Genomic DNA, 42,845 nt, shown 5'->3' with positions numbered 1-42,845 from the left:
GATATCAATATCAGATAAAATAGAGTTAAAACGATGGGTAGGTTCCAAATCATATAAAATTTGCATATCAAACAGGCTTTCTTGTCGTATAATAGGCATAGAGCATTTCTCCAATCTGTTAATTTGTGTGTAGTAACTCTCATTATACAGGATTTGGGGAGGTGCTCTATTTTCTTGTCATTTTAAGCTTAGAGCCGTAAGGTCTCAAAATTATGAAATTGACTCAACAGAAATAATATTAAAATTATTGATTATTGAGCCTGAGAATAAAAGTATTAATCAAATAGAGAATTTAGTTAAGTTTGGTCTGTAGTTTAAAATATGCAGTGAATCAACTAATTTAAGAGATTTAAATTATTCGTAAAAGGCTGAACAGGGGTTTGAAGTAGCCTCTAGTAGTGACATTAAACGATGGACTATTCCAATTGTTTAATGTCTGAATCGACTACACTAAGTTGGACATAAAAAATAGGGCTAGTACACTTAGACTACCAACTTAAAGGAGCGTGCTACTAAGTCACGTCAAACTTTTACATCTGAATTTAAATTATTGCAATAAAATATCATCAAGAACATGAATTGGATGGGACGGTTAATAAACAAATAGAAAATTTATATTTTGATGAGGCCTATACATTTAGAGTTGATACGATAGATAGAGATAATGATGACATCCGGCCAGCGTGGAGAGTAAAAGTAGATTTGCCTCCGAATCCATTTTTGTTTGAAGATTATACTCTAATTGTTTCAGACCGAGATAAAGCAGTAATGGGTAAGTTAGATCCTAATGGACATCCTGTATCAGAAGGTAATGAGTTTACTGAAGAAGAGATAGCGTATATTATGAGTGAAGAAGACCCAGAAGGATATAACGATTAAAAACGTGCTATTTTGTTAAATTCTAAGGGTAGTCTATTTATTATAATCCCAGCCAACAAATCCATAATGGCTTAATTACAATAGTTAGTTTCACAAGTTATAAAGATTTTCATTAATTCAAACAGCTCATACAACCATGTAATTGGTGAGTGTGAGCTGTTTATTTTTTCATTTTGGCAAAGTCGCTTGCACGCATGCAAAGAGGTGTACTTAGCTATGAATACCATTTGCTGTCGGAGGCAGGCATTCGTCAAGGGAGACTCAGCATTCCCTCCCTTCCAGGCACAGCGATTGAAGGACCGTCTTAGAGGTAAAGAAGGATCAAGTGCGACTGCATCTAGCGATTGATGAGGCGCAAAACAAGGAAGAAGCCACATGGTTTTCACTCGCTACGCCATATACAGCCGAGGGACATAGCGGTTTTTACAGTCCACCGGAAATCGGCGATAGCGTCCACCTGGCCTTTCCGAATCATCGAGAGGAAACAGCGGTCGTTCGTCACAGTGTTCGCAAAGGCGGCGATGCCAACCCTAAAATAGCCGATCCCAAAACGGCTTATTGGGGCACACCAAAAGGCAAAGACATGAAACTTGACCCACAATCTGTGACCTTTACCGCCAAGGAAGGCGCCGTTTTCCTGCAGTTAAACCAGGACAGTGGTATTGAGGTACATAGTAACCATCCGCTTACACTAAAGGCCAATGACAATATCACCTTTGCGGGTAAAACCATCGCCATAAGCGCCACAGAATCCATGCGCTTAACCTGTGGTTCCAGCAGTATCGTCCTAGATGGCATTACCGATATGCAGGGACAAGTTGTCGAAATGGAGGGTTCCATCAAGGCCGCTGTTCCGGCATCTAGTGCATCCGAAGAGGGTAACGGAGATGACCTTGAATCCGCTCTTGACGTCATGGGCATGATTCCCCTCGCAGGGGGTGGTGCGTAATGGCGAAGAAAGGGAAAGGTTTCTTCGGCTCGATAGGCAGTTTTCTTGGTAGTATCCCAGCTGTCGGCAAAGTCAAGAATGCCGCCAAGTCTGTAAAAAAGAAAATCAAAAATACGAAAAAGAAACTGAAAAAAGCTATAAAAAAGGCGAAGAAAAAACTAAAGAAAAAGCTCAAGAAAAAGATTGGGAAAGTATTTACAAAAGCCAGGAAGCTTAAAAATAATCTATCCAAGAGTAAAATGGTGAAGAAGTTTAAGCGGGCTGCCAAGAAAGTAGCACTGGCAACGAAAAAGGTTGCAAGTAAAGCGAAAAGTGCAGCAAAGGCGGTTACGCAGACAGCGAAGAAAGTGGCAGCAGCCGTTAAGTCGATTGATGTAAAACAAGCGATATCAACCGCGGTTGATTTTATCCCGATTGTTGGCAATGTCAAGGCAGCCTACGAAGTAGTTGTTGGGAAAGACCCATTCACTGGAAAGAAATTAGCGCCATGGGAACGAGCGGTATCAGCAGCAGCCATCGTAGGTGGACCGGCAGTCAAAGGTGCGAAGCACGCAGCAAAAATTGGGGGATCAGCAGTCAGCGGTATTGCTAAGGCTGGAAAAAAAGGAGTCCCAACTAGAGCACCAGCAGCACCACCGAAAGCAACAAAACCACCTGCTAAGCCAACAGAAACAAAGAAACCGAGCAAGAGTACACCACCAGTTGCTGCGAAACCAAAAGCAACACCGGCACCGCCGAAAGCAACAAAACCACCAGCAAAGGCGACGGGAACAAAGGCCACAATTAAGAGTCAACCAGTTGCTGCAAAACCAAAAGCAACACCAGCACCAGTGAAATCGACAAAACCACCAACAAAGTCAATTGAAACAAAAAATCAAAATCAGTCAAAAAATAGTAATAGTATAAATCAGACAAATACAACTACAAAAAATAATAACAAACCGTTAACTACAATTAAACAGGGAACGTGTGATAGCAAAAAGTTTACAGGGGCAGGAATGAAAGATTATGATAAAGTTGCAGAGGCAGAGTATGAATTAATAAGAAATGTCAAAATGAAGGATATTGAGAACGTGGCAAATAATACAGGAATTAGTGTTGAGGAAATAAGGACTATGAAGAAACATTTGTTTTTTGGTAAACATCAAATTCCTCAACCTGGAGGTAAAGAATTTAAACTTGAACGGTTTGGTGCTGACGACGAGATTGCTTTCGCATGGAAAACTGCTCAAAAGAGAGAGTTATCTTCTGAGCAAAAAGGATGGTTTAAACAATTAGCTGAACATGAGCTTACAGAGCGAAAATTGATGGCAGAAGGACAAAAATACAGAACTCTTGAATCTTGGAATCAAAAAAAGGGTACTTATGATGGCTTTCCTCCTGGTGCACATGAAAACGCACCAACTTAGCCCAATACGGCGTTTCCAGGATATGAGGAATACTTCTTTAATAATATGTTTAAATAAGAGAGGTGAAAGACTATTGGGAATTTATTGAATATCGCAGTTAAACGCTTATCAACAATTCAATTTGAGAATGTAAGTTATAAGATAAAAGAATCACATCACGTATTGATTAGAGAGTATTTTAGAAGGATTAATGTATTTTTAGATAATGTGGATATTGTTGTAGATAAATATCCTATATTCAGTATATCTAAAGTTCTCGGAAAGACGTTAGAAGGTGATATTTTCAATGTTTGTCCAAAAGTTGGTGTGATTAATAATCTTTATATAAAAGCAATTTGTTTATGTTATCTTGAAATTTCTGAATTAGCTGATGAGGGAGTCAGTGAAGCGATAGAATATATCGACTTGTATGAACCAATAATTAAATTTTTGGAAAGAGGTGGCGACTTTAGTATTCGGCAAGGTGAAATGATTGTTGGAAGTTCATCTTATCCTCTAAAATACTGGAGGGATTTAGATATACCTGTAAATGATATAAGTGATGTTTCTTTAGACAGAATAGATAAAAAAAGTAATTAGCCTATACAATTTCCGAGGGACTACCATTGAATATCTTCCTGCCATACCTCCAATGATAATCGTTAAGGGGATTACAAAAGAAAATATTAGAAAAGCGCTTGATACTTATCTCGACAATAACGCTTACTGGTTAAAACTATACTATTTAGCAGGAGAATTAGATTTGGAAATACTTGAGAATACAATAAGTAGAATTAAATCTGAAATTGAAGAAATTTGAAATTATGGCGGTTATCTTTAAGATAACCGCTCAAGCTGTAGACAAACTTGGCAAAAAATCGAGTTTGTCTACAGTCTTTTTTCTTTTACAGTAGAAAGTAAGAATAATCAGGTCCAGTTGCACTAATAGGAAACAAGTATTCAGTTCACGATGGCAATCCACTGACAACTTTCCAGGACAAGCGTAAAGTTCTGAGTGCTCCATCTACAGTTACACCCGATCCGAATGAATGGCAAATCGATCATGTTATTCCTAGGGATAAAGGTGGTACTAACAGTTACAGTAATGCTCAAGTATTATCTCGAAAAGAAAATAGAGAAAAATCAAATAAGTTACCGAACTTGATAAACCAAGCACGATAACACCACCAACTAAACCGAAAAGGAGAAAAAAATGAAGCCTATGATATTAAATAGTCAATTAAATAAAAACAATTTATGGAGCGGTTGTATACTTGCATCGGTAGCACATGCAATAATGGTTGCTCACTATCCTGAATTATCATATGAACATTCATGGGATGATGATAACTATAGTTTTGTCGATGATTCTGGAGGAAGAGGAACTATTACTTTCAAAGATAATTATTTTGTTGGAGCATTTCGAAATGACAACTTTCCCCGGACCGATATCCCCACAGCTATAGATTTTTTTACGGGTGCACCAAAAGATGTTATTGAGTTGGCTAAGAATGAAACTTTAGAATATCTTCTTGAAAAGGATGAAGATGGCACGATCTCGCCATTTATCACGACTGCAATTTGGGGTGATAATGATACTATTACTTCAATTGATAATATCGTTAGAATAGTTCAATATGGTGGATATTTATTAGAGAAGCAGCTTATGGAGAGTGACTCTGCAATTGAATCTTGGCGAGATTATTATGAGATGACTTCTGAACAAGTAGAATTGTTAAAGTCCATATATGTTAGGAAAGTAAATAATCCTCATGGAAACATCACTTTGACAAAAAGTGAGATTAAAATAATTGGAACTGAAAGTTCTGAAGGCTTGAGTGAAAGTGTGGCTTCGTTTGAGGAAATCGGGATATATTGGGAGAAGTAGACTGCTACTATGGTTAACCAATGTTGAGTGAATCCACCATTCAACCCATAACTCACTTATCCGATCTAGAAATTTCGTCTGTGCGCACATAATTACTTAAACTTAATGCGCTAAAATTGCTATTCCGTTACTTGAACAGGTTGATTATGGTCAGATACCACCATGATTGACCTGTTTTTTGTTATTCAAAATCTTTCGTAACTGTAAAATTTGTCGCCCATATCGGGAGGATGAAGGGCTAATTCCGAAACTTCAAAGTGACTTAGCCCGACCGCTATGTGTAGGAATTAGGATATCTATTATCTCCGCGGCAATTAGGCATAAGCTGTGAAGGTTTATTGTGTACTTCTGGGTATGGAGAAGCAGTTTTAAGTTTAAATTAACGATTGCTACAATTATCTTTGGTACAAGAGGCGTTGGCTCACTAACAAAGGTAGCTAAAGGGACTAAGGGTACGGGTAAAGATGATGACTTTGCAAAAGAACCATTTGTACCTGATGAATATTGGCATAGGAAAGCACCCGATAATGCAACGTCAGGTTCAAAAATAGGGCATTACAGAGATTATAAGGGAAAAAAAGAAAAATCCACTGTAATTTATGATGACTTCGGTAGACAACAATATCGGGTAGATCATGCGGACCATAGTATGCCACTAGACCATTCCGTTCCACATTTACATGAACGTAAATTTGACGACCCTGGATACTCTGAAAAGGGTAAGGAATTCAGGTATAATTTTTTTGAGGAGAAAGAGAAATGATAAATGAGTGGTATGAAGGAACAGAGTTAGAAAATAAAATTCCTAATTTCAAATCAACTGATGTTAAATTTATTACTGATTTCCATTATTTTATTGGATACAATTCTTATTATGATCAAGTTTCATTTTTAGAAATTAGCTTTTTATTAGAAGTCGATAGTCGGAAGTTTATTTTGAAAATGAAGTTTAATGATGTTACTACTTTAGATTTATTAGGATTTGGAAATAGTTATAATCAAATAACGGGATTTAGAATTAATAATTTGAAAGATAAAGGTTTTGAATTACCAAAAAAATATTTAGTAGAAGATTATGAGAATAACATTATTAAGTTTTTCTGTGCAAGCTTTGAAGTGTTGTCATTAGTAGAAACTTCTTAATGCTGTAATTCAATTATAATGAGAGTTTACACAGGCAGTACCATCATGGTGTTTTATTTTACATCTGGGCTAGGAAGAAAACGTGAGAACTGGGCGAAATGAAATTTTTAAGTTAAGTGAAGTATGATATGGAATAACTACAAACTAATGAGAATGACAAAGCTCGGGGCGATAAACAAGGATATAATATAAAATAGTTTTTTAAATTGTATACAGTTAAAGATATCCTTAATAACTCATGAAGGCAGGCCATCAAGAGATGTTATTTTAATACTAATGTAATAAGAGCGAGAATAGGCGAAATGACATTTTACTTAAAAGGATTACTCAGGGTTGTCATAAGCACAAAACACACGAGATTAAACAAGCTAAAGGGTTTAAACGTTACGCTTGCCACGTGATAAAAAAGATGTCATACTGTCAATACTAAAATAACTTATAAAACTTGCAAATATTAATAAACTTAGAAAATATATAAACTTAAAGCACTTGATTGTCTATAACAGGCGACAAGTGCTTTTTTGCATGTTTAAATCCGCAAATTGAAAAGATTACGATTATTTAATTAGTGTACTAAGTGTTAAATTTTATACAAGTACTAGCATACAAGGGGAAGAACAGGCGATGGAAATAGAGGTTTCGATAGATAAATTTGTTATAGATTATAAGGATGTACCACATTCAGCATTTTTACGTGTTTATATGGTCGGAGTGCAGAAATATAAAGTGAAAATGAAGATTTGTAGTGGAACATATAGCTATGAACTGCACATGCAGAAAAGTGACGATGTATACATTCATATGTATTTTAAAAACTTTAGAGAAACAGAAGGTCACTTACATACCCTAAGAATTGAAACAAGGCCAGAGCATTACTCACATTTCAGAGAAATACTAGAGATGATAGGGAAGCGGGCAAGTCGAGTAGAATTTGTGAGCTGTGATGTTGCATATGATATACAAACTGGTTTAGAAAATATAGTGGTGATACCGACAGACACACGGAGGAATATGACACACTTTGATACACACGATATTTTGGTAGAGGCGACCAACGTAAACGGAATGGTTACTGTCTTCTATCAATCTTTTCCATTCCCCCCTTACTAATTCGTCGAAGTCCAATCGATACTGATTCGTAAGGGTCTTTTTTATTTCTCTCCGTATATACTGCGTATACATATCTATTCCATCTCGCATGCTAGCTACCCGTTCTCGTTGCTTCTTCTTAAGTATTTGCCAATCTGTCACTACAGCCGCAAAATAATGTTCATTCTGTTTCGGCGGGTGTTTCATTAGCTCTTTAAGCAGTAGTTGCTCATTTAACTTGTACACAATTTCTATTCGACTTAATTCATGTGCTAAATAAATTCCTTTATTCTTTGCTAGCTCTAGTCTTTTGTCATAAATCCTACCAAGTTCAACTGTACTTCGAGTGATTTAATCGTTTATCTCCAATACAAGTAGGTCTTGGATAGTGATGCTATTCGTGGAACCTATTAAAAGAAGACTTCTATTTTATGTAAATCTTTGATGAATAGGTGATTTTTTTTCTAATAAGGAGCTTTATTCAATAATTGAAAATCAGAGCCTAATTTGTTGGCGAAAAATGACGTTGTGAACAAAATATATACTTAATCTAAAATTTTTTAGCATTTAATAGAAAATAATGTTGAAAAATTGTGAATACATTGTATAATTATTTTATAGTTACATTTATGGTTAATAATTACTTTTTGGTAATTTAAAAGTAGGCTATTCACTATGCGATAGCTATCAAGATTCTACTAGTTACTAGAATGTGACTATGCGCTAGAAAAAAACTAATGAAATGAGGAGATTTTATGATTAACATGATTCAATTTTTAGAGCAAAATCCATCAATGGTAACACTGTTAAAAGAAAAAAAGGCTTCTCTAGTTGGCGTAACAGCACTTGAACAAAAGGCTATATTAGAATCTTTTGAGGAAGACTTGAGTTTTGATCTTCGGTTGTGGAACTAAAATCAACTAAATACAAATGGTTTTGGCTTGCTATAAGTGTTTATTTAATAATAGGCCTTTATTTACTATTTATAACTTATAGCAAGCCTTTCTTAAATATTGAAATAGAAGAACAAAATGGACGTTGGATAGTAACAGATCCATATTATAAGGATTGGGCTGCTAAACAAGGAGTAGCACCTAGAGATGCTGTTTTATACGTGGACGGTATTCAAATCAATGATATCTCTAATATAAAATATGACTTTGTAATTAGAGCAGCAAATGAGTTAACAATAATGAAACCAAACGGTAATTTGGTTCATGTGAAAATAAAACCACAAGATATTCCGCAACAATTTTACTATGTATTTGTAGTACCTACTTGTTATTATTTCCTGACGTTGATGATTTCGTTATATCTATATTACAAACAGAAAAATACAATGTTATTAAATTTGTTAATTCTGTTTATACTAACTGTTTCATTAGCTTATGTAAGTATAGGTGCCTCAGGTATATTAAATAATTTGGGGATTATAGTGAATCGTAGTTGTATGTTATTATGCCTCATACTATTAATTCACTTTTTAAGTAATTATTTTAAATTTCTAAATATAGAATGGCAGTTTTTTAAAAACATAAAGATACTTTATATTTTACCATTACTGGTAATGGTTATAAGTGTTTTTGGTATTACTTTTCGATCTACTCATCTCGTACTATCAAATGCAATTTTAGGGTTATTTTTTTTACTACTTATACTAATACTTAGTTCTATGGCGGTAGGTTATATGAAATATAAAACACCGCAATTGAAAATTTTACTGAGTAGTATCATTATTCCGTTTTTGCCGTTCCTTTTTCTTTATGCTCTACCAGAAATTATTTTTCAAAAACAAATACTTACTGCGGATATCTGCTCTTTATTTCTAATGTTAATCCCTTTTAGCTTTATTTTCACACAGCTAACTGAGCGCATATTTGATATGGAATATTTAATTACACGTTTGCGTTATTATGTTAGTTTTGCATTTGTTTTTACACTGTGGCTATTATTAGGTGTTTATTGGTTTGCGGACCTACCTATATCAAAAATGGCAGAGATATTCTTCTTCTCTTTTTTGTCATTAACTACTCTTTTTTATGTCAAGGAAAAAATCGATTATCGAAAGCGGAAAGTTTTATTTTCTACAAAAGGAGATTACATTCATCGATTGTATACGACTGTTGATCGAATAGGGCGTGTCATTAAAATTGAGGATTTACTTCAAAAATTTGTACAGGAAGCCTCTTTACATCTTGAGATTGACAGTGTATATGCTTTAACTTATGACTACAAAAATCAACAATTTACTTCTACCAATAAACCATCAGAGTATCTACATAATCATTTCAATGAAGTAATGATTGATCGCTTACAGCTAGGCGATATAAAGAGGGTTGACAGGTTTTATCTCGCTTTCATCCACCAAGATGTGGATTATAAAAGAATATTAGTAATAGATCATAATAACTCGATTCATTTAAAAGATGAGGAACTGTTGTGGCTAGAATTATTACTTTTATATTTAAATAATTTTATTGAAAATACTAAGATGGTTGAAGAATTGTTAGAACAGTTAAAGCATGTGAAAGAAGCAGATAAAAATCTACCTTGGCTAAACAAGTTACTGTGGTTTAGATTTGAAGAAGAGAAATATCAGTTGGCGCAAGAGCTTCATGATACCAATTTACAAGAGCAGCTCCATATTGCCCGAGAAGTAAATGCACTTATTCATGAAAAGAATACGATGGTAATTCAGTCGAAACTTGCCAAGATTCATGAACAAATGATAGCATCGTTGCAGGATTTAAGAATATATTGTGAGAATTTAAAGCCACCACTATTAGACACATTAGGGTTAAATGCTGCACTCGAAAAGCTTATTCAGAAGATTCACAAGAGAGCTGACTTTGTGTTAATTTACACGGTGGATCGTCTTTATTTAGAAGATGAACGTTTAAACCTTATGATTTATCGACTTTTTCAGGAATTACTAAACAATGCTTTAAAGCATTCTTATGCAAACTCAGTCGAAATTCACCTGCAAGAAATGGCAAATGGTTTTGAAATTATTTACTCAGATGATGGAGTAGGTTGTGAAATGGAAGCTTTTATACAATCTGATTCTATGGGGATAAAGGGCATGCAAGAACGTGTACAAGCCTTTAATGGACAGTTTTATATCGAGTCAGCTATAGGCGAAGGAATGTCTATTCGAATTACTGTAAATGAAGGAAGTGACATACTTGATAATAATGTCCACCGTAGATGGTCGTCTCATTTTATTTGAGGATACTAAAAGTTAGTACAAAAAGGATAGTAAAGAAAAACTACAATTATTAATACCTTCTAATTAATTTCTCTGTATTGAGGCGATTTATTCAGTACAAAAATTGAATAGGAGGTTTTTTTGATGACGCAGTCGGGAGTTCTGCTTATAAAAAATAGAAACGATTTATTGGGATTATATACGCATTGATACATATAGCAAAATGTAAAATTGGAGAATGCAGGTTTTATTATGCCAGAAAATGAAGTAGGGAAGTTTTACCATATGACTTTTAATGGGTGGGGTATTTGGTTGTGTCTCGTATGGCAACTAGATACCTGAGCGATGCCTGTCTATACCCGAGCGGAAACCGTACAGACCTGAGCGATGCTTGGCTATACCCGAGCGGAAACCGTACAGACCTGAGCGATGCTTGTCTATACCCGAGCGGAAACCGTACAGACCTGAGCGATGCTTGGCTATACCCGAGCGGAAACCGTACAGACCTGAGCGATGCCTGTCTATACCCGAGCGGAAACCGTACAGACCTGAGCGATGCCTGTCTATACCCGAGCGGAAACCGTACAGACCTGAGCGATGCCTGGCTAGACCGGAGTGCAACCCTGACAGACCTGAGCGTATTCCCATATGTGGATTTTTCAACATACAAAGGCATTCAATAATCTATCCAAAAGAACAATTGTATGAAGACAGAAATAAATAAACAAGAAAAGTCTAGCAATCATTATTGATTGTTAGACTTTTTTTGTCAGAAATATTGAGGGAAATACTGTCAGTAGTTCTCTTAATCGACCTTATTATGATAGTGTACGATCTTGAAGAAGAAAAATAAAGTTGATTTATTATATAAAATAGTCAATAACGTCAAATTATTATCTTTTTAGTTATAAAGTTTGGTAGAAAATACACTTTATTAGAAATATGCCATAAAACAAAGGAAATTATTTAAATGTTACCGATATAACTCTATAGAAGGAAAGAGGAGGACTGAATATATTGAATAAAAAATTACTTTTCACAGTAGCAGCTATTCCGGCAGCCTTTATTGTTCCTACAGTAGTAGGGGCAGAGGAAGTATCAACGGTTTTAGTCACAGGCACGAATACAGTCAATGAAACGTTGAAGGCGTCCATTGAAAAATTACCAGCAAACACAATTATCAATAAGTATCAGTGGTACTATGTAGAGAGCGAAAGTGGGTCAAGCACTACTACGAATAAACCGATTTCTGGTGCAACAATGGCATCTTTCACAATCCCAGCTGAAGCAGCAGGAAAAACAATTTTTGTAGAAGCGATTTCGACGACGGGAACTACGTTCAAAAGTGAATCACGTACCATTAATACATTGGAACTTGAAATTACACAGCCAACATTCGATACGACTTCAAACTTTGTAGCACCGAGTGAAACGATAAGGGTCACAGGAGCCAACGTAACAGATAAAGGCGGAGCAAAGTTACAAAGCAGTCAAATTACATATAGCTATCAATGGTTTTATAAAGTTGGTGAATCATTCACTATTATTAATGGGGCAACAGGTGGTACATATAAAATCCCTGCGGATGCTTTAGAAAAAGGAATGAAGGATTTTATCGTGAAGGTGCAAGCGAAGGTTGGTTCTGCAGTTGTTGAGTCGGATGTGTCGTCTCCGTTGACAGTATCTAAAGAACCGTCTGATACTTTGATTAACGATATTAAAACTATACGTATAAGCGATAGCAAATATAATGTAACGACCTTAGAATCATTTAAAGCAGAAGTAGATTTATTAGAAAAGAAATACCAAGAGCTATCTGCCGCTGCAAAGGCGAATGTGACCAACTATGATGTACTGAAGCGAGCACTTGTGGACATAGAGGCAATAAGCAAATTAAATGAAAAAGTGAATAAAGTAAAAGAAGTAAATGAAAAAGACTTGCCAAAATACTTATTAGAAATTGAAGATACTTACAATAAGTTTGATTTATTGCTACGTAGCTTAGATTTAGGTGATGTTTTATATACGAATATTAAGGACATTTTGAAAGAGCCAGCAGATATAGCACAAATTGCGGAAGTTAGAAGATTGAATCAAGCGATTGTTGCACTATTATCCTATGAAGATTCTCTTGTGAAGTATGTACCTACAAGTATGGAGTCTCTAAAAGTGGCTGTTGAGGCGATTGAAACAGATATAGCGAAGTTATCAAAAAACTACCAAGTAACAGTACAAAATCAAACAATTTTAAATGAAGCGAAGCAAGACATTAAAAAGATTGAACAATTTATTAAACTTTTTGATAAATTATCCGTAAATAATACACCAAACAAGCAAGTAACAACTGCAAAATCCATTCGCACTGCTTATGAAAAGCTAACGTATAAACAGCTTCAATTAGTGCCTGCTACTTATGTAACGCAATTATTAGATGCAGAAAATGCAGAAGAGAATCAAATTTATTATTTAAATGCTGAGATAAATCGCTATATTGGAGAGGAAAGCTACCCTATAAATCCATCAGCGGAAACATGGCAGGGTCATGTGAAAAATGTCAACAAAATAATTGTTGATTATAAAACTTTAACGAAAAATTCAGCTGCTAAAATTATCGGATATCAAAGCATTTTAACGCTACAAAAAGATATCAAAACAGCAGAAAAAGTCATTAAGGACATGGTTGCATATAAAAATCTTACACTGACAAGTGGTGTAGCTGAAAGTAAATTACAATCTACCTATAGTAATACGTTAAAAGCTTATAATAAGTTGACAAGTTTGCAACAATCACTTGTTTATAATGCAGATGAATTTTTGAATAAATCACCAAATGTAACGATTGATGGCAAAGAACCGGCAGATAAAGCTGCAGCAGAAGCGCTAAAAGTTGATCTTGCAAAGTTTGCTGATATCACAAAGTACTCGTTTACACAGTTAGAAACTGCTGTAAACGCAGCGACAGTGACTTATAAAAGTCTTTCATCTTCAGCACGTAAGTATGTCACTAACTACCATTTATTAACGGCAGCAAGTAAAGACGTTTCCGGGGTGAAATCATTCCATAAAAAGGTACAAACTGCTAGAGAAGAAATGGACGTTGCGAAGCAAGCGAAGAAAATAGAAACTGTGGAAAAGGCTTATGCAAAATTACCAGCAAATCAGCAGCATTTAGCAAAACCACAGTACGAAGATCTACTAAATAATCGTTTAGTAGATGGAAATGCACCAAATTTATCAACATTAAATGGACAAATCGGTGCTTTGGTTTCGGACGATTTATATACGGTGTCTCTCCAAGAAATTCAGAATCTCTCTGCTCAATACAATAAATTGAGCGCAAGTGATAAGAAACTCATCACCAATGCTTCGATTTTAACAGCGGCTGTAGCAGATGTTAAAAAAGTAGAGACATTCATGAAACAGTATGATAAGTCATTTGCAAGTAATCCATCAACGGTCATTAAAGCATTTGCCAAGCTTACTTCCAAGCAAATGAACTTAGTGAGTCAAGAAACTCGTCAAAAGATTATTGAAGCTGATAAGAACCAACAAAAAGCAAATGAAACGGCGTTAGGCTTAATAGAAGCTATTAATTTACTTGTTGAAAATGGTGATTATATAGCTGATTTACAAACGAAAGTTACGAGCATCCGAGCAGACTATGATAAGCTTAGTTCGTCAGAAAAAAGCATCGTGAAAAATTATTCTAAGCTAACACAGGCTGAAAGTGATTTGAAAAAAGTAGCTGAAGTGCATGCGTTGTACGAAGCGATTCCTGCTGAGAATAGTGAAACTGCTCGTAAAGCTTGGCAAACTGGTTATGGCAAGCTTTCAAAAAAATTAGAGCTTTTATATAATAAGTTATACCCGAACGATTTGTAGGTGCCAGGCACTCACACAATTCTCACACAATTTACTCCCCATCTTTGGGGAGTATTTTTTATGGCATTACAAATTTAACTCGCTGCTCCACATCTTGGAGGAAGTGCTTTAGATGCTATTGAGTTAATGAATGTTGGTGTAAATTATTTACGGGAGCATATCATCCCGGAAGCTCGCGTACATTATGCAGTTACAAATACAGGTGGAACATCACCAAATGTTGTACAACAGTATGCAGAGGTGACATACTTAGTGAGAGCACCAAAAAAACAGCAAGTACAAGAGATTTATAAGCGTGTTGAAAACATAGCAAAAGGTGCAACGCTAATGACTGAAACATCTGTAGAGGTTCAATTTGAAGGCGCAGCATCAAATCTTATTTCAAATAAAACACTTTATGATATTATGTATAAGCAGATGCTTGAAATTGGGATGCCTACGTACACAATCGAAGATGAAAAGCATGCTACAGCTATTTTTAAGACGTTCTCCCCAGAGGTTCAGGCAACCGCGTTATTAGGACTAAGTAAAGAGGATGTTACACAGCTAAAAGATAAAGTGATTGCAGATAGCATGCCAAAAATATTACCAGAATTTATCATGGGAGGCTCTACTGATGTAGGCGATGTAAGTTGGAAAGTTCCAACCGTGCAATGTACAACAACATGTATGGCATTAGGTACACCGCTTCATACATGGCAGGTTGTGTCTCAAGGCGTTATGCCAATTGCCCATAAAGGCATGTTGCAGGCGGCAAAAGCGATGGCTTGTACAGTAATAACATTGATTGACAATCCGGTACTTATTGAAGAGGCGAGGAAAGAATGGCAAGAGCGTCTTGATGGTGAGACTTATGTTTTGTTAATTCCACAGGGCGCCACTCCTCCTAAGCATTAATAAGTTATGGCTAATTTTTGCATAGAGTCTTCGTAGGGTTATGCTATGAAGGCTCTGTTTTTCTTGAAAGGAGAACTTAAATATGGTAGAAGATCATACAAAAATTGCACAATGGGTGGAACAGTTTCGTCCGTTTGCAAAAGAAGGCAACTGCGCTAGCTACATACCAGCACTTGCCCAAAAAAATCCGCATCAACTGGCCATTGCTATCATCGGACCAGATGGTAGTAAAATGAAGGCTGGAGATACAACGGAAAGCTTTACACTCCAAAGTGTATCTAAAATTGTCACGTTTATTCTAGCTTGTATGGATAAGGGATTATCTTATGTATTAGAGCGTGTTGATGTAGAACCCACTGGTGATACGTTTAATTCGATCGTACGGTTAGAAAGTCATCAGCCCGGCAAGCCTTTTAACCCGATGATTAATGCAGGGGCTATTACAGTTTCTTCGATGCTCTCAGGAGATTCACCGCAGGAAAAAATAGATAATTTACTACATTTTTTAGAAAAAATACTTGGAAAAAAAGTAAGTGTCAATGAAGAAGTTTTTCAATCGGAATGGCAAACGGCTAATAGAAATCGAGCGCTAGCGTACTATTTGATGGCATCGGGTTATTTAGATTGTCCAGTAGAGGAAGCGCTGGAGGTTTATTTAAAGCAATGTGCCATTGAAATAGATGTTTCAGATATGGCCATGATCGGATTAGTAATCGCCAACGATGGTTATCATCCTATTTTAAAAACACAGCTATTCCCTAAGCAAGTAGCTAAATTAACGAAAGCGTTAATGGTGACGTGTGGTATGTATAATGCGTCTGGTAAATTCGCGGCGTTTATCGGATTACCTGCCAAGAGTGGCGTCTCTGGAGCAATTCTAGCGGCTGTGCCAAGCCATGCAAGCTTAGAATCCCCATTCCCGACTGGCTGTGGAATCGGCATTTATGGGCCAGCGATAGATACAATAGGAAACAGTGTTGCAGGTGTTCATTTACTGAAGCATATTGCCACAGAGTGGAATATGAATATTTTTTAAGTGACTCAAATCGCTCATGTAAATAATAAAGCAATCTTAAGTGTGCGAATGCGCGAATGCCAATGTCCTTGAAGTTGAAGTGACCCCAAAAAGTTAGAAACTTTATTGTTAAGCAGCTTGTAAGGATTGAGCTCGGTATTGTGGATTTATTTGTAGAGATAAAAATCCTTTAGATAAGCGTGAAATATTACTTTCACCAACTGAAGAAGGTTCTAATAAAATTAAAATAGCGTTACCGATTGTTGAAAATACTGATGTCCAGTTTTTCACTGCGATTAAAGATTGACAAAATAGTTTTAACGAGGCCCTACTTTTACTTTTACCATTAAACTCACAAATTGATGAATGAAAGTAATTAATGTGTAGTTACAAGATAAACAGAATTGAATAAACCTTTACAAAAAAAAGAGGCACTAACAGACAGGTAAATTACCTGTTGAGTTGGTACCTCTTTTATGCCCCTCTGATTGAAGTTTCACTTTATTTTCTTTTCATTTTATAGAGTATGAATAACACGATAAACCATATTGGTGTTAACAGTAACGCTGTACGTGTTGCCTCAGAGATGAACATCACAACTAGTAAGAAAGCAAAGAAGATAAGCACCAAATAGTTCACAAATGGGGTAAATGGCGCTTTGAAAATCGATGCTTCATGAAGTGCTCGATTTTTACGTTTATAGATGATATGAGAGATCAAAATGATACTCCATACCCAAATAAAACAGATAGCACTAATCGTCGTCACGACGCTAAAGGCATTCTCGGGCATTAGCTTACTTAATAGCGCACCTATCGATACGACAATTGCAGAGACAATCAGTGCATTACTTGGTACACTGTTTTTATTTAATTTTGCAAATGAAGAGGATGCTTGCTTATTGCTTCCAAGATTAAAGAGCATGCGACTTGTAGAGAATAAGCCACTATTGCCAGCAGAAGCAGCTGATGTTAGCACGACAAAATTAATAATACCTGCTGCAATCGGAATTCCAGCTAACGTAAATACTTGCACGAATGGACTGCTTGCGGCAGACATTTCATTCCAAGGGTTGATGCATAAAAGAACAAATAAAGCACCCACATAAAAAAGTAAGATTCGTAATGGGATTTTGTTGATGGCAGATGGAATGTTTTTTTGTGGATTTGCTGTTTCAGCAGCAGAAACACCCACTAATTCAACCCCTACAAAAGCAAAGACCACCAGTTGGAAGGCCATTAGGAAGCCGTACATTCCATTAGGGAAAAGACCACCATGTGCCCAAAGATTTTCCATAGAAACGGTACCCGCATTTGTTTGGAAACCAGTGAATAGCATGAATAATCCAATAATAATAAGTGCAACAATTGTCACCACTTTAATAAGCGCAAACCAGAATTCTAGCTCGCCAAATAGTTTTACTGTCAATAAATTTAAAATTAATAATAGTACTAAACAGCCAACTGCTGGTACCCACTGTGGAATATCAAACCAATATTGTGTATAGACACCAACGGCTATAATATCCGCCATAGCTGTCATAATCCAGCAGAACCAATATGTCCAACCAGTGACATAGCCTGCCCATGGGCCGATATATTCTGTGGCGAAATCAGTGAATGATGTATAACCCGTATTTGATAATAATAGTTCACCTAGGGCGCGCATCACAAAAAATAAGGCAATTCCGACAATTAGATAGGCGAAAATAATTGAAGGTCCTGCTAAGGCGATGGCTTTTCCTGATCCCAAAAATAAGCCGGTGCCTATTGTACCGCCAATAGCAATTAATTGCACATGACGATTTTTTAATTCACGTTTTAACTGTTGTTGTTCCACGTTAACCCCTCCAAAGATGCGTAAAGCTATGACTGGAAAATAAAAAAGAGACTAGTGGCGACACTAGTCTCGTAAACGTCAGAATAACAAATACCATTTGAGGATGTTAAAAAATAAATTGAACATTCGTGTGGTATAGCTTTCGTGGTGAAAGTTTGTATTACTCCTCTGTCCTTTTGCCTGAGATAGTGAACCCTTCGGCGACGCATATTGCGCTCTCTCCAGAAATGCTCCTGCTATAGTTTTATCCATAGCATTCATTGCACGTATCGTCGTAATGACAATACATTATTTTAAGATATTATACATCCTATCAGTGCTAACGCTATTATTCAAGTATAAAAAATTGTCTGTTTTCAGAAAAAAGAAAAATAGGGTGCTGGTTGATGAATTATTTACACAATGTAGTATTTTTAGACATACTAAAAAAGCTGTAATTTGCTGCTTGGCTTGCCTGGTAGTATGCTTTATATATAATAATTTTCCATAGGAGGTGATTGGATGAAACGAGTGAAGGAAGCTGCGAGGTTATTGGCAAAAGAAGGGGAAAGCGAGCAAGTGAAACGATTATTACTGCAAACACTTTCTGAAGAGAGTAGTCTTGTAGCTATTCATAATTTAGCTGAACTTTATAAAGAATATGACGAGTATGACAAGGCATTTATCTATGCAAAGCAGGCTGTAGCCATGGAACCTAAATCATATTATCCATATGCACTACTCGGGGAGTTATATTTGCGAAAGGCAGACGATTATTCAGCACAACAATTGCTGGAAAAAGCCTATGCCCTGTATGAGTCGCCTGTTGTAGCACATAATTTAGCATGTATCTATAAAAAACAACAAGAATTTTCGAAAGCTGCTACATATTTCATTAAATCCTATGAAACGGAGAATTATGGACTTATGAATGCTGTGGAATGTTTTGTTTTAGCTGAAGATTTACACAACGCAAAAAAATGGCTTACAGTTCTTGAAAGTGAGCAGGAACGTTTTATTGGGGAAGTTGAGATGGGCGAGTTATACGCACGGATTGGCCATTTTAAAGAAGCGGCGGAGTGGTATGCAAAAGGTTACATGCAGTATTCACATACAGGGGAATGGGTAGTTGATTATTTATGGGTCCTTCATCAATTAGGTAATGAATCTCAATTGAATACTGTTTTGAATGCCTTTATAGTTGAAATAAATAGGGAATTAAAAGAATTGCCGGTAGATGCGGTAGAGTTTGAGTGGAATGCCGGAGAGATTGAAGAAAAAGAATTAAGACTAAGAGCAAATATGGAACGTGCTAGAAGAGCGCATAGGCAGCTAGAAATTGTTTCAAATAATGGAATATATATGGCTTCACGCTGTTTTACTTTTTTCTGCCCAATGCATGATCAAGGACTTGGTGAAAGAGAACTAGATGGTTAGTCGTTAGACAACTACTATTATATAGTAGAAACTCAGAATATTAGAAAAAAGCTAGCCAATAAAGAAGTTGCTAGCTTTTTATAAAAAATATAAGAAAGTATAGGCATTCGCGCCGTACACACGATTGTCGCTTCGATTTGTCAGGCCAGAGTATGACACGTTATCGTATACTCCATGGCATGCCAAGTGTACAGCTATTTTGCGCTAAAGGTGATAGCCGTCAGCGCAAAGCGTACGAATGCGCAATTCTTATTGTTTTTTTGTTTTTATTTTACCAGTCCAATTACGGAAGCCGCCTTCAAGCTGGTAAATTTGGTTGAAGCCACGTTTTTTTAGGAATAGTGCAGCACGTGCACTACGACCTGTATTTTGACAGTATAGATATACTGGTAAATCTGGTCGGATTTCTTTAAAACGTTGACGTAGTGCTGTAGAAGGAACGTTTCGTGCGCCAAGAATATGACCTGCCTCGAATTCTTTTTGCTCACGCACATCAATTAGCTGTGCTTTACGGTAGCCTTCAATAAATTGTTCTTGTGTTAAGTTGGTTACGGCTTTTTTTAGACGCATTGCATTGATACCTATATATGCAATTAGAACTACTAAAATTACACCAATCGTGATAAGTATGTTCAAGATTTTCTTACCCCTTTCTATCTTCTTTATTATTATAAAAGATGCGGTGGCGATAGTCCAATGAGTTTGATAAAATTAACTAGATTGTGCTAAAAATGATATTACTGAATTCAGCAGAAGTTAAACGTAGTGTCAATCAAGAAATTTTCTTACCGTTTTAGGTAATGTGATTGGTGATGAATGCTGAATAAAGATAAAGCCCGGCGGATGTCACAAATTTTGAAGGGATTCGTCGCGTTCATGCGACAATTTATCTGCCCGAAAGCGAAGCGGCAGAAGCAACTGCTAACTGACCTGCATTAGTAAAAACGCCATGTCTTGTGGCTTTACTAAAATGACCGACATCTTCAGCATTCGTGCAGGACTAAACATAATTCAAAATTTGGACTCAATTACGCCGAGGCGTAGTTGATATTTGTAGGAGATGATTGTATGACAACTTGGTATTTTTTAAATTCAGGGAAATGTAGTCCTTCGTTTAATATGGCACTAGATGAGGCATTGCTGGATTGGCATAGTGAGGGGTTAATTCCTCCTGTGATTCGTTTTTATGAGTGGGAGCCCGCGACACTATCGATAGGTTATTTTCAGCAGGCAAAAAGAGATATTAATTTTGAAGCGGTTCGTGAACAAGGGCTAGGTTTTGTGCGACGTCCAACAGGAGGAAGAGCAGTTTTACACGAACATGAGTTGACATATAGCGTCATTGTCACAGAAAGCTATCCAAATATGCCTGAATCGGTAACAGAGGCGTATCGGGTACTGAGCGAGGGGATTTTACAGGGCTTTCATAATTTAGGGATGGATGCATATTTTAGTGTGCCGGATACGGAAGAAAAAAAGGCCGACTTGAAGCAGCCAAAGAGTGCTGTTTGTTTTGATGCACCAAGTTGGTATGAACTTGTCGTAGAAGGAAAAAAAATAGCGGGTAGTGCGCAAACGCGTCAAAAAGGTGTCATTTTACAGCATGGTGCGATTTTACTTGATCTCGATGAAGAAAAACTATTATCAGTATTTAATTTTTCAAGTGAAGAGGCAAAAGAACGCATGCGTAAAAAGCTGCCTGACAAGGCTGTTGCCATTAATAGCCTTGTGAAAGAACCTGTTTCCATTGACCAATGTGTGACGGCTTTCCGAGAAGGTTTTGCAAAATCATTGCAAATTGATTTAAAACCATTTACACTTTCTGAGGAGCAATTAGAATATGTACGTGCATTGGAAGAAAAAAAATATGCACATGATGATTGGAACTTCAAAAAGTAAATAATGGTATAAGAAAAATATTTTTTTATCGTTTAAACCTTGTGATGACAAGCAGTCCTGATTCTATTCGAAATTGCAAGAGTTGAATTAAAAAACTATATATAGTATCTTTTGTTAAGAAACATACACAATATGTAGTGTTTAACAACACATGATATTGTGTATTTATTATTGTAAGCAGAGAATAAGGGAGGCAAAACGATGGTACTAACAAATCATCAACCCGAAGTAAACAAACAACTTGAACAGTTAAACAAAGATATTGAACAATTTCCACAGGTTCACCCCGTAACCCCTGATATGCATATTAAGCATAAAGGTGTTTCTAGACTTGTGATGATCGATCGCTATTCGTTTAAGGATACGGAGAAGAAAACACTAAAAGCTGGTGATTTCGTAGTCTTAACAGTAAAGGCAGATCCAAAATTCCCTGCACGTGGTTTAGGGACAATTCAAAAGATTGATATGTCTACAAAAACTGCAGATATTTTGATTGAGGAAGACTACCGTAGCGCGTTAGATGATTCAAAAGAGCAAGAAACGGGTGTGATTACGCGTTCAATTGACGTGTTAGAAAAGCCTCTTGAAATTTTTTATGAGCAAATTGCAAAACGTAATGCATCAGGGCTTGCCTCTGTTGAAAAAACAGCAGAGAAACGCCAAGAATGGTTTGAGCGATTTTATGAGCAGCTCGTATCATTGAAATTTATCCCAGCTGGACGAGTTATCTATGGAGCGGGTTCTGAAACAGATGTAACGTTCTTCAATTGCTACGTAATGCCATTTGTAGCGGATTCACGTGAAGGTATTAGTGATCACCGTAAGCAAGTAATGGAAATTATGAGCCGTGGTGGTGGTGTAGGAACAAATGGTTCAACACTTCGCCCTCGCAATACGTTAGCACGTGGCGTGAATGGAAAATCGTCTGGTTCGGTTTCGTGGCTAGATGATATTGCCAAACTGACACACCTTGTGGAACAAGGTGGATCGCGTCGTGGCGCACAAATGATAATGTTGGCCGATTGGCACCCTGATATCGTGGAGTTTATTATTTCAAAAATGCAAAACCCACGTATTCTACGATACTTAATCGAAAACACGATGGACGAGTCTATTATCCGTCTAGCTAAAGAAAAATTAAACTTTAAGCCTTTATCACCACAAGATGAAGCCATGTATCAAGGCATCGTAAATTATAAAAATATCGAAGGTTTAGGCGGATTTGATGCTGCGATTATTCGTGATGCAGAAAATAAATTACGCGACGGTGGAACGTATACAGTCCATAACTCAGAATTTTTAACAGGCGCCAATATTTCCGTAACATTGACAAAAGAATTTATGGAAGCTGTTGAAAATGACGCTGAGTTTGAGCTTCGTTTCCCAGCGGTTGAAGAATATTCAAAAGAAGAAATGGCTGTCTACAATACTGAATGGCATAAGGTTGGCGATGTGCGTGAATGGGAGAAGTTGGGCTACAAAGTGCGTACATACCGTACGATTAAAGCGAAAGAGCTTTGGAATCTTATCAATGTATGTGCAACATACTCTGCAGAGCCAGGTATCTTCTTCATCGATAATGCAAATGACATGACAAACGCTAAGGCGTATGGTCAAAGTGTTGTTGCAACAAACCCATGTGGGGAACAACCACTTGCACCTTATTCGGTATGCAATTTAGCAGCTGTGAATTTAGCACAGTTTGCTAATAAAGAAAACCAAACAGTTGATTATGAAGCATTACGTGAAACGGTACGCGTAGGTGTACGTATGCAGGATAATGTCATTGATGCAACACCTTATTTCCTAGAAGAAAACCGTGTACAAGCTCTAGGTGAGCGACGTGTTGGTTTAGGGGTAATGGGCTTAGCGGATTTACTCATCTATTGTGAAAAAGAATATGGCTCAGAGGGAGGAAATGCACTTGTTGATGAAATCTTTAAAACAATTGCAGAAACTGCTTATGAGGCATCAACTGAATTAGCAAAAGAACGTGGAAGCTTCCCATTCTTAGTAGGTGCGACAGAGGAAGAAACGGCACGTTTACGTAAAGCCTTCACAGAAACAGGCTTCATGCAAAAAATGCCAACGCATATCAAAGAGCAAATTTTAGCAACAGGTATTCGTAATTCGCATTTACTTACAGTAGCACCTACAGGTTCAACTGGAACGATGGTTGGTGTAGCAACAGGTCTTGAGCCTTACTTCTCGTTCACATATTACCGTTCAGGACGCTTAGGTAAATTCATCGAGGTCAAAGCAGAAATCGTACAAGAATACTTAGATAGCCATCCAGAAGTAAGTGCGAATGACTTACCTTCATGGTTCGTATCATCGATGGAATTAAAACCAGAAGCGCATGCGGATGTACAATGTATCATTCAAAAATGGATCGATTCATCGATTTCAAAAACGGTGAACGCGCCAAGAGGCTACACAGTACTGCAGGTAGAAAAAGTATATGAGCGCCTATATAAAGGTGGTGCTAAGGGTGGTACGGTTTATGTAGATGGTAGCCGTGACTCACAAGTACTTACACTGAAAGCAGAAGAAAATGATATGGATCAGTTATCATTTGAAGAAGAACTAGTAGAGGAACACACAAAGCGTCCAGTCGTATTAATCGATACGATTCAAGCGCTAGCGTCAACGACAGTTGTTGGCTCTGACGTTGGGAATACATGCCCAGTATGTCGTAAAGGAACAGTCGAAGAAATGGGCGGCTGTAACACATGTACAAACTGCGGTGCACAGCTTAAATGTGGTTTATAAAATAATGAAAAAGTGTCTATCTCGCCTCTCAAGGCGGATAGGCACTTTTTTTTGTATACACCACTTATCCTGTAAAAACGACCAGTCATCGAAAATCCATTTACATCGAAGTTTGAAAACTTTATAGTGAAGGCGAATGAAAGGACTGTGATGATATGAAAGTAGAAGTGTCGATAGATCCGACATGCAAAGAACCAAAAGTTATTATTTTCACAGATAAAATGACCGAGGAAATAGAACAAATTATGCAACAAGTCTCATCTAAAGCAGCTGATTCATTGGCGGTATTTTCTAATAGAGGGGTGGAGATGATTGCCTGTAATGATATTTTGCGTATTTATACGGAAGCCAAAAAAGTGTTCATCCAGACGACAGAAGGCATTTACACGGTACGATTTCGCTTATATGAACTAGAGAAGAAACTAAATGCACAAAAATTTTTACGTATTTCAAATGTCGAAATCGTCAATCGAAACATGATTAAACAAATGGATATTAGTAAGACAGGAACGATAGGAGTTGTCCTAAAAGGTGAAATTAAAACGTATGCCTCAAGGCGATATGTATCGAAGATAAAGAAGCAATTAGGAATATGAGGTGAAAGAGATGCGAAAAGATTTACTGATACGTATAGTAGGTGGGTTTGTTAGTGGTGTCGCGATTGGGCAAATTGTGCAAATATGTATATCGATTGGCTTGGGAAAAGGGCGTTATATCGCGATTGTTCCAGATTTTAGTGCTTTATTTACAAGTGACACAGTAGCTATTTGTATGCAAATTTTTTTGACCGGGATCATAGGTGTTACATTTGCCCTAGCGGCTTTAGTCTTTGAAATCGCTAGATGGAGCATGTTGAAGCAATTTATCGTGCATTTTTGTATGACGGCAATTGTCTGGATACCAATTGTCATGATTTTATGGATGCCTAAAACAATGGCTAATCTATTTTCCTTACTGGCGAGTTTCATCGGCACATATATCGTGACATGGTTGTTGCAATATAAACTATCCAAGCGTGATATTGAAAAAATAAATGCAATCATAGAAAGAGGTGAGTTTCATGACCATTGAAATAAAAGAATTAACGAAACATTATAAGGATCATGTAGTAGTGGATCACTTATCATTAAACATTGAAAAAGGTGAATTTTTTGCATTACTTGGTCAAAATGCTGCGGGCAAGACGACAACCATAAAAATGCTATGCGGACTTGTTACACCTACAAGTGGTGATGCTTTTTTGGAAGGAGCAAGCGTCGTTCACAATCAGATTGCCGTCAAGAACAATATTAATATTTCACCACAAGAAACAGCAGTTGCACCAAATTTAACTGTTGTGGAAAATTTACAATTAATGGCTCGACTTTATGGCTATTCAAAAATACAAGCGGAACAACGTGCGATTGCACAGATGAATATATTTGGCTTGCTGACGCGCCAGCATGAAAAGGCTAAGACTTTATCGGGTGGTTATAAGCGACGATTAAGTGTGGCAATGGCTATGATGTCTACTCCGAAAATTTTGTTTTTAGATGAGCCCACGCTAGGTATGGATGTGCGTGCGCGCCGTGATTTATGGGCAATTTTACGTCAATTGAAAGGGCATGTAACGATTGTTTTAACGACTCATTATTTAGAAGAAGTAGAGGTGTTAGCGGACCGTGTTGGTATTATGCATAATGGAAAATTACGAGCACTTGGTACGATTCAACAATTGATGAGCCAAACAGGAAAACCAACGTTTGAAGATGTCTTTTTAGAGCTGACAGAGGGGGAATCACGTTGAAGGCTGCTGTATTTGCGACAAGAAACCATAAAGAAATCGTACGTGACCCATTAACACTACTTTTCGGTATAGCCTTACCTGTTTTATTGATGGTTTTATTTTCAGCCATGCAAAAAAATATGCCATTTGCATTATATGAAATTGATACGCTAACACCAGGCGTCATTGTCTTTAGTTTTTCGTTTCTGACACTTTTTTCAGGCATGTTGCTTGGCAAGGATAAAAGTACCTCCTTTTTAATGCGTATTTTCGCTTCGCCTATGACAGCAGCTGATTACGTAATAGGCTATGTACTGCCGTTATTACCAATTGCGGTATTGCAGATCAGTGTATGTATACTTGCTGCTCTATTTTTAGGGTTGTCACTGGATCTATCTGTACTGTTCATGGGTATTGTACTCATCGTTATTTCCTTATTGTATATTGGTTTTGGCTTATTACTAGGTACGATATTTACAGATAAACAGGTAGGTGGAATTTTTGCAATATTTGTCACTGTGACAACTTGGTTAAGTGGTACATGGTTTCAGCTTGATATGATAGGGGGAGCATTTCAATCGATCGCTCAATTACTGCCATTTGTCCATGCTGTTGATGCCGCGCGTGCCGTGTTAAGTGGACATTACGAAGATGTTCTGTTATCTCTCGCTATCGTCGTCGGCTATACAGCCCTTACTTTCATTATAGCTATTTTAGTATTTAAAGGGAAAATGCAAGAGTAAACTAGAAAATTCAACTTTGAAGTAGGATTTATGTGATTTTTATAGAATAAACAATGAAAGGGGGAAGGTTTATGTCGAGTTTACCAATTATAGTTGCACCGATGTTTTTAGTATCGAACCCAGCGATGGTGATTGAAGCGAGTAAGGCAGGGGCAATTGGTTCGTTTCCTTTATTGAATGCAAGACCAGCAGCGGTTTGTGATGAGTGGTTACAGAACATTAAAGAGGCGTTACCAACAGAGCCTTGGGCTGTTAATTTTATTTGTCATCCTGTAGCGAATGCACGCTTTGAAGAGGATTTACAGTTAATTGAAAGGCATGAACCACCGATTGTTATTACATCACTTGGTAATCCGAAGCGGGTCATTGAAATTGTGCATGGCTATGGTGGAAAAGTCTATGCTGATGTAGCGAATGTCAAGCATGCAGAGAAATCAGCGGCAACTGGGGTGGATGGTCTTATTCTTGTATGTGCAGGAGCGGGAGGACATGGAGGTCAGCTTCATCCATTTGGTTTTGTCTCTGCGGTGAAAAAGTTCTTTAATGGTACGATTATTTTATCAGGTTCTATTTCTAGCGGTGCAGACGTGTTAGCTGCACAAATTATTGGCGCCGATTACGCTTATATGGGGACGCGTTTTTTAGCTTGTGATGATGGCAATGCACCTGAAGACTATAAAAAGATGGTTATTGACAGTAAGACCGATGACATTTTATATACGGATGCTTTTAGTGGCGTGCATGTGAATGTCTTAATTCCCTCGTTATTAAAGGAAGGAATTGATCCATCGACGTTAAAGCCAAGAAAGGACATTGATTTAACCCATCTTGTAAATGCCAAGGCTTGGCGAGATATCTGGTCCGCGGGTCATGGCGTTACAAATATCGAAAAGCGAGAGTCAGTTCGTGAAATTATCAGAACATTGCAAGAGGAGTATGAGACGGCGAAGCAACAAATCATCGCTATACAGCCTCAATAATCAATAAAGAGAAAAGCAAGAGAAATCATTTGGTGATGATTTCTCTTGCTTTTTAGTCATGATTTAAAGTTGCAGCGATTTCTGGCTGTTGTTCGACCTGACGAAGCATATTGAATGAAGCAATTGCTACTTCTACTTGGTCGTCTTTTGGCTCTCTTGTTGTCAGTAATTGCAGCCACAACCCTGGATAACCGAGGAAGCGTAACACAGGTATATTACGGCAGGCATTTGTTGCTTGAAGTACTTCAAATGATACGCCAAGTACAACGGGAATTAATAAAATGCGATCTACTAGACGTAACCAAAGTGGATCAGTAGGTACAAAGAAATATAAAAACATGCCTACGAACACAGTAAATAACATGAAACTACTACCACAACGATAATGTAAACGAGATTGTGCTTGTACATTTGCTACAGTTACTTCCATACCAGCTTCATAGCAATTGATAACTTTATGTTCCGCACCGTGATATTGAAAGACTCGTTTTATGATCGGGGTTAATGAGATAAAGTACAAATAGGTAAGTAGTAGAATAAGCTTAATACCACTTTCCAATAGGATTTGGCCTGTTTTACCTTCTATCCATTTAGAGAAAAAGTCTGCAATAAATACAGGGATTAATGTAAATGCAAATTTGCCAAATAAAAAGGACAGTATCCCAACTACGGCAACCCCTAAAATCATTTGCAGTTTAGAGCCTTCCTCTACATTTTCCTCTTCTTCGCCAGGTGTAACATCGTAGCGATCCCCAGAAAATTGCATATGGCGTGAACCTAAACCAGCAGATTCAATAAGTGCCACAACACCACGTACAAAAGGAATTTTTTTTAGTTTTTGTAGAATTGGTTTTTGAACTTTTTTGTAATGATAATAATCAATGGAAGCATCGTTACGGCGAATGGCTGTAATCGTATGTTCCTTTCCTCCGAACATCACACCTTCTAATTGTGCTTGTCCCCCGTATACAGGTGAATTGCTCAAGGCTAACACCACTCTCTTTATATATTTCAACTGTACCATTGTACTAAATTTAGTGAAAAACCTCTAGAGGTACGCATAGTAAATTTTCTATATGGCTACACTAAACGTATAATTTTGTTTTATTAGCTTGTACTGTTCACATAGTAGCTTAGGTAACGCTCAGGAGCAACAGTTGAACGCTCGGGTCCACGGGTTTATCGCTCGGGTCAAGGCGAGAAACGCTCGGGTCCACGGGTTTATCGCTCGGGTCAAGGCGAGAAACGCTCGGGTCCACGGGTTTATCGCTCGGGTCAAGGCCAGAAACGCTCGGGTCCACGGGTTTATCGCTCGGGTCAAGGCCAGAAACGCTCGGGTCCACGGGTTTATCGCTCGGGTTAATGGCAGAAAATACTCAGGAGCAAAGGTTTAACGCTCAGGTCCAACCGTTCAGCGCCCAGGTCTATAGCCCATATCGCCTCGGTAATAACTCAAAACGCTCAAATTTAGGAGGGATACGCTTGAAAGTAGCCATTATAACATCAATTGTAAGTGCACTTGTCCTAGCATTGTGCTTGAGGGGACTTCAGTTTTTTCATTTAATTGACTGGAATCCAATCGGTTTTTATAAGAAGTGGGAATTATTTGAAGATAGTTCAAAATTGTTTCAGTGGAGTTTTCTAACACTCATCCTATTTTTATTTGGACTCTTTTTGTATATTACTTTGCGCTATGTCCATATTATACCAGCTGTTCTGTCATCTTTTTTACTTGGTCTTATTTTTACGGTCACATTAGAATGGATTGTCCTTGATTTGCCGTTACAGTCTGCTTCTTTTAAAAAATTATCCATTCCCTTTATGGTAGTAGTTATTTGCTTATTACGGTTCTTACTTGAAACAGCAAATTTTCATCAGAAAGAGCATACTGCACAAAAAGGTAATTAGTTGCCGTATGCAACGGGTATGATAAAATAAAGTGCAAGTACATAGAAAGAGGCGAATATAGCGTGAAGTTATTATGTTTAAATGGACCTAATTTAAATCGGCTTGGTAAACGAGAGCCGCATATTTACGGACATGAAACGTTAGATGCTGTGAAAAATAATGTCCAACATCTTGCGGCAACACTCGGTGCAACAGTTGAGTTTCGTCAATCCAATCATGAGGGCGTGCTAGTGGATTGGGTGCATGAAGCAGAAGACGAACAATATGATGGTATTATCTTTAATCCCGGTGCTTATACACATACGAGCATTGCGTTACATGATGCAATTGCGGGAATTTCAGTGCCAGTTATAGAGGTACATATTTCAAATATCCATAAACGTGAGGCTTTCCGCCATCATTCTTTTCTTGCACCTGCTTGCATCGGCCAGATTTGTGGCCTAGGTACAAAAGGCTATGAGCTGGCATTACGCACATTCATCGAAGGGGAGAACTAAAATGTTAAAATTACAAAAGCTTCGTAAGGCTCTACAAGAACAAAACATCGAGGGTATTTTAATTACGAACGAGTACAACCGTCGTTATATGACTGGTTTCACAGGGACAGCGGGAGTAGCGATTGTGTCACAAAATGATGCTGTGTTTATCACAGATTTTCGTTACACAGAACAAGCAACTGCACAAATCAAGGACTACCGTATCGTCAAGCATGAAGCGACAATCCTCGAGGAAATTGCGACACAAGTAAAAGCAATGGGCATCAAATTATTGGGCTTTGAGAAAGATGCTGTCAGCTATGGCACATATGAGCTATACAAAAATGTGATTCAAGCTGATTTAGTACCGGTTTCTGGACTAATTGAAAAAATTCGCTTGATTAAGACGGAACAAGAGATTAATATTATTAAGGTTGCGTGTGAAATTGCTGATCACGCATTTACACATATTATAGACTTCATCAAGCCAGGTAAAACAGAGCTTGAGGTTTCGAATGAATTAGAATTTTTCATGCGAAAACAAGGGGCAACACAGTCCTCATTCGATACGATTGTCGCGTCTGGTCTTCGCTCAGCATTGCCTCACGGTGTTGCCACAGATAAAGTGATTGAAAAAGGTGACTTTGTTACACTAGATTATGGTGCACTTTACAATGGCTATATCTCTGATATTACACGTACAGTAGCTGTTGGCGAACCATCTGCAAAATTAGTAGACATGTACAATGCAGTCCTTGCATCACAACTTTTAGCACTTGAAAAAGTGGGTCCTGGTTTAACAGGAATTCAAGCAGATGCGATTGCACGTGACTACTTAACAGAAAAAGGCTATGGCGAGGCTTTTGGTCATTCATTAGGACATGGTATTGGCCTTGAAGTACATGAAGGCCCTGGCTTATCGATGCGTTCAGATACGGTACTAGAGCCAGGCATGGCCGTAACGATTGAACCAGGTGTGTATTTACCAGGAATCGGTGGTCTACGTATCGAGGACGATATTTTAATCACTGAGACAGGTAATGAACTCCTAACGCATTCGTCAAAAGAACTCATCATTTTATAAACAATGGAGGAAAATAAATGATTTCAGTAAACGATTTCCGAACAGGTCTAACAATTATTGTGGATGGCCAACTATACCGTGTTATGGATTTCCAACACGTAAAACCAGGTAAAGGTGCTGCATTTGTACGTTCAAAATTACGTAACTTACGTAATGGTAACGTACAAGAAAAAACTTTCCGTGCTGGTGAGAAAGTTGAAAAAGCACAAATTGATAATCGTAAGATGCAGTATTTATATGCACAAGGTGACGAGCATGTCTTCATGGATATGGAGTCTTATGATCAAACAGAATTAGCATCATCTGCAATTGAGTATGAGCTAAAGTTCCTTAAAGAGAATATGGAAGTACACATCCAATCTTATCAAGGAGAGATGCTTGGTGTAGAGTTACCAAATACTGTTGAGCTAGAAGTAACGGAAACAGAACCAGGTATTAAAGGAGATACAGCTTCAGGCGGTACAAAACCTGCGACACTTCAAACTGGTCTTATCGTTCAAGTACCATTCTTTGTCAACCAAGGTGATGTTTTAATTATCAATACAACTGATTCGTCTTACGTATCGCGCGCGTAAGTAACGTATATCAAGCCTACTCTGTACTAAAAGAGTAGGTTTTTACTTTTTCTTTATACATATATGACTTTTTTGTTGAAAGTTGTGATAATAGATAGAAGAACGGTTGCCTTTATTAATAAATAATCATTTGTTTCTATCATCGGATAGATGGTCAAAAGTGGAAAAAATATTTAGAATATACGTAAGGAGTGAATGCTATGTTACATAAATTTGAGATACAATATCCAATTATTCAAGCACCTATGGCTGGGGTTACATCACCAAAATTTGTTGCAGCTTGTGCGGAGGCTGGGGTTTTAGGATCAATTGGAGCCGGCTATTTAGATGGAGAGCAAACAAAAAGATTTATTCAAGAAGTAAAAAAACTGACGCATAAGCCATTTGCAGTCAATTTATTTGTGCAGGAGGAACCACGTATTGATGTGGAAGTACTTCAAAATGCACGTATGGCTTTGCAACCATTTTATGACGAGCTTGGGTTATCACCTGTCCAAAGTGTGATATCATCGGAAGTTTTTGAAGGACAAGTACAAGCCATTCTTGATGAAAATGTAGCCATTTGTTCATTTACATTTGGCATCCCGTCAGCAGATGTTATCCGTCGTCTAAAAGAAAATAACGTTTATGTCATCGGTACTGCAACCACATTGAATGAAGCAAAATGTGTGGAGGAAGCGGGCATGGATGCTGTGGTGTTACAGGGTGAAGAAGCAGGTGGTCATCGAGGTTCCTTTATTGAGCCTATGCAGTTTATCAACCGTAATGAATTACTACAACAAGTGGTAGGAGAAATTACGATTCCAATTATTGTAGCGGGTGGAATTGTCTCCAAGGATGATGTGAAGAGGGCATTAGCAAATGGTGCGCAGGCTGTACAAATAGGCACAGCTCTGTTAGTTGCAGATGAATGTGAAATTTCAACAGAATACAAAAATGCTGTACTGCAATCAAAAGCACAGCAGACAACCATTACGCGTGCCTTTACTGGCAAACCAGCACGTGGCTTAGCCAATGATTTTACTGAACGTATGAAGGATGCTATTGTAGCACCTTATCCACTACAACATTATTTAACGTCTACTATTCGTAAGGAAAGTGCAAAGCAAGGAAATTCACAATACGTATCTATGTGGATGGGTGAAAATAGTTATTTAGTGCAACCTGGCTCTGTGGAAGACATACTTGCAAAGTTAATATAATTAAATCTCCATCAAAAAATAATGTGCTAGAGCGCAAAATTAGTGTTAGTAGCTTCCATACCCACTGAATCACAGGCATGCTTGTTAATGTCGCCAGGGACTGTGGCTACGCTTTAGTAACCCTTGTTGGCTCAAAGTTTTCAATGTATATCCTGCTTTTTAAGGATGTAAGTTGTACTAACACTATTTAGATCGTATGTAAACACATAGAAACTTAAATATTTTAATTCCAAGACCTTTATACGTTTGTATGGAGGTCTTTTTTTTTTACTAACGACATATATTGCTGTACACGAGGGGGCGTATGAATGGAATTACAAGACGTATTAAGAGTCGCAGGAGTGGGACTAGTAGTTGCGCTTCTTCATGTTTTCTTTGATCAAACAGGCAAGAAAGAGTTTTCGTTTTTCTTATTTTTCATTGCTTACTTATATATGGCAGCAGAATTACTGCGATTTTTAAGATTATTTTTCAATGAAATATTAACCTTCTTTCAATGGTTGACCTCTTCTGGGTAATGTAGATGGAAATTGTCATTGTCGCTGTTGTCATGCTGCTTTTATTATTACTTTTAAAAGAAGTTATAAAACCACTCCATGCGCTAATTAGTGTAATGTTTTCGTTTTTACTGTTCAGTTTATTGTTTTCAACACTCCTATTGCCACTCGTGAAGCAGCTCCTCGAAATGTTAGCCTTTTTGCCTTATGCAAAAGCTATTGTCATGAGCGCTAGCCTTTTTTATGTAGGGCAATGGGTGTCTATGTTGCTTGTTGAACATAGCTATAAGGTACTCGGGGGATTGGTTTTTGATGCGGTGAAAATTGTTATCTTATTGTACTGGATCAAAGAATTTATGGCTGTTTTACAGGAGGTGTCGGCCATTTTACAAAGGATAAGCTAAGGAGCGAATACATTGCAGGAGCAACTACTTTCGTTTTTGATAGATCCTTTTTTTCTCTTGCTCAAAATGACACTCATTTTGTGTGGCTACGTCATTATTATTCTTATTGTCAATATGATGTTACCAGAATTTGAAAAAGGGACAAGGATACTGTTTTTTCTTATTGTATTAGCGACAATCGGCCCTGTGGTGGTTAACTCATTCAATTTAATCGATCAAATTGCACAGGGACTTTCGCATATATTCACGGCATTCTATCCAATTCTAACATCAAGTTTTCTTCTATCTAGTAGTATTACAGCGATTGCTTCTTGGCAGCCCTTTTTACTCTTTTTTGTACAAGTCTTAACAATTATTAGTAGTAAATGGCTTATTCCTGGGGTGCTTTTTGCAATTGTTTTTGATGTTTGCAGCGTGATTGTAAAAGAAATATCCTTTACGAGAATTGCGGATCTCATTCGTTTTACAATTATGAGTATCGTATCGGCATCCGTTGTTTGTTACGTCATTTTGATGTCAGCAAGTGGTGTTGCAGCATTTAGTGTCAATAAAGCTGTTTCAGAGCCTGTGAAAAAGCTCATCGAAGAAAATATTCCAGTTGTCGGGTCTTTTATAGTCGATAGTTTTTCGATGTTTCAGCATATGACGCAATTTTCTTCTTCTATTAGTAGTATTAGTGCTTTTATAGCCGTTATCACAATTTCGTTTATTCCGACTGTGCAGCTTGTTGTCAGTGCATATTCATTGAAGATGTTAGCAGCAATTTTAGAACCAATTGCTTTTGATGATATTTGTAAATTACTTGATCATGTTAGTAAATCTCTATTTACATTATGTGCAGTATCATTTCTAATTGCTTTTTCATTTATGTTTTCTTGTTTTTTCCTTATCGTTTTTGTGCAGGTTATGGCCGGGGGGAGATAGATTGATTCTTTTATTGGCGTTGCTCTTTATTTGTCAGCTTTTCGTGTTTCTAACCGATGATAAGCAGATAATTTCACTAACAAAACTCGTCATTACGTTAGTATTTTTGCAATTGCTATTAAAGATTCCATTTATCAACTCATAGGAAGAAACAAGCGTACATACACTTGAAAAAGAGAAGATGAAGGGAGGCAATGTACAAGTGATGTGGAAAAGGCACGAAAAAAAACAAAGCCATTTTTGGTCTTAATGCTCATTGCCGCCTCCGTGGGACTTTTCATCGTGTTTCCAATGTTTCAAACGAATTCAACAAATGAGCGAGTCACACCTTCTACAAATGAGGAAAAGCTTGAACAGACACTAAGAGCTATGCAAGGTGTTGGGGAGGTAAAAGTTTATTTTTATTATGGAGAGATGACAAATGAGACGGATGAAAATAATCTATTTAGCCAATATTTTAGGGGGACTGACCAAGGCGAGAAAGATGTAACAGGAATGCTTATTGTTTCAGAGGGAGCATCGGATATTTTTATTAAAAATGAAATTCGTGCTGTCGTCAGTCAAGTGATGCAATTGCCTATTCATCGAATTATTATTGTTCCAATGGAAAATAAGGGGGAAAAATGAATGCGCGTGCGTAGAAGAACTGTTTGGTTTATGACATTATTAAGTCTAGTAGCAGTAATTTCAGTATACTATTTAGTTGACCCAGCAAAACAATTTAATGGTTTAACTATTTTTTCAGATGATACATTACAGCAAACAGCAATAACGGGTGTAACAGATCAAGAGGCTTCAAAACAAGATGTGACGACAGAAGTATCTTCGCCAAGTCATATGTTTGAAGAAATGCGTATGCAAGTAAGTGATGAGAGAAGCCAATTACGACAGCAGCTAACGCAAAAAATTGCATCTGAAGAAGCCACAGCTGAAGAAAAAAATAAGGCATTCAATGATATCGATGGACTTATTAAACAGGAATCAGCGGAAGCGATGTTAGAAATGCTTGTTAAATCTTTAGGATATTCGGATGCCTTTGTACGAGCGGAAGGTGAAAAAGTATCTGTCACTGTCATGGCGGAAGAGCTATCTAAATCACAAGCAAATGAGATCATCTATTTGGTAAGAAGTGAATGGGAAGGCGCAAATGACGTGCAAGTTAAGTTTAGTGCAAACAACTATTAAAACTTAGCGAAAAAAAGGAATATTCTGTCTATTTATCAGTGGTTGTTATATATCAGTATAATGAAAAGGCTTTCGTTTAGTAAAAGAAAGCCTTTTATTTTGTTTATATTTACTTAATTTTCATTTAACTATTTCAAATTGTTCGAAAAAAATATAGAATAGTGTGTGTAGTAGATATTATTTCATAAGGAGAGTTAGACATGTTCAAAATCCAAGAAATTCGTGAAATCATTAAATTAGTAGATTCTTCTTCAATCGACGAGTTCGTTTATGAAGTAGACGGTGCAAAAGTTAAATTAAAAAAGAATAGTGTGGTTGTTACTGAAACTGTAGCACCTAAAAAAGAAGTTTCAGCTCCTGTTGTACAACAAACTGCACCAGCAGCAGCTCCAGCCCCAGCAAAAGTTGAAGAAGCTCCAGCAGCACCAACAAACAACGACCCATCGTTACATAAAATCGTATCTCCTATGGTTGGTACTTTCTATGCAGCTCCAAACCCAGAAACACCAGCTTATGTACAGGTAGGCGACAAAGTGGGCGACGAAGCGATCGTATGTATCGTAGAAGCTATGAAACTCTTCAACGAAATCGAAGCAGAAGTTAAAGGTGAAATCGTTGAAGTACTTGTTAAAGATGGCGAATTAGTAGAATACGGTCAACCATTATTCCTTGTAAAAGCTGAGTAAGGAGTGCATACAACCATGAAAAAAGTTTTAATTGCAAACCGCGGCGAAATCGCTGTACGAATCATTCGTGCTTGTAAAGAGCTAGGTATCAAATCTGTTGCCGTATACTCTGAAGCAGACGCAGACGCATTACATGTGAAATTAGCGGACGAAGCATATTGCATCGGTCCTAAACTATCTAAAGATTCATATCTTAGCTTCCCAGCTTTACTTAGTGTAGCAGAGAAAACAGGTGCAGACGGTATCCACCCAGGTTACGGTTTCGTATCTGAAAACGCTGACTTCGCTGAAGCATGTGAAAACGCAGGCATCAAATTTATTGGTCCTTCATCTGATTCTATTAAAATCATGGGGATTAAAGACGTTGCGCGTACAACAATGGAAGCAGCAGGAGTTCCACTTGTTCCAGGTACTGGTATTGTGCCAGATGTCGAAACAGGTAAAGAATGGGCTGCTAAAATCGGCTACCCAGTAATCATCAAAGCAACTGCTGGTGGTGGCGGTAAAGGTATCCGTGTAGCGCGTACAGAAGAAGACCTTGTAAAAGGCATCGACATTACGCAAAAAGAGGCTGCTGCAGCATTCGGTAACCCAGGCGTATATCTAGAAAAATTCATCGAGTACTTCCGACACTGTGAAATTCAAGTTTTAGCGGATGGTCACGGTAATGTCGTACACTTAGGCGAACGTGACTGTACAGTTCAACGTCGTATGCAGAAATTAGTTGAGGAAGCTCCATCTCCTGCACTATCTGCTGAACGTCGTGCTGAAATGGGTGCAGCAGCGGTAAAGGCAGCACAAGCATGTAACTATGAAGGTGCTGGTACAATCGAGTTCATCTATGATTATCAGGAAGACAAGTTCTACTTCATGGAAATGAATACACGTATTCAAGTAGAACACCCAGTAACAGAAATGATTTCTGGTGTCGATCTTGTACAACAACAATTGAAAATTGCATCTGGTGAAAAACTGCCATTTGCGCAAGAAGATATTAAATTAAATGGTTGGGCAATTGAATGCCGTATTAACGCAGAAAATGCATATAAAAACTTTATGCCATCAGCGGGTACTGTAGATACTTACATCACGCCAGGTGGTTATGGTGTACGTATTGACTCTGCTGTTTATGCAGGTTATACAATCCCTCCATACTATGATTCAATGGTAGCGAAGCTAATCGTTCATGCGGATACACGTGAGGAAGCAATTGCGAAAATGAATCGTGCGCTAGGGGAATTTGAAGTTTCTGGTCCTGGTATCAATACAACCATTCCATTCCATGAAGCTTTAATGAATAACGACGTATTCAAATCTGCGAAATTCAACACGAAATTCCTAGAAGAAAACGACGTATTAGGGACAAATAAATAATTGTTCAAACAAAGGTGAAGAAATCCGCGTGATTTCTTCGCTTTTCACTATTTATAGGTACATTTTTAGAATTTATCGAGAAAGTAATGGGATTTATCGCCTAACTTTTAGAATATATCGATATGAACCTTATATAGAGTTGGTCTACCTTGAAATTATAACGGCTTTCCTAAGCCAAACCTTCCTTTTTATAGTATAATAAACGTAACAACAGCATTTGCTTGCGATGCGTAAGGGAAAGGATGATATTTGCATGGCAGAGAAAGTAGGACAATCTTTTGTACAACCAACACCATCTGGAAAAGAGGAACTTGGTAAAATTGAGGTAGCGGCGGAAGTCATTGAAATTGTCGCTGGGATTGCTGTTAGCGAGGTAGAAGGTATCGCGGCAACACGTGGTAATATTGCAACGGGCGTTGTGGAACGCTTCGGTAAAAAAGTGCACAATAAGGGCATTAAATCTGGCGTCACAGAAAGTGGTGAAATTGCCATTGATGTATTTTGCTCTGTAAAATATGGTTATGCGATTCCAAAAGTGGCAAAGGACGTACAAACGCAAATTCGCCAAGCGATTTTAAATATGACTGCACTTGAAACAGCAGAAGTGAATGTACATATTACAGGCATTCATTTCGAAAAAGAAGAAGTGGCAGTGCAAGAATAAGAAAAACGAGGTTATCTCAAAATTATGAGATAGCCTCGTTTTTTGTTATGACATAATTGACGGAAAGTAATGGTCTATACCGAAAGAAAAAGCTGTTGTGACTGGCTAAATTATAGTTCAATATGTTTTGGCTTTTTCCATAAAAATGCGAGTATCACACCGATGACTAATACAATTGTTGCAAAGTAGTATGGATAGTTTAAATTAATGTCGAACAACATGCCACCTAATATTGGCCCGAATATATTACCAAGACTGGTAAACATTGAATTCATGCCACCAACAAAGCCCTGTTCATTGCCAGCAATTTTTGATAAATAAGAAGTAGCCGCAGGGCGTATTAAATCAAAGCCTACAAAAATAAAGAAAGTAACGAATAAAATTGCAGCATAATGATTAACGATTGTCATGGCAAGCGTAAGGACAGCGGATAATACAAGTGAGTAGCGAATGACGTTAATTTCGCCCATCTTTTTTGTCAGCCAATCAAATAATAATAGTTGTGCAAGTGCGCCTATAATGCCACTACCAGTAATAATAATCGCAATATCCTTCGGCGTGAATCCAAACTTATGATCCACGAACAAACTAAACAAAGATTCAAACGCAGCAAGGCCAAATGATAAGACAAAAATTATCATGAAGGCGATGAAATATAAAGGGCTAAAAATACGTTTCGTACTACCAAAAATAGAACTTGCAGCTTCAGAATCATCCACCGCGCGTGTAGGTTCTTTTAATAATGTGAATGATAAGATGGCTGCTAAGAAACCAAGTATACCTGCAGCGTAGAATGGTAGACGTGTACCGTATTCCGCCAAAAAGCCACCTATTCCCGGTCCAATAATAAAGCCAGTACTAATAGCAGCACTCATATAGCCGAGAGCCTTTGGACGTTGCGCCATTGTTGTAATATCAGCAATGAATGCAGTAACTGCTGGCATAATAAATGCAGCACTTACACCACCAAGCATACGAGATATAAATAATACTTCGATTGTACGACCCATCCCGAATAATAACTCGGAAAGACCGAAAATAAAAAGACCTGCAACGATCATAACTTTCCGACCGATGCGGTCTACGAGTTTACCAGAAATTGGTGAAACAATAAGCTGAGTAATCGCAAATGCCGCGACCATATAACCGATGACAGACCCCGTAATTTTTAGTTCATTCATAATTGTCGGTAAGACAGGGATAACTAGACCGATGCCTAAAAAGGCGATAAATAGATTCGTTAACAAAATAGTTAACGTTACTGTTTGTTTCTTGTTCATTTTCTTTACTCCTTCAACATTTCACGTTACATGAGATATACAAAATCCAATCTACTAGAATATTTTCTAGTATTACAATAAACCCTATAGTAGCTATAGGGTCAAAAGATTTGTTTGAAAAAAGAAGGAAATGACATTAATCGGAGGAATTTTGCCTAATTTTTAATTCAACAATAAACTTTTTTTCTTGCTCTGCTATTAATGTGGCCGGCATATAGAGTTCATATACAATTGAATCGAATGCATTTTTTTGCGAATCTACATAGTTTTTAAGTTTTTCATAAAATGAAAAATATGTTTCGGGGTGATAGATAAAGGCAATGCATACGTACATGCCTGCGGGAACAATCGTTTGTTTTACATCGGTTGAAAGTTTAGAAAAGGTACGTTCGGTTAACAGGGGTGTAAAGATTGCATCATAAATAATATCATTTACCTCTGTGTATTGGGCAAGTGGATAGATGCAACCGTAACGACTATTTAGCACACTCCCCTCATTCTCGATGATTTTGGTCAATGTACCGTAGTACGAATTTGTGCTAGATGTTGGTGTTAGTTCGTTTGTAGTAACTTGTAAAATCGCCATTTCTTCTTCTAACCGTGTATAGACCTCACCAAAGACAGGAATATCAATTTGCTCTTGCATTTGTTTTTTCGTTTTAAGTAGGGTATATTTCACTTCATTTAATCGAGAAATTTTTTCTTCTAGACGTAGTTCTTTTTGTTCTAAAAAAACGAGTAGTTCTTCGGGTGTCAACATGAGTGCTTTTTTTATGTCTTCAAGCGATGTACCGATATACTTAAGTGATTTAATGAGATCTAAGTAAAAAATCTGATTATCTTTATAATAGCGATAATTACTAGAGGCATCAGTATAAGCTGGTTTAAATAAATCAATTTGATCGTAGTAGCGAAGTGTCTGCACAGAAAGATTCGACAACTTTGCTACCTCTCCGATTGTATAATAATATTCTTTCATAGATAGCCTCCCTAGCAATAAAAAGAGATTTCTAATTCATTACTTTATGATGTGTTATAAATACCTCTAAAGCTAGAATTGAATCGTATCCATTATATCATTCATGATAGTTTAAAAAATATGGAGCCTCGTCAAACTTTACAAAAGATGACATTGATATTGTAGATGTCGCTACGCTAACGCGCATAAAACGATTTACCGCCACCGTTTCACTTTCGCACATAAAACTAATTGCGAAAGAAAGTTAAAATAAGCAGAAAGTTGCTTGAAAAAGGTTTCAGATTATTGAAAACTTGCTTGAAATCGTGTTTCTGCCACGAATTTATGCTATTATAAACCTTAATGCCACTTAAGAAGGAGAGCTTTACATGAAACGACATGAAGCACGCGAAAAAGCGTTGCAAGTATTGTTTCAGCTAGACAATACCGATCTAACAGTCGAAGAAGCAATGGGACATATTAAAGGTCAACCGACAAATGCTTTCTACGAAAAGATTGCAAATGGAACAGCTGAAAATTTGGAGGAAATTGATGCGGCCCTTTCGCAGCATCTAGAAAAGTGGTCACTTGCCCGTCTACCGAAAATTGAAAGAACAGTGTTACGTCTAGCTGTATACGAACTTTTATACATGCCAGAAACACCAAAAAGAGTAGTACTTAACGAAGCAATCGAGTTATGCAAAACATTTGGCGACGATGGTTCGTCGAAATTTGTTAATGGCGTACTTTCTAAATTTACAGAACAATAAAAACGTGTTGTATTGGAAGGAGTAACAAAGGTTTATGTCAAGTGCAATTATTAATGGTAAAGAAATTGGTCAAGAAATTCGTAATTCTGTAGCAGAGCGTGTAGTTCGTTTAAAAGAGCAAGGATTAACACCAGGTTTAGTGGTCGTATTAGTTGGGGACAACCAAGCTTCTGCTACATATGTAAGAAACAAGCAAAAGTCTTGTGAAGCAATTGGTATGTTTTCTGAACTAGTGAAATTACCAGAAGAAACTACGCAAGAAGAATTACTAGCGCAAATCGTGTTATTAAATGGACGTGAAGACATTCACGGTATTTTAGTACAATTACCACTGCCAAAACATATTGATGAGGATACAGTTATTGCGACAATCGCTGTTGAAAAAGACGTAGATGGCTTCTCACCAGTAAGTGTTGGTAAAATGATGCTTGGCCAAGAAACATTTTTACCGTGTACGCCATTTGGTGTTATGAAACTTCTTGAATATTCCGGAATTGAAATTGCAGGGAAGCATGCGGTCATTGTTGGTCGAAGTCATATTGTAGGGAAACCTATGGGACAACTTCTATTGCAAAAAGATGCAACAGTGACTTACACGCATTCAAAAACACCTGATTTACCTTCATTTACAAAGCAAGCGGATATTTTGATTGCAGCAGTTGGACGTGCAAACTTTATTACGAAAGAACATGTAAAAGAAGGTGCAGTTGTTATTGATGTTGGTATTAATCGCGATGAAAATAACAAGCTATGCGGCGACGTAAACTTTTTAGATGTTGACGGCATTGCGTCTCATATTACACCAGTACCAGGTGGCGTAGGGCCGATGACAATCACAATGTTACTTTTCAACACAGTGCAGGCAGCAGAAAATATGCTTGCCAATAAAGTTCGACAATAAGATTCTTCATCTCCTAGCAATTTAGGAGATGAAACTAAGAATAGATGATGTAATTTTATCAAATGCAAATACTATTTAAAGAGCATGTCTCATAAATTTTGAGATATGCTTTTTTTTACGAACCTTTAAGTCGGTCTTAACGTCTAATTTAAAGTTTGCGTCATACATATGAATTATGGAGGGTATTAATGGAGAACTTAGATAT

42 protein-coding genes, 1 pseudogene and 1 riboswitch (1 of these 44 only partly in view) are annotated in these 42,845 nt (G+C 37.4%); of the genes and pseudogenes, 38 read left to right on the top strand and 5 right to left on the bottom strand.

The window, feature by feature from the left end:
- Positions 1 to 549: 549 nt before the first annotated feature.
- From ACQKII_RS17180 to ACQKII_RS17115, 14 genes and pseudogenes are all read left to right on the top strand, one after another.
- A pseudogene (locus tag ACQKII_RS17180) lies at positions 550 to 879 on the top strand (hypothetical protein); the annotation flags it as partial.
- A 325-nt stretch (positions 880 to 1,204) separates the two neighbouring features.
- Positions 1,205 to 1,828 carry a phage baseplate assembly protein V gene (locus ACQKII_RS17175; protein WP_427461277.1) on the top strand — a complete coding sequence of 208 codons (624 nt, stop codon included), beginning with the start codon at positions 1,205 to 1,207 and terminating at the stop codon, positions 1,826 to 1,828.
- The gene (locus ACQKII_RS17170) at positions 1,828 to 3,237 is read left to right on the top strand and encodes a pre-toxin TG domain-containing protein (RefSeq protein ID WP_427461275.1); all 1,410 of its coding nucleotides are present in this window, start codon (positions 1,828 to 1,830) and stop codon (positions 3,235 to 3,237) included. The genes ACQKII_RS17175 and ACQKII_RS17170 overlap by 1 nt, the downstream gene beginning before the upstream one ends.
- A gap of 84 nt (positions 3,238 to 3,321) precedes the next feature.
- Entirely contained in the window at positions 3,322 to 3,816 is a 495-nt protein-coding gene (locus ACQKII_RS17165; RefSeq protein WP_427461273.1) for a hypothetical protein, read from the top strand.
- 345 nt (positions 3,817 to 4,161) lie between these two features.
- The gene (locus tag ACQKII_RS17160; protein WP_427461285.1) at positions 4,162 to 4,398 is read left to right on the top strand and encodes an HNH endonuclease domain-containing protein; all 237 of its coding nucleotides are present in this window, start codon (positions 4,162 to 4,164) and stop codon (positions 4,396 to 4,398) included.
- Between the two features lie 31 nt (positions 4,399 to 4,429).
- Complete coding sequence (locus tag ACQKII_RS17155) at positions 4,430 to 5,104, top strand: hypothetical protein (protein ID WP_427461272.1); 675 nt, start codon at positions 4,430 to 4,432, stop codon at positions 5,102 to 5,104.
- Positions 5,105 to 5,444: 340 nt separating this feature from the next.
- A complete protein-coding gene (locus ACQKII_RS17150; protein ID WP_427461270.1) occupies positions 5,445 to 5,867 on the top strand; it encodes a hypothetical protein in 423 nt (140 codons plus the stop codon).
- Positions 5,864 to 6,247, top strand: coding sequence for a hypothetical protein (locus tag ACQKII_RS17145; RefSeq protein WP_427461268.1), 384 nt, complete (start codon positions 5,864 to 5,866; stop codon positions 6,245 to 6,247). Before ACQKII_RS17150 ends, ACQKII_RS17145 begins: the two co-directional genes overlap by 4 nt.
- Before the next feature lie 624 nt (positions 6,248 to 6,871).
- Complete coding sequence (locus tag ACQKII_RS17140; RefSeq protein ID WP_427461266.1) at positions 6,872 to 7,357, top strand: hypothetical protein; 486 nt, start codon at positions 6,872 to 6,874, stop codon at positions 7,355 to 7,357.
- 734 nt (positions 7,358 to 8,091) lie between these two features.
- Positions 8,092 to 8,250 carry a competence pheromone ComX gene (gene comX, locus ACQKII_RS17135; RefSeq protein WP_427461264.1) on the top strand — a complete coding sequence of 53 codons (159 nt, stop codon included), beginning with the start codon at positions 8,092 to 8,094 and terminating at the stop codon, positions 8,248 to 8,250.
- Positions 8,241 to 10,565: an ATP-binding protein gene (locus ACQKII_RS17130; RefSeq protein WP_427461262.1), complete on the top strand. Its 2,325-nt coding sequence runs from the start codon at positions 8,241 to 8,243 to the stop codon at positions 10,563 to 10,565. The genes comX and ACQKII_RS17130 overlap by 10 nt, the downstream gene beginning before the upstream one ends.
- A gap of 996 nt (positions 10,566 to 11,561) precedes the next feature.
- Positions 11,562 to 14,426, top strand: a complete 2,865-nt coding sequence (locus tag ACQKII_RS17125; protein ID WP_427461260.1) for a hypothetical protein — start codon at positions 11,562 to 11,564, stop codon at positions 14,424 to 14,426.
- Between the two features lie 126 nt (positions 14,427 to 14,552).
- Positions 14,553 to 15,323 carry a hypothetical protein gene (locus tag ACQKII_RS17120; protein ID WP_427461259.1) on the top strand — a complete coding sequence of 257 codons (771 nt, stop codon included), beginning with the start codon at positions 14,553 to 14,555 and terminating at the stop codon, positions 15,321 to 15,323.
- Between the two features lie 82 nt (positions 15,324 to 15,405).
- On the top strand, positions 15,406 to 16,359 hold the full coding sequence (locus ACQKII_RS17115) for a glutaminase (protein ID WP_427461257.1): 954 nt from the start codon (positions 15,406 to 15,408) through the stop codon (positions 16,357 to 16,359).
- A gap of 480 nt (positions 16,360 to 16,839) precedes the next feature.
- On the opposite strand, the gene ACQKII_RS17110 is transcribed toward ACQKII_RS17115, so the two are convergent.
- Positions 16,840 to 18,177, bottom strand: coding sequence for an amino acid permease (locus ACQKII_RS17110; RefSeq protein WP_427461255.1), 1,338 nt, complete (start codon positions 18,175 to 18,177; stop codon positions 16,840 to 16,842).
- A 158-nt stretch (positions 18,178 to 18,335) separates the two neighbouring features.
- Positions 18,336 to 18,412: riboswitch (glycine riboswitch) on the bottom strand.
- Positions 18,413 to 18,678: 266 nt separating this feature from the next.
- Between ACQKII_RS17110 and ACQKII_RS17105 the strand changes: the two genes are divergently transcribed.
- The gene (locus ACQKII_RS17105; protein WP_427461253.1) at positions 18,679 to 19,593 is read left to right on the top strand and encodes a tetratricopeptide repeat protein; all 915 of its coding nucleotides are present in this window, start codon (positions 18,679 to 18,681) and stop codon (positions 19,591 to 19,593) included.
- A 249-nt stretch (positions 19,594 to 19,842) separates the two neighbouring features.
- On the opposite strand, the gene ACQKII_RS17100 is transcribed toward ACQKII_RS17105, so the two are convergent.
- A complete protein-coding gene (locus tag ACQKII_RS17100; RefSeq protein WP_427461251.1) occupies positions 19,843 to 20,229 on the bottom strand; it encodes a rhodanese-like domain-containing protein in 387 nt (128 codons plus the stop codon).
- A 432-nt stretch (positions 20,230 to 20,661) separates the two neighbouring features.
- On the opposite strand from ACQKII_RS17100, the gene ACQKII_RS17095 reads away from it, so the two are divergent.
- The 7 genes from ACQKII_RS17095 (at position 20,662) to ACQKII_RS17065 (ending at position 27,752) form a co-directional block, all read left to right on the top strand.
- Positions 20,662 to 21,492 carry a lipoate--protein ligase family protein gene (locus ACQKII_RS17095; RefSeq protein WP_427461250.1) on the top strand — a complete coding sequence of 277 codons (831 nt, stop codon included), beginning with the start codon at positions 20,662 to 20,664 and terminating at the stop codon, positions 21,490 to 21,492.
- A 201-nt stretch (positions 21,493 to 21,693) separates the two neighbouring features.
- Positions 21,694 to 24,264 (top strand): vitamin B12-dependent ribonucleotide reductase, encoded by a 2,571-nt coding sequence (locus ACQKII_RS17090; protein WP_427461248.1) that lies wholly within the window; start codon positions 21,694 to 21,696, stop codon positions 24,262 to 24,264.
- A gap of 155 nt (positions 24,265 to 24,419) precedes the next feature.
- On the top strand, positions 24,420 to 24,860 hold the full coding sequence (locus ACQKII_RS17085) for a LytTR family DNA-binding domain-containing protein (protein WP_427461246.1): 441 nt from the start codon (positions 24,420 to 24,422) through the stop codon (positions 24,858 to 24,860).
- Positions 24,861 to 24,870: 10 nt separating this feature from the next.
- The gene (locus tag ACQKII_RS17080; RefSeq protein WP_427461244.1) at positions 24,871 to 25,335 is read left to right on the top strand and encodes a DUF3021 domain-containing protein; all 465 of its coding nucleotides are present in this window, start codon (positions 24,871 to 24,873) and stop codon (positions 25,333 to 25,335) included.
- Positions 25,325 to 26,050, top strand: coding sequence for an ABC transporter ATP-binding protein (locus tag ACQKII_RS17075; protein WP_427461242.1), 726 nt, complete (start codon positions 25,325 to 25,327; stop codon positions 26,048 to 26,050). Before ACQKII_RS17080 ends, ACQKII_RS17075 begins: the two co-directional genes overlap by 11 nt.
- Positions 26,047 to 26,772 (top strand): ABC transporter permease, encoded by a 726-nt coding sequence (locus tag ACQKII_RS17070; RefSeq protein ID WP_427461240.1) that lies wholly within the window; start codon positions 26,047 to 26,049, stop codon positions 26,770 to 26,772. Before ACQKII_RS17075 ends, ACQKII_RS17070 begins: the two co-directional genes overlap by 4 nt.
- Before the next feature lie 71 nt (positions 26,773 to 26,843).
- Entirely contained in the window at positions 26,844 to 27,752 is a 909-nt protein-coding gene (locus ACQKII_RS17065) for an NAD(P)H-dependent flavin oxidoreductase (protein ID WP_427461238.1), read from the top strand.
- A gap of 52 nt (positions 27,753 to 27,804) precedes the next feature.
- Here the strand turns inward: ACQKII_RS17065 and ACQKII_RS17060 are convergent, their stop codons facing one another.
- Positions 27,805 to 28,776: a DUF1385 domain-containing protein gene (locus ACQKII_RS17060; protein WP_427461236.1), complete on the bottom strand. Its 972-nt coding sequence runs from the start codon at positions 28,774 to 28,776 to the stop codon at positions 27,805 to 27,807.
- A 458-nt stretch (positions 28,777 to 29,234) separates the two neighbouring features.
- On the opposite strand from ACQKII_RS17060, the gene ACQKII_RS17055 reads away from it, so the two are divergent.
- The 13 genes from ACQKII_RS17055 (at position 29,235) to ACQKII_RS16995 (ending at position 38,731) form a co-directional block, all read left to right on the top strand.
- Positions 29,235 to 29,660 carry a hypothetical protein gene (locus ACQKII_RS17055; protein ID WP_427461234.1) on the top strand — a complete coding sequence of 142 codons (426 nt, stop codon included), beginning with the start codon at positions 29,235 to 29,237 and terminating at the stop codon, positions 29,658 to 29,660.
- A 62-nt stretch (positions 29,661 to 29,722) separates the two neighbouring features.
- Positions 29,723 to 30,157, top strand: coding sequence for a type II 3-dehydroquinate dehydratase (aroQ, locus tag ACQKII_RS17050; protein ID WP_427461233.1), 435 nt, complete (start codon positions 29,723 to 29,725; stop codon positions 30,155 to 30,157).
- A gap of 1 nt (position 30,158) precedes the next feature.
- The gene (locus ACQKII_RS17045) at positions 30,159 to 31,220 is read left to right on the top strand and encodes a M24 family metallopeptidase (protein WP_427461231.1); all 1,062 of its coding nucleotides are present in this window, start codon (positions 30,159 to 30,161) and stop codon (positions 31,218 to 31,220) included.
- Between the two features lie 17 nt (positions 31,221 to 31,237).
- Positions 31,238 to 31,795: an elongation factor P gene (gene efp, locus ACQKII_RS17040; RefSeq protein WP_107924640.1), complete on the top strand. Its 558-nt coding sequence runs from the start codon at positions 31,238 to 31,240 to the stop codon at positions 31,793 to 31,795.
- 200 nt (positions 31,796 to 31,995) lie between these two features.
- Positions 31,996 to 32,997 carry an NAD(P)H-dependent flavin oxidoreductase gene (locus tag ACQKII_RS17035; RefSeq protein ID WP_427461228.1) on the top strand — a complete coding sequence of 334 codons (1,002 nt, stop codon included), beginning with the start codon at positions 31,996 to 31,998 and terminating at the stop codon, positions 32,995 to 32,997.
- A gap of 308 nt (positions 32,998 to 33,305) precedes the next feature.
- The gene (locus ACQKII_RS17030) at positions 33,306 to 33,515 is read left to right on the top strand and encodes a stage III sporulation protein AC (RefSeq protein ID WP_427461226.1); all 210 of its coding nucleotides are present in this window, start codon (positions 33,306 to 33,308) and stop codon (positions 33,513 to 33,515) included.
- A 5-nt stretch (positions 33,516 to 33,520) separates the two neighbouring features.
- The gene (locus ACQKII_RS17025) at positions 33,521 to 33,898 is read left to right on the top strand and encodes a hypothetical protein (protein WP_427461225.1); all 378 of its coding nucleotides are present in this window, start codon (positions 33,521 to 33,523) and stop codon (positions 33,896 to 33,898) included.
- Between the two features lie 12 nt (positions 33,899 to 33,910).
- Complete coding sequence (locus ACQKII_RS17020) at positions 33,911 to 34,822, top strand: stage III sporulation protein AE (protein ID WP_427461223.1); 912 nt, start codon at positions 33,911 to 33,913, stop codon at positions 34,820 to 34,822.
- Positions 34,823 to 35,113: 291 nt separating this feature from the next.
- A complete protein-coding gene (locus tag ACQKII_RS17015; protein ID WP_427461283.1) occupies positions 35,114 to 35,449 on the top strand; it encodes a hypothetical protein in 336 nt (111 codons plus the stop codon).
- Positions 35,450 to 36,007, top strand: a complete 558-nt coding sequence (locus ACQKII_RS17010) for a SpoIIIAH-like family protein (RefSeq protein ID WP_427461221.1) — start codon at positions 35,450 to 35,452, stop codon at positions 36,005 to 36,007. It begins immediately after the preceding gene.
- 200 nt (positions 36,008 to 36,207) lie between these two features.
- A complete protein-coding gene (gene accB / locus ACQKII_RS17005) occupies positions 36,208 to 36,693 on the top strand; it encodes an acetyl-CoA carboxylase biotin carboxyl carrier protein (RefSeq protein ID WP_427461219.1) in 486 nt (161 codons plus the stop codon).
- A gap of 15 nt (positions 36,694 to 36,708) precedes the next feature.
- On the top strand, positions 36,709 to 38,067 hold the full coding sequence (accC, locus tag ACQKII_RS17000; protein WP_427461217.1) for an acetyl-CoA carboxylase biotin carboxylase subunit: 1,359 nt from the start codon (positions 36,709 to 36,711) through the stop codon (positions 38,065 to 38,067).
- A gap of 253 nt (positions 38,068 to 38,320) precedes the next feature.
- The gene (locus ACQKII_RS16995; protein WP_107949413.1) at positions 38,321 to 38,731 is read left to right on the top strand and encodes an Asp23/Gls24 family envelope stress response protein; all 411 of its coding nucleotides are present in this window, start codon (positions 38,321 to 38,323) and stop codon (positions 38,729 to 38,731) included.
- A 110-nt stretch (positions 38,732 to 38,841) separates the two neighbouring features.
- Here the strand turns inward: ACQKII_RS16995 and ACQKII_RS16990 are convergent, their stop codons facing one another.
- Together ACQKII_RS16990 and ACQKII_RS16985 are read right to left on the bottom strand one after the other, a co-directional pair.
- Positions 38,842 to 40,011: an MFS transporter gene (locus ACQKII_RS16990; RefSeq protein ID WP_427461215.1), complete on the bottom strand. Its 1,170-nt coding sequence runs from the start codon at positions 40,009 to 40,011 to the stop codon at positions 38,842 to 38,844.
- 136 nt (positions 40,012 to 40,147) lie between these two features.
- On the bottom strand, positions 40,148 to 40,990 hold the full coding sequence (locus ACQKII_RS16985) for a MerR family transcriptional regulator (protein ID WP_427461213.1): 843 nt from the start codon (positions 40,988 to 40,990) through the stop codon (positions 40,148 to 40,150).
- A 368-nt stretch (positions 40,991 to 41,358) separates the two neighbouring features.
- On the opposite strand from ACQKII_RS16985, the gene nusB reads away from it, so the two are divergent.
- From nusB to ACQKII_RS16970, 3 genes are all read left to right on the top strand, one after another.
- Entirely contained in the window at positions 41,359 to 41,739 is a 381-nt protein-coding gene (nusB, locus tag ACQKII_RS16980) for a transcription antitermination factor NusB (RefSeq protein ID WP_427461211.1), read from the top strand.
- Positions 41,740 to 41,773: 34 nt separating this feature from the next.
- Positions 41,774 to 42,640 (top strand): bifunctional methylenetetrahydrofolate dehydrogenase/methenyltetrahydrofolate cyclohydrolase FolD, encoded by an 867-nt coding sequence (gene folD, locus ACQKII_RS16975; RefSeq protein ID WP_427461209.1) that lies wholly within the window; start codon positions 41,774 to 41,776, stop codon positions 42,638 to 42,640.
- A 188-nt stretch (positions 42,641 to 42,828) separates the two neighbouring features.
- Positions 42,829 to 42,845: the 5' end (the start) of an undecaprenyl-diphosphate phosphatase gene (locus tag ACQKII_RS16970; RefSeq protein ID WP_427461207.1), read on the top strand. Its footprint extends 799 nt past the window's final position; only the first 17 of its 816 coding nucleotides appear in the window; the start codon lies at positions 42,829 to 42,831; the stop codon falls past the right edge of the window.

The organism is Lysinibacillus sp. NPDC048646 (genome assembly GCF_050272295.1).
GTDB lineage: Bacteria > Bacillota > Bacilli > Bacillales_A > Planococcaceae > Lysinibacillus.
Note: the sequence above shows the minus strand (reverse complement) of the source record. Positions and strands in the feature narration are given on the sequence as shown.

What these genes read in the sequence shown, in the direction of transcription:
- comX (WP_427461264.1), top strand. Translation starts at nt 8,092, where the DNA reads ATGATTAACATGATTCAATTTTTAGAGCAAAATCCATCAATGGTAACA.
- ACQKII_RS17140 (WP_427461266.1), top strand. Translation starts at nt 6,872, where the DNA reads ATGGAAATAGAGGTTTCGATAGATAAATTTGTTATAGATTATAAGGAT.
- ACQKII_RS17115 (WP_427461257.1), top strand. Translation starts at nt 15,406, where the DNA reads ATGGTAGAAGATCATACAAAAATTGCACAATGGGTGGAACAGTTTCGT.
- efp (WP_107924640.1), top strand. Translation starts at nt 31,238, where the DNA reads ATGATTTCAGTAAACGATTTCCGAACAGGTCTAACAATTATTGTGGAT.
- ACQKII_RS17035 (WP_427461228.1), top strand. Translation starts at nt 31,996, where the DNA reads ATGTTACATAAATTTGAGATACAATATCCAATTATTCAAGCACCTATG.
- ACQKII_RS17090 (WP_427461248.1), top strand. Translation starts at nt 21,694, where the DNA reads ATGGTACTAACAAATCATCAACCCGAAGTAAACAAACAACTTGAACAG.
- nusB (WP_427461211.1), top strand. Translation starts at nt 41,359, where the DNA reads ATGAAACGACATGAAGCACGCGAAAAAGCGTTGCAAGTATTGTTTCAG.
- ACQKII_RS17120 (WP_427461259.1), top strand. Translation starts at nt 14,553, where the DNA reads ATGAATGTTGGTGTAAATTATTTACGGGAGCATATCATCCCGGAAGCT.
- ACQKII_RS17095 (WP_427461250.1), top strand. Translation starts at nt 20,662, where the DNA reads ATGACAACTTGGTATTTTTTAAATTCAGGGAAATGTAGTCCTTCGTTT.
- ACQKII_RS17045 (WP_427461231.1), top strand. Translation starts at nt 30,159, where the DNA reads ATGTTAAAATTACAAAAGCTTCGTAAGGCTCTACAAGAACAAAACATC.
- ACQKII_RS16985 (WP_427461213.1), bottom strand. Translation starts at nt 40,990, where the DNA reads ATGAAAGAATATTATTATACAATCGGAGAGGTAGCAAAGTTGTCGAAT.
- ACQKII_RS17030 (WP_427461226.1), top strand. Translation starts at nt 33,306, where the DNA reads ATGGAATTACAAGACGTATTAAGAGTCGCAGGAGTGGGACTAGTAGTT.
- ACQKII_RS17065 (WP_427461238.1), top strand. Translation starts at nt 26,844, where the DNA reads ATGTCGAGTTTACCAATTATAGTTGCACCGATGTTTTTAGTATCGAAC.
- ACQKII_RS17170 (WP_427461275.1), top strand. Translation starts at nt 1,828, where the DNA reads ATGGCGAAGAAAGGGAAAGGTTTCTTCGGCTCGATAGGCAGTTTTCTT.
- ACQKII_RS17010 (WP_427461221.1), top strand. Translation starts at nt 35,450, where the DNA reads ATGCGCGTGCGTAGAAGAACTGTTTGGTTTATGACATTATTAAGTCTA.
- ACQKII_RS17075 (WP_427461242.1), top strand. Translation starts at nt 25,325, where the DNA reads ATGACCATTGAAATAAAAGAATTAACGAAACATTATAAGGATCATGTA.
- ACQKII_RS16990 (WP_427461215.1), bottom strand. Translation starts at nt 40,011, where the DNA reads ATGAACAAGAAACAAACAGTAACGTTAACTATTTTGTTAACGAATCTA.
- ACQKII_RS17105 (WP_427461253.1), top strand. Translation starts at nt 18,679, where the DNA reads ATGAAACGAGTGAAGGAAGCTGCGAGGTTATTGGCAAAAGAAGGGGAA.
- ACQKII_RS17025 (WP_427461225.1), top strand. Translation starts at nt 33,521, where the DNA reads ATGGAAATTGTCATTGTCGCTGTTGTCATGCTGCTTTTATTATTACTT.
- ACQKII_RS16995 (WP_107949413.1), top strand. Translation starts at nt 38,321, where the DNA reads ATGGCAGAGAAAGTAGGACAATCTTTTGTACAACCAACACCATCTGGA.
- accC (WP_427461217.1), top strand. Translation starts at nt 36,709, where the DNA reads ATGAAAAAAGTTTTAATTGCAAACCGCGGCGAAATCGCTGTACGAATC.
- ACQKII_RS17085 (WP_427461246.1), top strand. Translation starts at nt 24,420, where the DNA reads ATGAAAGTAGAAGTGTCGATAGATCCGACATGCAAAGAACCAAAAGTT.
- accB (WP_427461219.1), top strand. Translation starts at nt 36,208, where the DNA reads ATGTTCAAAATCCAAGAAATTCGTGAAATCATTAAATTAGTAGATTCT.
- folD (WP_427461209.1), top strand. Translation starts at nt 41,774, where the DNA reads ATGTCAAGTGCAATTATTAATGGTAAAGAAATTGGTCAAGAAATTCGT.
- ACQKII_RS17060 (WP_427461236.1), bottom strand. Translation starts at nt 28,776, where the DNA reads ATGGTACAGTTGAAATATATAAAGAGAGTGGTGTTAGCCTTGAGCAAT.
- ACQKII_RS17015 (WP_427461283.1), top strand. Translation starts at nt 35,114, where the DNA reads ATGTTTCAAACGAATTCAACAAATGAGCGAGTCACACCTTCTACAAAT.
- ACQKII_RS17145 (WP_427461268.1), top strand. Translation starts at nt 5,864, where the DNA reads ATGATAAATGAGTGGTATGAAGGAACAGAGTTAGAAAATAAAATTCCT.
- ACQKII_RS17155 (WP_427461272.1), top strand. Translation starts at nt 4,430, where the DNA reads ATGAAGCCTATGATATTAAATAGTCAATTAAATAAAAACAATTTATGG.
- ACQKII_RS17080 (WP_427461244.1), top strand. Translation starts at nt 24,871, where the DNA reads ATGCGAAAAGATTTACTGATACGTATAGTAGGTGGGTTTGTTAGTGGT.